The organism is Bdellovibrio sp. MYbb2, from assembly GCF_056175685.1.
The window spans coordinates 572,221-629,891 of record NZ_JBJKJI010000002.1 but is presented as its reverse complement, the minus strand read 5'-3'; the positions used below and the strand labels follow the sequence as shown (position 1 = coordinate 629,891).

General features: G+C 49.7%; 49 protein-coding genes (2 of these 49 only partly in view). 35 read left to right on the top strand and 14 right to left on the bottom strand.

Annotation, left to right across the window (positions count from 1 at the left end; genetic code table 11):
• A protein-coding gene (locus AC04MQ_RS12895) for an efflux RND transporter permease subunit (RefSeq protein WP_475392257.1) crosses the window boundary here: on the bottom strand, positions 1-848 show its start. 2,221 nt of this gene lie to the left of the window's left edge; only the first 848 of its 3,069 coding nucleotides appear in the window; it begins with the start codon at positions 846-848; the stop codon falls past the left edge of the window.
• 139 nt (positions 849-987) lie between these two features.
• Positions 988-1,266 carry a photosynthetic reaction center cytochrome c subunit family protein gene (locus AC04MQ_RS12890; RefSeq protein ID WP_475392256.1) on the bottom strand — a complete coding sequence of 93 codons (279 nt, stop codon included), beginning with the start codon at positions 1,264-1,266 and terminating at the stop codon, positions 988-990.
• Positions 1,267-1,463: 197 nt separating this feature from the next.
• On the opposite strand from AC04MQ_RS12890, the gene AC04MQ_RS12885 reads away from it, so the two are divergent.
• Positions 1,464-2,804: a glycine--tRNA ligase gene (locus AC04MQ_RS12885; RefSeq protein WP_475392255.1), complete on the top strand. Its 1,341-nt coding sequence runs from the start codon at positions 1,464-1,466 to the stop codon at positions 2,802-2,804.
• A gap of 94 nt (positions 2,805-2,898) precedes the next feature.
• Here AC04MQ_RS12885 and AC04MQ_RS12880 read toward each other — a convergent pair whose 3' ends face one another.
• Together AC04MQ_RS12880 and AC04MQ_RS12875 are read right to left on the bottom strand one after the other, a co-directional pair.
• Entirely contained in the window at positions 2,899-3,402 is a 504-nt protein-coding gene (locus AC04MQ_RS12880) for a hypothetical protein (RefSeq protein ID WP_475392254.1), read from the bottom strand.
• A 155-nt stretch (positions 3,403-3,557) separates the two neighbouring features.
• Positions 3,558-3,869 carry a hypothetical protein gene (locus AC04MQ_RS12875; RefSeq protein ID WP_475392253.1) on the bottom strand — a complete coding sequence of 104 codons (312 nt, stop codon included), beginning with the start codon at positions 3,867-3,869 and terminating at the stop codon, positions 3,558-3,560.
• A 291-nt stretch (positions 3,870-4,160) separates the two neighbouring features.
• Between AC04MQ_RS12875 and ppdK the strand changes: the two genes are divergently transcribed.
• The 3 genes from ppdK to AC04MQ_RS12860 all read left to right on the top strand — a co-directional run bounded on the left by ppdK (position 4,161) and on the right by AC04MQ_RS12860 (position 9,384).
• On the top strand, positions 4,161-6,872 hold the full coding sequence (gene ppdK, locus AC04MQ_RS12870) for a pyruvate, phosphate dikinase (RefSeq protein WP_475392252.1): 2,712 nt from the start codon (positions 4,161-4,163) through the stop codon (positions 6,870-6,872).
• Positions 6,873-6,973: 101 nt separating this feature from the next.
• On the top strand, positions 6,974-8,386 hold the full coding sequence (locus AC04MQ_RS12865; protein ID WP_475392251.1) for an MBOAT family O-acyltransferase: 1,413 nt from the start codon (positions 6,974-6,976) through the stop codon (positions 8,384-8,386).
• 8 nt (positions 8,387-8,394) lie between these two features.
• Complete coding sequence (locus AC04MQ_RS12860; RefSeq protein ID WP_475392250.1) at positions 8,395-9,384, top strand: hypothetical protein; 990 nt, start codon at positions 8,395-8,397, stop codon at positions 9,382-9,384.
• Positions 9,385-9,449: 65 nt separating this feature from the next.
• Here the strand turns inward: AC04MQ_RS12860 and AC04MQ_RS12855 are convergent, their stop codons facing one another.
• The 3 genes from AC04MQ_RS12855 to AC04MQ_RS12845 form a co-directional block, all read right to left on the bottom strand.
• Positions 9,450-10,136 (bottom strand): phage tail protein, encoded by a 687-nt coding sequence (locus AC04MQ_RS12855; protein ID WP_475392249.1) that lies wholly within the window; start codon positions 10,134-10,136, stop codon positions 9,450-9,452.
• Between the two features lie 192 nt (positions 10,137-10,328).
• Positions 10,329-11,180, bottom strand: a complete 852-nt coding sequence (locus AC04MQ_RS12850) for an MlaD family protein (RefSeq protein WP_475392248.1) — start codon at positions 11,178-11,180, stop codon at positions 10,329-10,331.
• Positions 11,152-11,661 (bottom strand): paraquat-inducible protein A, encoded by a 510-nt coding sequence (locus AC04MQ_RS12845; RefSeq protein ID WP_011163670.1) that lies wholly within the window; start codon positions 11,659-11,661, stop codon positions 11,152-11,154. The genes AC04MQ_RS12850 and AC04MQ_RS12845 overlap by 29 nt, the downstream gene beginning before the upstream one ends.
• A 163-nt stretch (positions 11,662-11,824) precedes the next feature.
• Between AC04MQ_RS12845 and AC04MQ_RS12840 the strand changes: the two genes are divergently transcribed.
• The 7 genes from AC04MQ_RS12840 to AC04MQ_RS12810 all read left to right on the top strand — a co-directional run bounded on the left by AC04MQ_RS12840 (position 11,825) and on the right by AC04MQ_RS12810 (position 22,628).
• Positions 11,825-13,312, top strand: a complete 1,488-nt coding sequence (locus AC04MQ_RS12840) for a catalase (RefSeq protein WP_475392247.1) — start codon at positions 11,825-11,827, stop codon at positions 13,310-13,312.
• 12 nt (positions 13,313-13,324) lie between these two features.
• Positions 13,325-13,807, top strand: a complete 483-nt coding sequence (locus AC04MQ_RS12835; protein ID WP_417866687.1) for an ankyrin repeat domain-containing protein — start codon at positions 13,325-13,327, stop codon at positions 13,805-13,807.
• Between the two features lie 265 nt (positions 13,808-14,072).
• The gene (locus tag AC04MQ_RS12830) at positions 14,073-14,588 is read left to right on the top strand and encodes a hypothetical protein (RefSeq protein WP_475392246.1); all 516 of its coding nucleotides are present in this window, start codon (positions 14,073-14,075) and stop codon (positions 14,586-14,588) included.
• Positions 14,589-14,865: 277 nt separating this feature from the next.
• The gene (smc, locus tag AC04MQ_RS12825) at positions 14,866-18,453 is read left to right on the top strand and encodes a chromosome segregation protein SMC (protein ID WP_475392245.1); all 3,588 of its coding nucleotides are present in this window, start codon (positions 14,866-14,868) and stop codon (positions 18,451-18,453) included.
• A 222-nt stretch (positions 18,454-18,675) separates the two neighbouring features.
• The gene (locus tag AC04MQ_RS12820; protein ID WP_015090309.1) at positions 18,676-20,223 is read left to right on the top strand and encodes a hypothetical protein; all 1,548 of its coding nucleotides are present in this window, start codon (positions 18,676-18,678) and stop codon (positions 20,221-20,223) included.
• A 12-nt stretch (positions 20,224-20,235) separates the two neighbouring features.
• Positions 20,236-21,921, top strand: a complete 1,686-nt coding sequence (locus AC04MQ_RS12815) for a twin-arginine translocation signal domain-containing protein (protein WP_015090310.1) — start codon at positions 20,236-20,238, stop codon at positions 21,919-21,921.
• Positions 21,922-21,926: 5 nt separating this feature from the next.
• Entirely contained in the window at positions 21,927-22,628 is a 702-nt protein-coding gene (locus AC04MQ_RS12810) for a hypothetical protein (protein WP_015090311.1), read from the top strand.
• Between the two features lie 100 nt (positions 22,629-22,728).
• On the opposite strand, the gene AC04MQ_RS12805 is transcribed toward AC04MQ_RS12810, so the two are convergent.
• The gene (locus tag AC04MQ_RS12805; RefSeq protein ID WP_015090312.1) at positions 22,729-23,370 is read right to left on the bottom strand and encodes an NAD(P)H-dependent oxidoreductase; all 642 of its coding nucleotides are present in this window, start codon (positions 23,368-23,370) and stop codon (positions 22,729-22,731) included.
• A 156-nt stretch (positions 23,371-23,526) separates the two neighbouring features.
• Between AC04MQ_RS12805 and AC04MQ_RS12800 the strand changes: the two genes are divergently transcribed.
• The 8 genes from AC04MQ_RS12800 to AC04MQ_RS12765 all read left to right on the top strand — a co-directional run bounded on the left by AC04MQ_RS12800 (position 23,527) and on the right by AC04MQ_RS12765 (position 31,630).
• A complete protein-coding gene (locus tag AC04MQ_RS12800; protein WP_041577192.1) occupies positions 23,527-23,940 on the top strand; it encodes an RrF2 family transcriptional regulator in 414 nt (137 codons plus the stop codon).
• The gene (locus AC04MQ_RS12795) at positions 23,937-24,491 is read left to right on the top strand and encodes a GNAT family N-acetyltransferase (protein ID WP_015090314.1); all 555 of its coding nucleotides are present in this window, start codon (positions 23,937-23,939) and stop codon (positions 24,489-24,491) included. The genes AC04MQ_RS12800 and AC04MQ_RS12795 overlap by 4 nt, the downstream gene beginning before the upstream one ends.
• Positions 24,481-24,690, top strand: a complete 210-nt coding sequence (locus AC04MQ_RS12790) for a DUF5522 domain-containing protein (protein ID WP_475392244.1) — start codon at positions 24,481-24,483, stop codon at positions 24,688-24,690. Before AC04MQ_RS12795 ends, AC04MQ_RS12790 begins: the two co-directional genes overlap by 11 nt.
• Positions 24,691-24,872: 182 nt before the next feature.
• Positions 24,873-26,456: a microtubule-binding protein gene (locus AC04MQ_RS12785; RefSeq protein ID WP_015090315.1), complete on the top strand. Its 1,584-nt coding sequence runs from the start codon at positions 24,873-24,875 to the stop codon at positions 26,454-26,456.
• A 12-nt stretch (positions 26,457-26,468) separates the two neighbouring features.
• Positions 26,469-27,374: a hypothetical protein gene (locus tag AC04MQ_RS12780; protein ID WP_041577194.1), complete on the top strand. Its 906-nt coding sequence runs from the start codon at positions 26,469-26,471 to the stop codon at positions 27,372-27,374.
• Positions 27,375-29,759: an FHA domain-containing protein gene (locus AC04MQ_RS12775; RefSeq protein ID WP_475392243.1), complete on the top strand. Its 2,385-nt coding sequence runs from the start codon at positions 27,375-27,377 to the stop codon at positions 29,757-29,759. It begins immediately after the preceding gene.
• Positions 29,760-29,892: 133 nt separating this feature from the next.
• Entirely contained in the window at positions 29,893-31,089 is a 1,197-nt protein-coding gene (gene ftsY / locus AC04MQ_RS12770) for a signal recognition particle-docking protein FtsY (RefSeq protein ID WP_015090318.1), read from the top strand.
• 100 nt (positions 31,090-31,189) lie between these two features.
• Complete coding sequence (locus AC04MQ_RS12765; RefSeq protein ID WP_015090319.1) at positions 31,190-31,630, top strand: hypothetical protein; 441 nt, start codon at positions 31,190-31,192, stop codon at positions 31,628-31,630.
• Positions 31,631-31,638: 8 nt separating this feature from the next.
• On the opposite strand, the gene AC04MQ_RS12760 is transcribed toward AC04MQ_RS12765, so the two are convergent.
• Together AC04MQ_RS12760 and AC04MQ_RS12755 are read right to left on the bottom strand one after the other, a co-directional pair.
• Entirely contained in the window at positions 31,639-32,310 is a 672-nt protein-coding gene (locus tag AC04MQ_RS12760) for a Rossmann-fold NAD(P)-binding domain-containing protein (RefSeq protein ID WP_041577196.1), read from the bottom strand.
• Between the two features lie 19 nt (positions 32,311-32,329).
• On the bottom strand, positions 32,330-33,889 hold the full coding sequence (locus tag AC04MQ_RS12755) for a hypothetical protein (protein WP_041577198.1): 1,560 nt from the start codon (positions 33,887-33,889) through the stop codon (positions 32,330-32,332).
• 162 nt (positions 33,890-34,051) lie between these two features.
• Between AC04MQ_RS12755 and AC04MQ_RS12750 the strand changes: the two genes are divergently transcribed.
• The 13 genes from AC04MQ_RS12750 (at position 34,052) to AC04MQ_RS12690 (ending at position 49,168) form a co-directional block, all read left to right on the top strand.
• Positions 34,052-35,686, top strand: a complete 1,635-nt coding sequence (locus AC04MQ_RS12750; RefSeq protein ID WP_475392242.1) for a hypothetical protein — start codon at positions 34,052-34,054, stop codon at positions 35,684-35,686.
• A gap of 147 nt (positions 35,687-35,833) precedes the next feature.
• Positions 35,834-37,069, top strand: a complete 1,236-nt coding sequence (locus tag AC04MQ_RS12745; RefSeq protein ID WP_475392241.1) for a hypothetical protein — start codon at positions 35,834-35,836, stop codon at positions 37,067-37,069.
• Positions 37,066-38,523, top strand: coding sequence for a hypothetical protein (locus tag AC04MQ_RS12740; protein ID WP_475392240.1), 1,458 nt, complete (start codon positions 37,066-37,068; stop codon positions 38,521-38,523). The genes AC04MQ_RS12745 and AC04MQ_RS12740 overlap by 4 nt, the downstream gene beginning before the upstream one ends.
• Positions 38,524-38,648: 125 nt before the next feature.
• Entirely contained in the window at positions 38,649-40,385 is a 1,737-nt protein-coding gene (locus tag AC04MQ_RS12735; RefSeq protein WP_475392239.1) for a L,D-transpeptidase family protein, read from the top strand.
• Between the two features lie 13 nt (positions 40,386-40,398).
• Entirely contained in the window at positions 40,399-41,412 is a 1,014-nt protein-coding gene (locus AC04MQ_RS12730) for a hypothetical protein (RefSeq protein WP_475392238.1), read from the top strand.
• A 108-nt stretch (positions 41,413-41,520) separates the two neighbouring features.
• Positions 41,521-42,015, top strand: a complete 495-nt coding sequence (locus AC04MQ_RS12725; RefSeq protein WP_475392237.1) for a hypothetical protein — start codon at positions 41,521-41,523, stop codon at positions 42,013-42,015.
• 156 nt (positions 42,016-42,171) lie between these two features.
• Positions 42,172-42,486, top strand: coding sequence for a cell division protein ZapA (locus tag AC04MQ_RS12720; RefSeq protein WP_475392236.1), 315 nt, complete (start codon positions 42,172-42,174; stop codon positions 42,484-42,486).
• 26 nt (positions 42,487-42,512) lie between these two features.
• Positions 42,513-43,076, top strand: a complete 564-nt coding sequence (locus AC04MQ_RS12715; RefSeq protein ID WP_235046278.1) for a 5-formyltetrahydrofolate cyclo-ligase — start codon at positions 42,513-42,515, stop codon at positions 43,074-43,076.
• Positions 43,077-43,083: 7 nt separating this feature from the next.
• Positions 43,084-44,649: a ribonuclease Y gene (gene rny / locus AC04MQ_RS12710; RefSeq protein WP_015090331.1), complete on the top strand. Its 1,566-nt coding sequence runs from the start codon at positions 43,084-43,086 to the stop codon at positions 44,647-44,649.
• Positions 44,646-45,863, top strand: a complete 1,218-nt coding sequence (gene tyrS / locus AC04MQ_RS12705) for a tyrosine--tRNA ligase (protein ID WP_015090332.1) — start codon at positions 44,646-44,648, stop codon at positions 45,861-45,863. The genes rny and tyrS overlap by 4 nt, the downstream gene beginning before the upstream one ends.
• A 25-nt stretch (positions 45,864-45,888) precedes the next feature.
• Positions 45,889-46,701 (top strand): 2Fe-2S iron-sulfur cluster-binding protein, encoded by an 813-nt coding sequence (locus AC04MQ_RS12700; protein WP_015090333.1) that lies wholly within the window; start codon positions 45,889-45,891, stop codon positions 46,699-46,701.
• A 63-nt stretch (positions 46,702-46,764) separates the two neighbouring features.
• Positions 46,765-47,574, top strand: a complete 810-nt coding sequence (locus AC04MQ_RS12695; RefSeq protein WP_015090334.1) for an alpha/beta fold hydrolase — start codon at positions 46,765-46,767, stop codon at positions 47,572-47,574.
• 100 nt (positions 47,575-47,674) lie between these two features.
• Positions 47,675-49,168 carry a methyl-accepting chemotaxis protein gene (locus tag AC04MQ_RS12690; protein ID WP_475392235.1) on the top strand — a complete coding sequence of 498 codons (1,494 nt, stop codon included), beginning with the start codon at positions 47,675-47,677 and terminating at the stop codon, positions 49,166-49,168.
• Here the strand turns inward: AC04MQ_RS12690 and AC04MQ_RS12685 are convergent.
• From AC04MQ_RS12685 to AC04MQ_RS12675, 3 genes are all read right to left on the bottom strand, one after another.
• On the bottom strand, positions 49,165-49,491 hold the full coding sequence (locus AC04MQ_RS12685; RefSeq protein WP_015090336.1) for a HesB/IscA family protein: 327 nt from the start codon (positions 49,489-49,491) through the stop codon (positions 49,165-49,167). The two genes, AC04MQ_RS12690 and AC04MQ_RS12685, sit on opposite strands and share 4 nt — an antisense overlap.
• A gap of 104 nt (positions 49,492-49,595) precedes the next feature.
• Positions 49,596-50,789, bottom strand: coding sequence for a cysteine desulfurase family protein (locus tag AC04MQ_RS12680; RefSeq protein WP_475392234.1), 1,194 nt, complete (start codon positions 50,787-50,789; stop codon positions 49,596-49,598).
• A gap of 62 nt (positions 50,790-50,851) precedes the next feature.
• Positions 50,852-52,420, bottom strand: a complete 1,569-nt coding sequence (locus tag AC04MQ_RS12675; protein ID WP_475392233.1) for a hypothetical protein — start codon at positions 52,418-52,420, stop codon at positions 50,852-50,854.
• Between the two features lie 197 nt (positions 52,421-52,617).
• Between AC04MQ_RS12675 and AC04MQ_RS12670 the strand changes: the two genes are divergently transcribed.
• The 3 genes from AC04MQ_RS12670 to AC04MQ_RS12660 all read left to right on the top strand — a co-directional run bounded on the left by AC04MQ_RS12670 (position 52,618) and on the right by AC04MQ_RS12660 (position 56,805).
• Positions 52,618-54,912 carry a vitamin B12-dependent ribonucleotide reductase gene (locus AC04MQ_RS12670; protein WP_475392232.1) on the top strand — a complete coding sequence of 765 codons (2,295 nt, stop codon included), beginning with the start codon at positions 52,618-52,620 and terminating at the stop codon, positions 54,910-54,912.
• A 138-nt stretch (positions 54,913-55,050) separates the two neighbouring features.
• Entirely contained in the window at positions 55,051-56,247 is a 1,197-nt protein-coding gene (locus AC04MQ_RS12665) for a S1 RNA-binding domain-containing protein (protein WP_475392231.1), read from the top strand.
• A gap of 192 nt (positions 56,248-56,439) precedes the next feature.
• Positions 56,440-56,805, top strand: a complete 366-nt coding sequence (locus tag AC04MQ_RS12660) for a hypothetical protein (protein WP_015090342.1) — start codon at positions 56,440-56,442, stop codon at positions 56,803-56,805.
• Here the strand turns inward: AC04MQ_RS12660 and AC04MQ_RS12655 are convergent, their stop codons facing one another.
• Positions 56,806-57,671: the 3' portion of a competence/damage-inducible protein A gene (locus AC04MQ_RS12655; protein ID WP_475392230.1), read on the bottom strand. Its footprint extends 235 nt past the window's final position; the window shows 866 of its 1,101 coding nt (coding positions 236-1,101); its start codon lies beyond the right edge, outside the window — the gene reads right to left on this strand; the stop codon is at positions 56,806-56,808.

Here is a 57,671-nt window from a genome sequence, read left to right as displayed (position 1 = left end):
GAAACGGCCTCACGCCCATCCACCCGCGCCATACGGCGGACGTCTGACAGACCGTCTTCGACACGGGCAACATCGCGGATAAAGATCTCGCGATCATGAATGCGCTGACCGCCCCGGCGCAGAATCTGGATATTGGCGACATCGTTCACGTTGGTGGCTTCGCCCAGCCACCGCACGCGCAGTTCGCGCTCGCCTTCGGTGAACTGACCCGCCGCACTTTCAAGATGCTGCGTGCTGATAGCGTCAACGACATCGGTCAAAGTCAGATAAAGCCCGGACAGTTTCTTGGTATCAACCCAGATACGCAGGTTGCGCTGACTGAATCCGCCGATGCTGACCTCGCCCACGCCTTCCAGGAAGCGCACCTGATCCAGCAGGTAGTTTTCAGTCCAGTTGATCATGTCGCGAAGCGGGGCTTCGCCGTACACAGACAGAATGATGATGGGATCTTCTTCGGGATTCTGTTTTCGAATGGTTGCCGGATCCACGCCCGGTGGCCAGCGCATACGACTTAGTGCGGTTTGCACTTCCTGCAAAACAACGTCGACGTTGCGGTTGATGTCGAATTCCAAAGTGACCGAACCGGAACCCTGACGGGCGGACGAGCGCATTTCCTTGATACCCTCGATGGCGAGCAGGCGTTCCTCGATAGGATCCAGCAGCTCGGCTTCGACGATTTCAGGGGCGGCCCCTTCGTAGTCCACAGAAACGCTGACGATAGGGAAGTCCACGTCCGGCAGTTGTGAGATACCCATGCGGTTCATGCAGATGGCACCGAAAACAATCAGGGCAAACATGAGAACCCATGCAAACACCGGGCGTCGAATCGAGAGGTCAATCAGGTTCATAGTGGTCCTTTCGCACAATACATTTTTCCCCAATTGGCGACGGAGTCAATGCGGGGACATTAAGGCATGTCAGTTTAGACGAAAAGAAAGGGGGTGAGGTTCACACCCCAGGGTCTTTTTTGTGAAAAATCGGGAATTTCTAGAAAGCTTTCGCGTTAGCAGGCTCTTTGAAGTCGGGCATCAGTTTGCCACGATGGCACATATAGCACGTGGCTTTGGCGCTCTTCTTGCCGTCCATGCCATTTTCGCGAAGCATCTGAGTCAATTTCATATGCTCTTTGCCGACTTTGAAGGCCTTTTTGTCATCAGCCTTGAAGTTCTGAACATTGTGGCAGGCATTGCAGGTCACACCCAGTTCGCGGGAAATCACGATCATCTCTTCACGGATTTTTTCTTCTTTTGTCACAAATTTGGACACAGACTCGGAGTGAGCTTGTGGAATCAAAAGGAGCAAGAATGGAATGAGGAACCATTTTCGGATGCACTGCATAGGAATAGCTTGTCTGAGGACCCGCCCTCAGGCAAGGCGAGACCCCTAATTCTTGACTGGTTCTGGACCCAAGTGTAACGATAAGCACCGGGACTTCGTCCCTTTTTCTAAACTTGGAGCCCTGCATGAAAATTAAGCATCTTGAGGACCTAAACACTCTTGTGAGCCTCAGCAAACGTCGTGGTTTTGTATTCCAATCCAGTGAGATCTATGGCGGTCTGGGAAGTTGCTGGGATTACGGTCCTCTGGGCTCTTTGATGAAACTGAATGTGAAGCGTGCGTGGTGGAATGCCATGACCCGCAGGTCTGACATCGTGGGTTTGGATGCAGCGATTCTGATGCACCCAATGGTGTGGAAAGCTTCCGGTCACGTCGATGGCTTCTCGGATCCATTGGTGGACTGTAAAGAGTGTAAAACACGCTTCCGCGCCGATAACACGGATTCCTATATCAATGAAAAGAAATGCCCGAACTGCGGCAGCAAGAATCTTTCTGAAGAAAGATCCTTCAACCTGATGTTCAAAACTCACATGGGTCCTTTGGAAGACACGGGCAGCGTGGTTTATCTGCGTCCGGAAACAGCGCAAGGTCACTTCGTGAATTTCCAGAACTGTCAGCAGGCATCCCGTTATAAAATTCCATTTGGTATCGCAGCGATTGGTAAGTCTTTCCGTAACGAAATCACGCCAGGAAACTTCATCTTCCGCACCCGTGAATTCGAACAGATGGAAATGCAATATTTCGTGGAGCCAGGCACTGACGAACAATTCTTCAAAGAATGGAAAGAGCGTCGCTGGAACTTCTATATCAAGTTCGGTATCAAGCCAGAAAATTTGAAATTCAAAGATCACGACAAGCTGGCGCACTATGCGAAAGCGGCTGTGGACGTGGAATTCAAGTTCCCAATGGGCTTCTCTGAACTGGAAGGTATCCACAACCGTTCAGACTTCGATTTGTCCCAGCACATGAAATTCTCCGGTAAAAACCTGGAGTACTTCGACGAGCCGAACAAAAAGAAATACATCCCTTACGTGATCGAAACAGCCGTGGGTTGTGATCGCCTGTTCCTGGCATTCCTGTGTGATGCTTACCGTGAGGAAGTAACGACAGACGAAGCGGGTAAAGAGGACGTTCGCGTGGTGATGGGTCTGCACCCGGAAATCGCTCCATTCAAAGTGGCGGTTCTGCCTTTGTCCAAGAAAGAAGAACTGAGCTCTATTTCTGAAAAACTGCGTGACCAATTGGCTGAAGACTTCGACGTGAACTACGACGAATCCCAATCCATCGGTAAACGTTACCGCCGTCAGGACGAGATCGGCACACCGTTCTGCGTGACTGTGGACTTTGACACCATCAATGATCAGGCGGTGACCGTTCGTCACCGTGACAAGATGACTCAAGAGCGCGTGGCGATCACTCAGTTGAACGCATACATCGCAGCCAAGTTGAAGACCTTTAATCAATAGCCCGAAAGGGGCAGAGCTGAAGCTGCTTGAAATTAAAAAGGGAGTGCATCGCACTCCCTTTTTTTATTTCCATCATATCACAAGCTCAGTGAGCTTATTTGTCCAGTTCCCAGCAGCTGTAAGAACCGTTGTTGGTCAAAAGCACGATGCTGCCGTCACCATTGTGAGCCGTGGGCTTCAAAGTTTTGTTATCCATGATCAATCCGTATGGATTGTCGCCAGGGTAGGTTTTCACGTGAGTGTAAACGCGGCCGGTGGCTTTGGATTTGAAAGTGATCACATACAGATCGTTGTAGTTCTCATCACCACCAGGACCGAACAAAGCTTTGATCTCTGCCAAGGTCAAAGGTTTCGCGGTGTATTCGTGGTCCACTAGATGAGCGTTCACCATGGCCAGGTCTTTGTCGCTGATAGATTCAACTTCGTCGATTTCATATTCGCTGACATCGCTGAAGGCCTTTTCAAAGGCGAATTCATCCTCATTGCCGGCGTCCATTGCGCAAAGCTCTTTCAAAGCAGGCAGGGAATAGGATTGTGGTGCCGCAAATGCAGATGCGGAAGTCAAAGTCAGGGCTAAAGCCAGGATCTGGTGTTTCATAGTCTCTCCGTGTGTTTCGATTTCGAGGGTATTCCTATCAAGCTGATTCGTTGGCGTGAAGTGCATAGAATCAAAGTTAATATGCTTTTTAGGAATACCTAATGCTTCAGCTTGCGGGGGCTGTCGCCCCTTCAGCTCTGCCCGGCGGGGCTGGATTAGTACAAATAGATGTTGGAGTCATTTTTGGAGTTGTCGCGGTAGAAGATACCGTCGATACGGCCGTTGGCGCGCACGCGGGAACATTCTGTGATCACGCCGGAAACCAGAACTTCATCCAAGGACAGAGGGCAGTTGTAAGCCGGACTGAACATTTTGATGCCAGAGATTTGAACCAGGCACTGGGTCGCATTCAGAGGTTCTACAGAGGAAACCAGGGCGATACCTTGAGCTTCTTCTACAGTGCAGTTTTGAGCAAAAGAAGTGCTTACAGACAACAGAACTGACAGGGCAAGAACGGCCTTTTTCATGAATTTCTCCTTGGATTTTTGGGATGCGCGATTTTCTAGCACAGGCCCCTGGGAAAGGCCCGTTAGGATTTGGTCGGGAAGGGCTTCCTGTAAAAACTCCTAAGTGCTCGATAAACGGGTGGTTTTTAAAAGGGGGGCAGAGGCCCGTGGAACACCCTCCCGGGGGTGGAATGGAAGCTCTATAACTCAGAGCATACTGGCTCCCAAAATTTCATTGATATTAAGGGCTTAGGGATGTTCTATGTCTACTAGCTAGGACAACTAATTTTACTTTTCCGGTGGGGGAGACTAATGCACCAGAATGTAAACTCTGACAAACAAACATCCAAAACAGCTGTACCACAGAAGTTCGTCTACTTCTTTGCTGCCGGTGAATCCGAAGGCAATGCGGGGATGAAGAACATTCTGGGTGGTAAAGGCGCCAACCTGGCCGAAATGACCTCTTTGGGCATTCCGGTTCCTCCGGGCTTCACGATCTCCACTGAGATCTGCGCTCACTTCTATGAAGCCGGTGGCAAGCTGCCTGACTGGGTTCGCCCAGCGGTGCAGGAATCCATGAACAAAGTGGAATCCAAGATTGGCAAAAAATTCGGTGATGTGAACGATCCTCTGCTGGTGTCTGTTCGCTCCGGGGCTCGCGCTTCCATGCCGGGCATGATGGACACGATCCTGAATCTGGGCTTGAATGATCAGACCGTTGAAGGTTTGGCGAAGTCCTCTAGCAATCCACGCTTTGCATGGGACTCTTACCGTCGTTTCATTCAGATGTATTCTGATGTGGTGATGGGGATGAACTCTTCACTTCTGGAAGTGACTCTGGAAGACCTGAAAGAGGAAAAACACTACAAACTTGACACCGAAATGACGGTCGATGACCTGAAGCTTCTGGTGAAAAAATTCAAAGACCTGGTTCATCAGATGACCGGTCAGTCCTTCCCGGCAGATCCTTGGGAACAGTTGTGGGGCGCGATTTCTGCGGTTTTCCATTCCTGGAACACTCCGCGTGCGATCACTTACCGTGAATTGCATTCGATCCCTGCTGCCTGGGGTACGGCAGTGAACGTTCAATCCATGGTCTTCGGAAACATGGGTGATGACTCTGCAACGGGTGTGGCGTTCACGCGCAATCCGTCCACGGGTGAAAAAGCCTTCTACGGCGAATTCCTGATCAATGCTCAGGGTGAAGACGTGGTGGCGGGTATCCGTACTCCGCAGCCGATTACCAAGATCGCCGCGGCAGCCGCGGGTGTGTTGTCCTTGGAAGAAGCTTTGCCAAAGGCTTACGGCCAGCTGGTTGATATTTATAAAAAACTGGAAGCTCACTATCGTGACATGCAGGACATCGAGTTCACTATCGAACGCGGTGTTTTGTGGATGCTGCAAACCCGCAACGGTAAAAGAACCGCAGCGGCAGCATTGAAAATTGCCTGCGACATGATCGATGAAAAGTTGATCACGCAGGATGAAGCGATCCTGCGTCTGGATCCTTCTTCTTTGGATCAGCTTCTGCATCCGACTTTGGATCCAAAAGCGGCGAAGACCACTTTGGCCAAAGGTTTGCCAGCGTCTCCGGGCGGGGTGAACGGTCAGATCGTCTTCACATCTGAAGAAGCGGTTGAATGGAAAGAGCAAGGCAAGAAAGTCATTCTGGTGCGCATTGAAACATCTCCGGAAGACATCGCCGGCATGGTCGCAGCACAGGGTATCCTGACAACTCGTGGTGGTATGACTTCTCACGCGGCCGTTGTGGCGCGTGGTATGGGCAAATGCTGCGTGGCTGGTTGCGGTGACATCGAAGTCGATTATCGCAATGAAACCATGAAAGTGAAAGGGTACGTTCTGAAAAAGGGCGACGTGATCACTTTGGACGGTTCCACGGGTGAAGTTTATCTGGGCGAAGTTAAAACCATCGAGCCAAAACTGGATGGCAACTTCGAACGCATCATGAAAATCGCTGACGGCATCCGCAAACTGAAAGTTCGCACCAATGCCGACACCCCGAAAGACGCGCAAACGGCGCGCAACTTCGGCGCGGAAGGTATCGGCCTTTGCCGTACCGAGCACATGTTCTTCGGCGCAGACCGCATCGATGCGGTTCGTGAAATGATCATTGCTGACAACAAAATGGACCGTGAAAAAGCTTTGGCGAAACTTTTGCCGATGCAGCGTGAAGACTTCTATCAGTTGTTCAAAATCATGGACGGCCTGCCAGTGACGATCCGTTTGCTGGATCCGCCTCTGCATGAGTTCGTTCCGCACACGGATGAAGAAACCAAGGAATTGGCAAAACGTCTGAACACGGACTATGAGCGCCTGCGCTCTAAAGTAAAATCCCTGCACGAATTTAATCCGATGCTGGGTCACCGTGGCTGTCGTCTGGCGATCACTTATCCTGAAATTTACCAGATGCAGGTTCGTGCAATCGCGGAAGCTGCGGCTCAGTTGATGGCTGAAGGCAAAACCCTGGCGCCGGAAATCATGATCCCGCTGGTGGCGACAGACAAGGAACTGGACACTTTGCGCGGTCAGGCTGTGGCTGAAGTGAACAAGGTTCAATCTGAAAAGAACGTGAAGTTTGAATACACAGTGGGCACGATGATTGAGCTTCCAAGAGCTGCGATCACAGCGGACGCCATTGCAGAACACGCGGACTTCTTCAGCTTTGGTACGAACGATTTGACTCAGACGACTTTGGGCTTGTCCCGTGATGACTCCGGTCGCTTCCTGGGCACTTACGTGTCTCATGGAATTCTGCCGAAAGATCCGTTCATGTCCATTGATCAGGTGGGTGTGGGTTCTTTGGTGAAAATGGGTGTGGACCTGGGCCGTCGCACGAAGCCTGACTTGAAAGTCGGCGTGTGCGGTGAGCACGGTGGTGACCCTGAATCCATCGAGTTCTTCCACAAGGTGGGCCTGGATTACGTGTCCTGCTCTCCGTTCCGTGTTCCTATCGCCAGACTGGCGGCAGCCCGCGCGGCCTTGATCGGTAAGAAAATTCACTAAATCTCTGAGGCCTCCTGAGTAGGGGGGCCTTTTTTTATTGCTACACAGTAAAGTTTCCGTTATCTAGTCAGCAATCATAAATTGTTGTTTAGGTAACTCAGATGCTCTTTAATTCGTTTCAGTTCATTTTTGTATTTTTGCCGGTTGTTTTGCTTGGCTACTATTTGATTTCAAGTAAAAAAATCCAGCTATTTTTTCTATTCTCAGTAAGTGTCTTTTTTTATGCTTACTGGAGTCACACACATGTATTTCTTCTGCTATTTACGGTGGTCTTGGATTTTTACCTGGCACATTGGATATATCGTACTGAAAGTATATCAAAACGTAAGTGCCTCGTTGTAATTTCTGTGTTTGCCAACTTATCAGTACTTGGTTTCTTTAAGTATTATAACTTTTTTACAGATTCTTTGAATGGTGCTTTTAGCTATTTTAGCTTAGGAAAGGCAATTCCACACTTAGATATTGTTCTTCCAATCGGAATTTCCTTTTATACGTTTCAGTCTATGTCTTATGTCATTGATGTTTACCGTCGTACAGCCCATTCGCACGGATCTTTATTGGAGTTTTCGAGCTACGTTACTCTTTTTCCACATCAGATCTCCGGTCCATTAGTGAGACATGATTATATCGTTCCACAGCTAGAAGCATCTAAAACCTACTTTTTTAATTTTGAAAATTTTTGGAGAGGCATCTGTTTCTTTGTTTTTGGATTGTCTAAGAAAATGTTAATTGCTGATCGAGTGGCCGAGGCTATTGATCCAATAATTGCAAATATCGGGGTGGCTTCAAATCTTGAGGCATTCTTTGCGATGATAGGATATACGGTCCAACTCTACTTCGATTTTAGCGGATACTCAGATATGGCAGTTGGGTTGGGGTTGATGATGAATATTCAATTCCCTGCCAACTTTAATTCTCCGTATAAGGCACGTTCTATTACGGAGTTCTGGAAGAGATGGCATATCACACTTTCTTCATGGCTTCGCGACTATTTGTATATTTCTCTTGGAGGAAATCGAAAAGGAACGGTTCTGACTTATCGCAACTTGTTGTTGACCATGGCCATTGGAGGTCTTTGGCATGGAGCAAATTGGACATTCGTTGTTTGGGGAGTTATGCATGGATCGGCCCTTGCCTTTGAGCGCTGGTTTAAAGACAAGAATCTTGATCTATTGAAGTTGGGGGGGGTCAAATGGCTATTAACCCTGATATTTGTTGCAGTTGCTTGGGTATTCTTCAGAGCAAGTAATGTTCACGAAGCGTGGGTCTGGATAAGCAAGGTGTTCTGGTGGCAGGACGGGTTCGATACTGACATTACGTTGATGCCTGTAAAGTACCGCGATAAATTTTATATTCTGTGTCTTGTAGGTTTAATTAGTGCGGTGTGGGCTAAAAACACATGGGAAATGAAGTTCAAGCCCTCTTATAAAACAGTGGGGATTTTGGCACTGTTGTTCGTGATATGTTTAATGTATATGGGCGCCCAGTCTCCGTTCCTTTATTTCCAGTTTTAAGGATAAAAATGACAATTAAGAAAGCGGTATTTTCATTCTTCGCAGTGTCTCTTTTGCTGGCTATGTTTATCGTAGCTTATACAAACTGGAAAGATCCATATTGTAACAATTGTGCTGATATAGATCTTCAACGGCATACTGTAAATTCTTATTATGATGTCGCGCAGCTCTTAAAGGCTCACTCTGATGCAGAAGTAATTATTGTTGGCACATCTAGAGGGCAGGGTTTTGCGCCGGTTTGGCTGTCCAAAAAATTGGGAAAGAAAGTGCTGAACTTATCAGTCTCGGGTTCTGGCGTTGAGGCAAAAATTGCTTTCATTGAGCTCGCAAAAAAGCTGATTCCTCTGAAACTAGTAATTTGGCAGGCCGATTATTTTGAGATTCTCGGTGACAATAAAGATGACCAGCTGCAGGCAATGAAAATTTATTCTCCTGAAAGTGAATGGAGCTGGAAGAGTGTGAAGAGTAAGCTATTAAGATCCTTGGATCATAGCAACTTCGAGGCAGCTGTTACAGTGGGTAAGGGGTCCTTTGATGTTGAGTCGTTAAAGTTTGGATATGGAAGCGACCTGCCCGAAAAATGCTTTGATAAGTCATTTGTTGGAAAACGAAGTGAGGAAGAGCTAAAGAAGCAGGTTCATTTGTTATATCATAATTACACTAGTCGCGTATTTGCACCTCAAGAAAGTATTTGGAAAAAAGATCTAATGCGAGAGTACCTTTCCAGCCAGATTGGCGTGGAGTTTGTGGTGGCTTTTGTTCCATACCATCCGGAGTTTACAGAGAACATGAATAGAGAGTTCTCAGTTTTGGCTCAGGCCCATCAGGACTGGATGGATGATTTGCAGAATGCGACTGGAAGAGTACTTCAATTTATGGGCAGCGTACCCGAAGATGATGGGGGGCCAAAATACTGGGATGATGGCACTCACTTTACTTGTTATACTAGCTTTTTGATTATGGAGCGAATCGTTCGCACTCTACCGAAAACGTTCTAAGGTTCATTTCTATTTTGATTCCAAGAGAAAGGGTCTAACGTGGATAACTGTTAGACCCTTTTGCTTTAGATTTTGATAATATAATTTACGTAGATGTTTTTCGGGCGAGTTTCATTTCCTCCCGTTGCGCTAGAGGTATGTGTGCCACTACTGCCACCGCGCCCTTGAAGGTTAGGGCCTGCATAGCCGCCACTATCGGAGTGGTTAACTGTGTGTGAGTGTGATTTGAGCGCATCACCTTGAACAGATCCAACCTGATTGCCTGTGTTGCCGCCAGTGTTAGATGCGGTACGGGAAGAAGCATCTGGATCGTTACCAGAGCCAGAGTCTACACCACGCATAAATCGTCCTCTTAGATCTGGAAGATTGAAGGTAGTTGATCCATCACCTGCGCCGAAAGATGTGCCAATGGCCGCAAATAAATCGGCATAGACAGTTCTGCTCACGGCAGAACCATTTGCAAACAGGTATCCATTTGGTGCTGTTGATCCGCCAAATGGAAGAATCACGCCTGCGGGCATTACTGAATCGCCGGCCGAAAGTTCTACCCAGTTGCTGGCATGATCTTGCCCAAAGAATTTCGAAACGGAAGCATCATATACAATTTCGCCAGCTTCTGGTTGGTATACGTTTGCTTTGTCATTAACTGTGGGTGCAATAAATTTCAGGCCCATAGCCTGCAAATTGTCATTGTATCTGAAACCCAATAGTCCTACGGCGATAAAAGCAACGATAAATAACTTCTTATTCACAAACACTCCTTTGTTTTTTTGAGAAGCTACAGATTTTGAAGTGGAGAGTTAACTACTTTTCGATGCTTTTTTAAAAACTAGATTTTGTTTGTTTGTTTTTTTACAGGACCATTGATCGAGAATTTTTTTTAAATAGTAATCAACAAGATAGGTGCCGGAGCAAAGATTTTTTGTTCTATTTTTGAAGAGTTTCTATTTTTCTAATGAAGGATTCCACTTCTGCCAGTCTTTCGGGGCTGAGCCCTGCAAAGGGAACCGCGCATTGTATTTGGCGATGTCGCCAGGCGGGTCGGGTGTGAAGAACTCAATCCCGCCGTGAAGCAGAGTTTCCAGTGAATTGATTTTTAGTTCTGATTTGAACAGACCCAGTTTGGCCTGCACGCCGACCTTGCGCCAGAACTGGGTGTTGGTGCGCACCAGGCGGGCGTACTTGCTTTGCAGATTGATCTGCACATACAGGGATTGGGCGGTCTTGCTTAAGGACACCTTCGTGACGGTGCCGACATTCATGCCACGAAAGCTGACGTTATCTCCGGGGTTGATGGACTCGGCGTTGTTGGTCTCAAGCCGGTAAGTGACCGTGTCTTCCAAAGGATCCTGCGTGGCGCTTTCCTGTTTGCCTTCGAACTCTTTCGTCTCGGAGCCTTCTCCTGGCTGGGCCGCTATGTAAGGGCCTCCGATTAAAGTTTCAAGGCCGGTGATGCCCTGGATGCTGACTTTGGGGGTGACGATCCAGAACTTGGCACCTTCCTGGGCGAAGCTTTTTGCGCTTTTATCCAGGCGGGCGTGGACCAGAACCTTCTTTTGGTCTTCAGACAGGGCCACTTCTGTGACTTTGCCGACGGTCACACCGCGATAGCTCAGGCGCGTTTTTTCCGCTTCAATGCTGCTGCCTTCATCAAAGGAAATGATGATCTCTGGCCCCAGCGACGTCAGGTACTGTACCAGCAGCCAGGCGGAAATCGCCACGGCAAAAGCCGGGAACAACCAGACATACCAGTGAGAACCGATCTTTTTAGCCCTCTGTTTCAGATCTTTTTCCATCACGGTCCTTTTCGTTAAAAGCACTGCGGTCGAAGTAAGCCGAAGCCAGCATTGTAAATATCACCACCAGAGCAAATAACAGCGCTCCGGGTTTGGGTTCCACCGTGGCCCATTTTCCAAGTTTTAGAATTGCGATCATGATCGACAGCAGGAAGATGTCCAGCATGGACCAGCGGCCGATAGCCTCCACGATTCGGTACAGATTGTCTTTCAGCCGGGGCTGACGGTCCGAGGAATCCAGTGACAGATAGAAAAGAATAATGAGTTTCAGCAGCGGGATCAGAATACTGGCCAGGAACACGATAATGGCGATGGGCCATGAACCCGCTTTCGCCAGCGAGACAATTCCATCCCAGATGGTCGCTGTGTTTCTGCGTCCATAAAGTTCGATGCTCATAAATGGGAACAGGTTCGCCGGTATGTAAAGCACCAGTGCGGTAATAGAAAACGCCAGGGTCAGAGGCTGAGCTTGTGTATTCATTTCGTCATCTTACCCCCTTGATGCAGGCAGGATATTTGTATTTCCACAGCCAGGGAGGACCCGCAGATTTCGTCTGACACAGCTGAAAAATACAACTCACGGCGGAATATTCTTTGTCCTTATGCTTAAGGGGTCGTTCAAAATTCAAGAAAGGATGCATGATATGGCTCAATCAAAGAAGGGTTTGACCACCAGTGCTGGTGCGCCGGTTTCAGACAATCAGAATTCGTTGACGGTGGGGCCTCGTGGGCCGTTGGTACTTCAGGATGTGGCGCTGAGTGAAAAGCTCGCGCACCAAAACCGCGAGCGGGTGCCGGAAAGAACAGTCCATGCCAAGGGCTCCGGCGCTTTTGGCACGCTGACGATCACCGGAGATATTTCCAAATACACCCGCGCAAAGTTCCTTCAGCCGGGAACAAAAACAGATCTGCTGATTCGTTTTTCAACGGTTGCCGGCGAAAGGGGCGCTGCAGATGCTGAACGCGACGTGCGGGGATTTGCGCTGAAGTTTTACACCGAAGAGGGCAACTTTGATTTGGTCGGCAACAACACGCCGGTTTTTTTCGTGCGTGATCCTTATAAATTTCCCGACTTCATTCACACACAAAAACGCGATCCGCGCACCAACTTACGAAGCCCCACGGCAATGTGGGACTTCTGGTCACTAAGTCCCGAGTCCTGCCACCAGGTGACAATTCTATTCTCTGACCGTGGTTTACCGGCGTCATATCGGCACATGCACGGATTTGGTTCGCACACCTATTCCCTGATCAATAGCAAGGGGGACCGTCACTGGGTGAAGTTCCACTTCAAAACCCAGCAAGGGATCAAAAATCTGACCAATGATGAAGGGGCAGAGCTTGTGGGGCGCACGCGCGAAAGCCATCAGGAGGATCTGTACAATTCGATCGAAGAAAAAAGCTTTCCGAAATGGCGCATGTACGTGCAGATCATGAGCGAAGAGCAGGCCAAGAAAACCTGGTACAATCCCTTTGATCTTACCAAAGTGTGGCCGCACGGAGAGTTCCCGATGATTGAGGTGGGCACCATGGAGCTCAACCGCAATCCGACAAACTATTTTGCTGAAATAGAGCAGGCGGCTTTCAACCCGAACAACATGGTGCCGGGTGTTTCCTGGTCGCCGGACAAGATGCTGCAGTCGCGCACTTTTGCGTATGCTGATGCCCATCGCTATCGCATCGGCACTCACTACGAAATGCTTCCTGTGAACAAACCCAAAGTGGAAGTGAACCACTATCATCTGGACGGGGCCATGCGGCTGGATGTTCCTGAATACAATCATGCCTATTATGAACCGAACTCTTTCGGGGGACCTGCTCAGCAGGAACAGTACCGGGAACCGCCATTGAAGCTGGATGATGCCACCATGGACCGGTTTGATCATCATCAGGGCAATGATGATTACCGTCAGGCAGGGGATTTGTTCCGGTTGATGGACGCCGATAAAAAAAGGCAGCTGCTGGATAATATCGCCGAACACATGAAGGGCGGAAATGTGCCTGAAGAAATCGTACGCCGTCAGATCGAGGTCTTTATGAGGTGCGATCCTGTTTACGGTGGCGGCTTGGCCGAGCGCATGGGTGTAAAGGTTTATTCAGACAAATATGAAAGTGGCAGTGCCCATCATTAGGGCGGGGGATGTATGGCGACCTGGGAAGAATATAAAAAGACAATGGTGGTGGAACCACTGATTTTTGAAGAGGCTCGTAACGGCAATTGCGAGGCCTTGAAGCAGTACCTGGATTTTGGCGGAGGTTTGGAAATTCGTAATTTCAAAGGGCACACGCTGTTGATGCTGGCTGCGTATAACAATCAGGAGGACGCCGCCGAGTTTCTGATCGAACGCGGGGCGGATGTGAATTCCACCGATGATATGGGGAACTCGGTTTTGATGGGGGTTTGCTTTAAAGGTCACACGCGGCTGGCGGAGCTGTTGTTAAGTAACGGAGCCCGGCTGGAGGATAAAAACCCTCATGGCATGACGGCCCTGGATCTGGCCCGGGTGTTTGGGCGTAAAGAGGTGGTGTCCTTGTTAAGTGATCGTCCGGCCTCCTGGTTGGATCCAATGGAGGTCGCCTGCCGTCTGATCTCGCGCAAGCTGTCGCGGCCGACTCCGGAAGCTTGATATTATATATAGAGAAGGCACTGCCAGATTGTGTAAACACTGTGCAGTGCTAAGTGCTTTGTTTCATTGTGGTACGTGATAGTTTTGTAGAGACGCTTTTCAGAAAGCCAATTGTCGTCACTGTCTAACCTAAAGACAGTGTGAACTTATTCCATGATCCTTCCTGATTGCTGTAAGTGTTCGAAATTCGTTGGTGAAACGCGTGCCAAGGGTTTTTGGCCGATGAATTGCTTTAAGGAACAGCATAGAGAAGGAAACAAATTTTATGAAATTCAAAAACTATGTTCTGACGATCCTGAAAGCTCTTGTACTGACTGCCATGACTGTAGGTTTGGCGAACTGTAGCAAGGATGACAATAACAGCGGTACCAGCAATATCTATTACTGGGGTGCCAACAACATCTGTTATCAGAATGTAAACGGGCAGGCGGTTCAGGTGAACCAGACGTACTGCTCTACGAATTCGACTTACGCTTACAACTCTGCCGGCGTGTGCACGATCAAGTCCACAGGTCAGCAAGTGGCGCAATCCTACTGCACGAACAGTGGTACAACTGGACAATACGTGATGAGCGGCAACCAGCGCTACCAAGTCAGCGGTACACAATACATCCCGGTGAACTACACATACTGCATGGGTAACACAGGTGGTGCGACGACTTCCCAGACTTGCTCCGGCGTGTACTACTACGGTGGTCAACAGTACAACTGCGGTGTGACTCACAACTGTTCTGGTGTGATCATGCAAAACCAGTACGGCCAATCCGTACAGTGTTTGTAAGATCCCGCGGAAAAATTCCTTCTTAATTCCGACAATCCACGGCGCCCCGGTTACCCGGTGCGCCGTTTTGCATTTGGCGCCATGCAAAATAACTAGGCAGCATTTCATGATGCAGCAAGTAAATCGGTTGCAAGTCTGCTTAAGTTTTCAGCGTTAGGCCTTCTTTTAAGAGCCTATGGTTGACATGCTTCCCAACACTCGCGAAATTCTAATGGTCTTTGGTCTAGCTAGACCAAGGGCTTGTGTTTGAGGGGAAGTACTCAAGAGGGGATATACCTTGAGAATTAAGAAGATTGAACTAATTGGTTTTAAATCGTTCAAAGACCGCACCGTCATCCATTTTGATGCCGGTATCACTGGTATCGTCGGACCCAATGGTTGCGGTAAATCCAACATCGTGGATGCCTTGATGTGGGTTATGGGTGACCAGTCCGCCAAGGATCTGCGTGCATCCCAGATGACTGACGTCATCTTCGGTGGAGCTGAAGGTTATGCTCCGCTGGGCATGTGTGAAGTGTCCCTGACACTTGAAAATGACGGTGGTCCATTCCCGGCAAAATATATTAAACATTCTGAAATCATGGTGACCCGCCGTTTGCACCGAAACGGTGAAGGTGAGTACTTCATCAATAAAGAACCTGCACGTTTGAAAGACCTGCAGGAGATCTTCATGGACACTGGTGCCGGTTCCAAAGGTTTCTCCATCATCGCTCAGGGTATGATCGGTAAGATCATCACTGCGAAACCTGAAGACCGCCGCATGCTTATCGAAGAAGCTGCCGGTATCACCAAGTTCAAAGCCCGTAAAAAAGAATCCCAGCGCAAACTGGTGGCGACCGATCAAAACCTGGTGCGTTTGCAGGACATTATCGGCGAATTGAAACGCCAGATCGATTCCTTGCAAAGACAGGCTCAGCGTGCAGAACGCTATCGCAACATCAAAAATCAGATCGAAGATCTGGATCTGTGGCTGTCCACCGCTCAGTACGTTGAATTGAAACGTGCTGCGGATGAAGCTCAGGCGATCTTCAATGAAGCGCAAAGCATGGAAGTGGAAGGCGAAACAAACCTTTCCACTTTGCAGGGCCAGCTGGAAGTTCTGAAATTGCAGATCCTGGAAAAGGAAAAAGCGGTTGAAGAACAGCAGACTGAATACTTCACAAAACAATCCACTGTTCAAAAGAAAGAGATGGAGATCCAGGAGCTTCGCTTCGAGATCGAACAGGCTCGTCGTAATGAACAGATGACCGGCACTATTTTGCAGGAACAGGAAGCCCGTAAAGAGCTTCTTTCCCGCGACAAGGCCGCGTTGGATGAACAGGTGACTGAGCTGAAAGAAGAGTCCGAAACTCTGTCTGCATCCTTCACCGAGAAAAATGAAATCTTCCAGAACTTCAATTCCCGCATCGGCACTGTTGACGAGGACCTGACGACGAAACGTCGTGAGCTGTTCGCTGTCGGTCAGACCGAATCCTCTTTGGATGCGCGTGTGAATTCCCTGTCCTCTCAGATCGCGGACCTGACAGACCGTCAGGACAACGAACAGCAGGTGTTGAACGAACTTCGTGAAAAACAGGTTGAGTTCGAAAACCGCCGTAAAAAAGTGATCACGGAGCTGGATAAAGAGCGTCAGATGCAGCTGGATCTTGCCAGCGATGTGGACTCTTTCGAAGCCAACAAAAAGATCCTTCAGGATTCCGTGGCGACTAAAAAAGCCGAAGTGGATTCCTTCAAGGATTCTTTGAATGAAGTTGCGTCCCGCCTTTACGGTCTGGAAAACCTGCAAAATAACTTTGAAGGTTTCCAGGAAGGTGTGAAGCAGGTCATGCTATGGCAGAAAACCCGCACTCAGGAAATGATGGCGGATGGTTCTGTTGTGTCTCACTTCCAGCCGGTTTCTGAGGTTGTTGAAGTTCCTGCTGAATACGAAGTGGCGATGGAAGCGGCTTTGGGTTCCCGTTTGCAGATGTTGTTGTCTTCTGACTCCAATATCGCCGTGGACGCTGTTTCCCACCTGAAAGAAAACAAATCCGGTCGTTCCAGCTTCATGGCTGCTGACGGTCAGGGTCTGTCTTTCAACCGCGCTGAAGCCCCAATGGGCCAGGAAGGTGTTCAAGCCATCCTGAAAGACGTGGTTCAGGCTGCTGATAAATTCAAAAACACTGTGTCTTACATGCTTGATGGCGTGGCGATCGTGGATTCCATCCGCACCGCTTTGAACCTGCGCCCAAGTTATGAAGGCTGGACATTCGTGACTCTTGACGGTGACACCCTGACTGCTGACGGCGTTTTGACAGGGGGCTCTTCCGAGTCTGCTGATTCCGGCATGCTGAAGCGTCGTCGTGAAATCAAGGAATTGTCCGAGAGAAAAGACGAATTCGCAGGAAAACTGCAACTGGCTCAGATGGCTCTGAAAAAGACCGAAGAGCAGTTGGCCAACGTATTGAATGATTTCGAAGGCGCGCAAAAACGCAAGATCGATCAGGAGATCAAAGTTGCCGAATTGAGAAAAGACACCGAACGCGCTGAAAACGAAGTTCAGAACGCTTTGGCGGCAGTCGAGCGCCAGGAACGCGAAGTCAAAAAACTGACAGAACAACTGGAAGCTCAAGAGCAGAAGCTTGAGGAATTGAACGAGGCTCTGATCGAGGCTCGCGAAAGAAAAGTTCTGCTTGAGACTGAAGTTGAGACTTTGAATTCTGAAATGAACTCTGTTCGTCTGGGCTTTGACGGTCTTCAGGCGGAAGTGACGGATCTTCAGGTGAAGTCCGCTTCCAAGACCCAGGAATACACTGGCGTTTTGAGACAGCTTGAAATGGTGACCAAATCCCTGACGGATCTGGAAGCTCAGTTGACCCGCATGAGTGAAGAGGCTGAAGGGTACAATTCCCAGATGACCGACACTCAGGTGACTCTGGAAGAAAAGAAAATCGAATTTGAACGTCTTTTGGACGAAGTCGAGACCCTGAAACTTCAGGCCGCTCGCGCGAAAGACGAATACGAAGTGATGTCTGAATCCATCCGTGCGATCGAAGAAGAAGCTACGTCTTCTCAGCGTGCACGCAATGAACGACAGCACAAAATGAACGACTCCCAGTTGAAACTGGAGCAGGCGAAGATGAAAGAGCAGTACCTGATTGATCAGGTGCGCGAGCGCTACATGCTGAACCTGCCTGATGTTGTTGAGAAATACGTGAACCGCGAAGGCGACTTCCTGGAAGCGGATGCTCAACTGAAAGACCTGCGTGAGAAGCTGGCGAAGATCGGTGAAGTGAACCTGTCTGCGATCGAAGAGTACGAAGAGACTGCTCAACGTTACGAATTCCTGACCAAACAGCACGCGGACCTGACCGAGGCCAAAGATCAGTTGCGCAAGGTTATCGAGCGTATCAACAAAATCTGCTCCAAGCGTTTCAAAGAAACCTTCGAGCTGGTTAACGACCGTTTCACCCGCGTATTCCCGGTATTGTTCGGTGGCGGTGAAGCTTGGTTGGAACTTGTTGAAGAAACTGAAAAGAACGAAGCGGGTATCGAGATCATCGCGCGCCCTCCAGGCAAAAAGACTCAGAACGTGTCTTTGATGTCCGGTGGTGAGAAAGCTTTGACTGCGGTTGCGCTGGTGTTCTCGATCTTCCTGGTGAAACCATCTCCATGGTGTTTGCTGGATGAGGTTGACGCTCCACTTGATGACGCCAACGTATTCCGTTTCAACGACCTGGTTCGTGAAATGGCCAAACGTTCTCAGATCATCGTTGTTACCCACAACAAGCATACCATGGAAGTGGCGGGCAAGTTGTACGGCGTGACGATGCAAGAGCGCGGTGTTTCCACGATGGTTTCTGTTTCCATCCAGGACATCAAATAGTCCGAAGATAACAAAACGAATGCCAAAGACCCCGTTGATGACCTCAACGGGGTTTTTCTTTTTCCGGGGTGTTGCGGGTTGAGACGTTCCGGGAACTGCTGATTTTCGTGTTCCAGATTTTTGCCGGTATTCTGCCACAGGCTGTCTCAATGTGAGAACCCGAGTCGAGTTTCTGATGATTCCTCCGATAAGATAAGGGAACAACGGAACTTCTTTGGGGGAATGACCGTGACCAAGTTAATCTTTGCATTCACGTTGCTGATGGCACCGTTTGCTTATGCTCAAGTTTTGAGTGAGGCAGGCTTGTTCAATCGTTGCTACTCCCACTTGACCGGGAAACCGGTGCCTTTGGGGCATGCGACGATGGCGCAGATTCGTGCCGGTAAAATCAAGGCGCTGGACGCCTGTAATTCTTTGTTGGACAAGGCCGAACTGGATGCTTCCGGTCCACTGGTCAATCGTTCTGACAAGGAAGCCCGTGCCGTTTTGAATACGTTCTATAATTTCCACCGCACCTGGTTCACCGCCAACACGGTTGAACAGATTCAGGAATACAATGAAGAGATGTCCCGCGGGACGATGGATATTTATGACTCCACTGAGCCGGGTCTGGCGCTGACACGTGCGATGTTTGCGCGCAATGCCCAGTACCGTGACGTGCTGACCCTGGGGCAGGGCGTGCGTGCGCAGCGTGAAGAGGACATGGCCGTGCGCAACCGCATTGGTTTCACAGTGAATTTCCCAGGACGTCGTCTTGCCGGAAACAATACGGGCCTTGATCAGAATCTTTTCAATTTCCGCGCGATGAATACGGGCTTTGACGGGAATTCGGACCGCACTCAGGCGACGTTCGTGACTTTGCCCAAGATCGAAGTCGGCGAACTGGTCGGGGTAAGAATTGCCACTGACAATGCGACGATACCAAATCTGTCATTGCAGCCCTTGGGTGCAGACAAGCGCGGCAGTGATCAGCCGGGTTTGAATTTCAGTTTCAACCTGTTTGCCACTCAAGGTGGCGGAGTGCTGGGTACACCTATTTATCTGATGCTGAATTATGGTCATGGCCGCGGTCTTGAAGCCAACGGGACGACCAAGGTTCCGCGTCGCTGGTCCCAGACCAACATGGAATCATTCCTGTGCGCGGAACTTCCGGCCTTGCGTGAAAACGACATTCGCCAGTACGTGGTGGGAAATTCCTCCGCGCCTTTCAGAAATTCCAGCAGCTGCGTGATGTGCCATGCAACTCTGGATCCGATGGCTTACACCGCACGCAATGTCGTTGTCGGAAACTCTGATTATGCGGCACTCAGTGAGGGCAGCAGAACTCATTCCAAAACTGCTTTGCATCTGGCGACCTATCGCGCGGAGCTGGCTTCCGTGGCGGGCTGGCCGTCAGAGCCGGTGGCGAACTTCCACCGTCAGGTTCCGTCAGGCCGTCTGTTCTTCCGTTCCATGACCGGGACTTTGGTTGATCGTCAGGTGACGGGGATTGCGCAGTTGGGTGCGGCGATGGCTGAAACCAAGGATTATTACTATTGCGCGGCTAAAAGATACTTCCAGTATTTCACCGGAATCACGGTTGCTCTTTATGACCGTTCCAATCCGATGAATGAAGAATTGAATAGAAAACTATCCACGGAAGCCGTGGAAGACCGCAAGTTCGTTGAATCTCTTGGGGAAGAGCTTCAGCGCAACCAGTCTGTGCGCCTTATGGTGAAGCAGATCATGTCTTCCAAGTACTATCGTGACGTGAATTATCGGGAAAAATAATCCGGGGGCATTATGGGGGACGGAAAAAATCTGACTCGCAGGGGCTTTATCGCAGGTGGTGCGGTGGCCGGGGCAGCGGCCCTGGTGTCAACGCCTTATGAAAGACTTCTGAATGCTCTTAGCACTGGCTTTATTCATCAAGCCCAGGCTGAAGCAACCGGAAATCTTGGCGCCCGCAACTATATCAACATTCTGATTGCCGGGGGTCCGATGCGCTACACGTTCGATGCGTGGATGCGTACGAACCCGTCCGATGCGCCTTTGGAGTTTAATCCGATGGTGGCAACAAAGTTTGTTCGTTCGGGCAATAATGTCGTTGGAACTGAATACGCGACGTTTAACTATAACGGTGTGATGGTTCCGCACATGTTCTCGCAGTCGGTGACGACTTCAGCAGGTGCCAAGGCTTTGACGGAACTATTGAACAACATGCTGGTGATCCGTGGATTCGGCACCGGTTTTGACGGTCACCCATTCAATGCCACGGTTCAACAAGCGCCGGTGGGCGGGGTGTCTTCGATCATGGGGCTGGCGGCGGACTATTCTCTGAAAACCTTCGAAGCGGTTGAATGGCCCCAGCGGGGTGCTTACGGAAACTATGCTTCCATGAACGGCAAGGCCCTGAATATTCTGACCGGCAATCCGTTGAATTCTTTGTTGGAAGGTTTCGGCGGTCCGGGGGCGAACCGTGCCAAGGGGCGCAGTCTGAAAGACCGCAACCGTGAAGCTTTTGATCTGGCTCAGGCGCGTTTGCGCGCTTATTCGCAATCTGAATTTGCGGGTTCCACTATTCTTTCCAAAAATTTATCCAATGCTTCTGACCTGATGAAAAAAGGCATTGGTAATATCGGTTCTTACTGGGATGGGGCTGTGGCCCGCTATCGTTCTGTGATTGAAGCCAGCATGCGCCAACAGGGCCTTGTCGGTATCAATGATGTGGCGATGATTTCCAGTCAGAATGAATTCTGGCGTGTTCACGTGGCTGATGGCAATCGCGGTCTGGTGGTCAGCAGTAACTCTGATCTTCGTGATTCTATCAAAACCATGGCAGCTCCGGGTTCTTTGGCAGAAGGCTTGGCCCTGGCTGAATACGTTCTGAAAGAAGGCCTGGTCAGCACGATGAATCTGCAAATGGGTGATCCGGCAGGTTTGATGATCAAAGATGCTGCCAACGGCGTCGTTGGAAATCATGTGGCCATCAAAGATATGCACGAAACCGGCGCAATCCCGGGCGTGCTTATCACCACGGCGTACTATCGCGGCCTGTGTGCCGGTATGCTGGAGCTGATTGAACAACTTAAAAAATCCAAAGTGAACGGTGTGGACCTGTGGTCTGAAACCGTGATTCAGGTGATCTCTGAATTCAACCGCACGGCAAGAACCAACGGTTCAGGCAGTGATCATGGTTTCAATCAGATGGTGACCAGTGTGTTCTCGGGCGCAATCCAGCGCGGTCCATTTGTTGTGGGTAACATCTATCGTGCTGGTCACGGTGGCGGTTACGTTGGCACTCAAGGTCGTGCGGCACCGATTGATGGCTACAATCAAAAAGGCATGCCGTCCCCAACGATGGCAGCCTCGACGGTGACGGCCCTGTTGCGTGTTCCTAAAAATCCATACGAGAATCTGGCCGAACCTTTGATTCGCCTCAATGGCGATCAGCTGCAGATTCTTAAAGCGGCGAAGCTGGTGGGGTAAGAACAATGATCACAGCCAAGAACAAAATATTTGTGCTGCTATTATTTGGAACCGTCCTGACCCAGATGTATCAAAACTGCGGTCAGATGGGCGAGTTCGCTGTTCTGGATCAGGCGTCGTTGAATCTTGAAATGGGTTCCAACGGTGATACGGATCAGACTCACCCCAGCCAAAAAGACGTGACACTTCCCACTCAGAAAGTTCAGGTGGTGAACCGCGAATACGTGGCCTCCCTGATGCGCGAGATTTTCACCCGCTCTTCCGGGCCGGTGCCGAATCTTGAAAGTCTGCTGGAACAGTGGATTATCAACCGTGGCGCGCAGTACGGCCTGGGGTGCAATCCTTACAGCACTTACAGCGGGCGTGATTGCGGGGGAGACATCTCGAACTCGAATCTGCCGATCAAGACTGATGACAATACCGTACGTGAATCCTTCCGGGTGCAGTTCTGTGAAAACGTGCTGGGGATGGATGAGGGTGTGAACGCGATTCTGGAAAAAATCTCGAATCGTCCCGCGGCTCCGACGGCCGATGCCGTTCGTCAGGTGTATGGTTTGTTCTATCGTGGCGATGGGGCTTCAGACATCATTGTCGCAAGTTTATTGGACTATGACAAAACTCTGGCGTTGAAAGGGGAATCGGTCATCGAAAGATGGCGGGCTCTTTCACTGCAGGTGTGTGAATCACCAGGCTGGCAGTTACAATAGAGCCCACCCAGGAGGAGGAACCTCCGCTGCCGATGGAGACCTGCAAGGGAAAATCTGGGGAGACTCTTTGCAGATCCACCAAGAGCAGCGGAAATCCGGGTTACTTGATGTATTGAATAAGGTCTGCTTCTTCGAAGCGGACCTTTTTTTGATTTTGAAGGGCATCTTCCTGGTGGCGATAACCTAAAGCCACAGTGGCCACGGTTTTCCAGCCCGAGCCTTCCAGGCCCAGGATCTTGTCGTAAGCTGCCGGATCAAAACCCTCCATCGGAGTGGCATCGATTTTCAGCAACGCCGCAGTTTGCAGCAGGAAGCCCATGGCAATGTAAGCCTGGCGCTGGGACCAAACGCGAATCTTTTCTTCCGGTGCTTTCACCAGATTTTCAATCAGCATATTTTTGTATCCGTCCAAAGCGTCCAGAGGGGCGCTGCGGACTTCAGCCACGCGGTTAATGAACTTTTGTACGAAATCAGCATCCATCTTTTCCTTATAAAGGAAGACCACATAGTGGCTGGCGTCTGTAACTTGTGTTTGATTCCATGAGACCGGTTTTAGTTGATTTCGAACTTCCGGATTTTCAATAACCAGGAATTTCCACGGTTGTACACCGTAAGAGGATGGCGCCAAAGTCAGGGAATTACGCAGGGTTGTCCAATCTGCGTCCGAGATCTTTTTTGAGGCATCGAACTTTTTAGTGGCGTAACGCCACTCCAGGGCATCTTGGATCGTCTTATGGGTCATGGGAAGGGCTCCTTTAAATGTGTCAGATACAGGCACAGTATGCGGCGGATGGAGTTTAATTGCAACTATAAAAGATACATTTAAGGATTTCTCGCGTCTTCAGGGGCTTAATTCCTTGATATTGTTTATTTTTGAGGCTTAGGGTAGTATCTAGACATGGTTGATCAAAGGTTTTCTGTATCAGTTCATATTATGACCGCCCTGGCTTATCACAAGGGTGATCTGATGACGTCTGAAGAATTGGGCGCGAGCATTCGCACCAATCCGACGGTGATCCGCCGTTTGATCTCCAAGCTTGTTGATGCCGGACTTCTTACGTCCTTCAAGGGCAAGGCGGGGGGCGTGAAGCTTGCCAAAACCCCGAAAGAAATTTCTCTGCGTGATGTCTATGTGGCGATCACTGACAAGAAGCTGATTGCGACTCCGGACAAAGAACCATTCAAAAACTGTGTTGTCAGCTGCTCAATGAAAAAGCTGATGTGCGAGCTGGTGGATGGAATTGAAAACAACTCTATGGATTATCTGGGCGGGATCCGTTTGTCTGATCTGACGTCCAAAATCGCCAAATGAAGTCCGTCTATCCTGCCGAAGAAATTCGCGCTGAACGGATCACCTTAAAAAAGCACATAATTGAAATGGCTGAAACCATGTTTCAGTATGTTGATCAGGATCGCGAACGCCTGGGTCGCTTTCTGCCATGGGTGCCAATGATCAAGGGCGTTCATGATGAACGCGAATACATCGAGATGACCCGCGAGCAGTGGCAGGATTTCAAGATGTTCGACTATGGCATGTATCTGAATGATGGCGACATCTATATGGGGAACGTCGGCGTGCACACGATCAGCTGGGACAACGACCGCTGTGAACTGGGATACTGGATCCTTGGGAAATTCGAAGGCCATGGGTATGTGCGCGAAGCGGTGCTGGCTTTGGAAAAGGTCCTGTTTGCCCTTGGATTTTATCGAATTGAGATTCATTGTTCAGGTCTTAACAGCCGCAGCAGCTCTGTAGCTGAAAATTGTCAGTATAAATTCGAGGCCCGTCTGCGGCAGCACGCCATTGAAAACGGCTTAAGACGAGACACTTTGGTGTTCGCCAAACTTCGTGATGAACGATAAAAAACTCGAAATCGAAGAACTTCATCGCACTGCTTGCGAGTCCGGCAAGGACTCGTATGTCGATCCAGCCACCGGATACACTGTATTTACTGAGTTTTTTCACATGAAGCGCGGTCACTGCTGCGGTTCAGGCTGCAGACATTGCCCATGGAAAAAGAATAGTCAGAAAAATCCAAATGAACCTACCGACCCGACGTAAGTGTTGAAAGCTTCGGCATTTTCGCCGAAAGAAAAACACTCAATTCTGTTTTTGAGCCACCGAAAAGAAGATCGTCACTGTTATGATTTGTGCAGGTGGGGTGCGTTGGTATGTCGTTTAATTATCAAAAAAACAAAGAACATTCGAGCGACAGTTTTTGGACGTCGTATTCGGATTTATTCTTGGGTTTAAGCACGATCTTCCTTCTTTTGTATGTCACATCCAGTTTGCGTACGGGCACCGATGCCTTGCGCGGGCAGGTGGAAAACCAGAAGCTTTCCATGAAAGTGGAAGAACTGGAAAGCCAGTTGAAGATGTACGAGAACGTGAAGAATGAGTATCTGGCCGGACAGGCACCTAAAGATGAGGTGCAGGAGTATGAAGAGCTTATGGACAAGCTGACCTTGCTTCAGGAAGACGCCAAGACTGAAAAAGAGCGTCTGATCCAGGAAGCCCGTGAAAACGGGGACAAAGTCAAAGCTCTGAACAAGTACCAGCAAATGGTGCGCAACGTTCTTAATGCCAACAAGATGGCCAAGTCCAAATTGATCAATCGTGATGATCTGATCAAAGAGCAGGATGTGGAAATCGAAACCCAGGAAACCGAGATTGCTGATCTGAATAAAGACATTCAGAACAAAAAGCAGCTGATCGCTCAGGGTGAACAAAAGATCGCAGTCACACAGGCGCAGTTGCAAAAGCGTCTGACTGAACTGCGTGTGGCTTACAAAAACAACAAACTGTCAAAACAACTGTTTGAACAGAAGATGGCTCAGGCCCGAGCTGACGGCAACCAAAAGGTGGCTCAGCTGAATCAGGTCAATGCCCAGTATCAGATGCAACTGAACCAGGCCAATGTGCAATTGGGTCAGGTGCAGGGTGAACTTTCCAAAACTCAAGGCATGCTGGCGCAGAAGGAAGACGAAGCCACTCATCTGGCAGGCGCTCTGTCCCGCACCAAGGCTGAAACTGGCGCGCGTATCGCGGGTCTGGAATCAGGTCTGGCAGATGAAAAAGCCCGTGGTGCCAAACGTGTAGCATCTTTGCAGGAAGGTTTTGCGGAAGAAAAAGCAGCGATGGCTGCTGGCTTCGGTAAAGAGAAAGCGGCCATGGCGGCAGGCTATGGCAAAGAAAAAGCCGCCTTGCAGGGCGCTTTGAGCGACACGCAAGGACAGCTGGCGAAAGCAAGAGCAGAAATCGAAGCGCGTAAATCCGTGGCGGGTGAAATTCAGAAGGGTTTCGCCAAAGCCGGTATCAAAGCTGATATCGACCTGCAGACGGGCGATGTGGTTCTGGATTTCGGTCAGGCTTACTTTGACAGTGACTCGGACCGTCTGAAGCACGAGATGAAAGGTGTCCTGGAAAAAGCGATGCCGATTTATTCCCGGTCTTTGTTCGGCAATCCGAAAGTGTCTGACAAAATTTCCGCGGTGGAAATCATCGGTTTTGCCTCACCAACGTATCAGGGGCGCTTCGTCGACCCACACAGCTCCAAGCCGGCAGACAAAGCCGCTTTGAAGTACAACATGGATTTAAGTTACCGTCGTGCGAACTCCATCTTCAGTTACATGCTGGATGAAGGGAACATGAGATTTGAGCATCAGCGCGAGCTCTTGGCCCTTATGAAGGTTTCCGGACGAAGCTTCCTGGAAGTCATGAAGGTGCAAAATCGCAATATCGCCACAGCAGCCGAGTTCTGCAAGCAGAACGACTGTAAAAAGGCGCAGCGGGTAATCATCCGCTTTAACATGGATCAAAAGAAATAAAAGGGGTGGGTTGTGACAACGAAGGCATTTGCTGAGTATTTCATTATAAGTTTGCCGTATGTGATGGGCGCCGTCTTTCTGGTCGGTTTGTTCTTCCGTGCGGTTATCTACTACACGGTCCGCCGCCATGAATCTTTCGCGCGTGAATTTGAAAAGCGTGTGAATCGTTTCATCGAAGCTGAGGTTCCGGGCAAGGTCGACAATGTGTCGTTCTATGTTCTGACCAAAAAGCTTCTGGAAAGAACTTACTACGAAGTTTTCGAAATCCGTGACCGCATGAAGCGCAGAAAGCCCGACAACGTGATGTCGGCCAGTGACCGTGTGTTCCTGGTTCGTCAGGGCTGTGCTTGGCTGGTAAAGGATATTCTGAAACAGGTGAAGTTCCTGCGCTGGACGGATGACAATCCGAAGCTTCTGAATATCACCAAGGCGACTTTGCAACATAATCCTTGTTTCAACAAGGTCTTTGGCGTGATCCCGATGGTTGGTATGAACGACCTGATTTCGATTTTGCCGGGCCTGTTTGTCGTGGCGGGGATCCTGGGTACCTTCATCGGTATCGCGGGTGGGTTGCAGGAACTGGGCACGATGAATTTGCAGGATCTGGAAAATACCAAAAACATCATGGATCGCTTCCTGCACGAGATCTCTTTTGCGATGAAAACATCCATCGCCGGGATTATCTTCTCGTTGTTGGCGCACGTGACGAACGTGATTCTTTCCCCGGAAAGAGCTTACGTGTCCATGATCGACCGTTTCGAGAGTTCTTTGGATTTGTTGTGGTATCGCGCTGACAACAATAATTTCCCAGCTCATGAGCGCCCATTTGATGAACATCGTGATGCCGTTGAAGCTTTGGCCGAAGATGCCCTTAATAAGGAAATCGGAAAAACAGCGGCGGTGGTCAGAGGAGCTTAATTGAACAAGTTTATCGTCACAATCCACAGGAAGGATCAGGTGCTAAGCCGTGAGGTGAACAAAGACTCGTTCACCATGGGCCGCTCTTTGGATTGTGACTTGTCCTTGAACGATAACAACATCAGCCGGGTGCACCTGGTTGTGAGTCGTCGCTGGAACCAGATCTGGATTGAGGATAAAAATTCATCCAACGGGACCTATATCAATGGCACCCGCATCGTTCAGGGAACCCCGGTCAACGTGGTTCCCTCCGATCGTATCCAGCTGGGCCGATCTGAATACATTCTGAACCTGGATCTTTTCGTTGAAGAACCAGCGCCCGAACCAGAACCGGAGCCGTCGATTTCCCAATCTGCGGCAGCCATGCCGGAAGACGAAGATGCGCCATTGGAGGCCACGGTGGCCATGCCGGCACCGAACATGGCGCCATTCCAGGCGGAAAAAATCCTGCACGAAGCCAAGCGCAAAGCGGCGCAAATCATTATGGAAGGCGAAACCCAGGCTGAACGCCGGGTGCAGGTCATCTATCAAAAAGCCCGTGAAGCCCAGGCCCAGGCTGAGCTGTTCTATCAGACCCGCATGGCGGAAGCGCACAAGGAAGCTGATGCCATTCTGGCAGATTTCCAGAAGCAAGGGCAAAGCCTGCTGCACGATGCGCGCAATATGTCTCAGGAACTGCGTGAAGAAGTCGATTCTTACGTTCAGGGCCTGCGCCAGAAGGCCCGCAAAGACACTGAAGACATTATTTCTGAAGCCACTTTGGCTGCCGAGAAAATGAAAGACGAAGCCATTGCCCACGGTCGTGAGCTGGCCCGTCAGGAAAGCGAAGCGCTGCTGAAAACCAGCCGCGAGGAAGCGGACCGAATTTTGGATTTCTCGAAACTGCAGATTGAGGAAACTCAAGCCCGTATTCGTACAGACCTGGAAAATTCCCAGGAACTGAATCAGCGGACTTTGCAGGAAGCCGAGGCCGAAGCCGAAAGATTGTTGAATGAATCCCGCACGCAGATTCGCGATGCGGAAGCGCGCCTGCGGGAAGAATCTGAACTAGCACGCAATGATAACGCTTCCTTGATCGCCACAGCCAAGGCCACCGCCGACCAGCTATTGCAGCAGGCCAAGGTCGACGGTGAACAGCAGATTCAATTGGCGAATGATAAAGTTCAGGAAATCACCGCTGTCAGCACTGAAAAACAGACGGTCTTAAATGAGCTTCTGGAAAATGTTGCGGCCCGCACGGCGGAACTGCAAAAAGCCACTGAAGATTTGAGCAAAACCCGTACTGACAATTCCGATCTTCTTTCGCAGGTGGAAAAAGGCCAGGCTTTGCTGAAAGAGCTTCAAACGACCCATGCAGATCTGGAAAAACAGAAAGCTTCTTTGGAAGCTTCTTTAAAAGGTCTGCAGGAAAAACAGGCCCATCTGACCATGGATGTGCATGATATCGAATCCAAGAAAAATCATCTGTTCAAGGAATACGACGCGCAAAAGATTTTCCTGAATGAAAAACTGGAAAAAGAAAAATCCCAGATGGCGAAATCGGAAGAGGAACGCCTGGAAGAACAGCGTCTGGAGATGTCCAAGCGTCTGCAGAAAATGGAGCGCGATCTGCTGGATGACGTGATCCGCAAGAAAAATTCCATGGTGAAGGACATCCACTCGGCGATTGAAAAAGAGATCGTGATGCTGATGGAGCCTGAAAAATGGCGCAATATCAGCCAGTCCGTGGAAAATCACATCACCGAGGCCATCGATGGCAAAGTGGCGACCTTGTCCCAGTCTTCGATGAGCGAAAAGCCAGTGGATCTGATGAAGAAGCGCAAAAACGAAAAGCTTCGCTGGGTCACCATGGGTCTTGCCATGGGGGCCGTGGGCTATTTCGTCAGTCAGATTGTCGTGGATCGGGTTGTAAAGGATCAGACTCCGATGCAGACCATGGTCAGCAACGAGGCCAAGAAACGTCAGGATGAACTGGAAAAACGCAAATTCAATCCGCCTCAGGCGGAAGAGATCAAAGACTCTTACACTGATGCGGTTATCTATACCCGTAACTATCTGGACATCTATACCGATGCCCAGTTCCAGCAGAAGCTTTACAAGGCCGCTTCCCAGTACCTGCTGAAAACCTGGCGCGTGGATGAAGATAAGTCCATTCAGGTCATTTCATCGGCCAATGCATTGGTGAAAGAACTGGCAGACCGCAAAACCAAAATCCATCCGGACTTTATCAAAGAGGGCATAGAAAAAATGCGCGAGCTGGAAAATCAGTCGTTGGCGCGCATGAAAGACGTCCTGGGCACCGAAGTTCGTCTGGAATCCTATCGTCGCTTCGAACGCAATTTCTATAAAGAAGAAGTCCAAAGAAGAAGAATGGCCCAGCACTAGGCCTTTTTAAGGGTCCTTACGGGGCAAACGGGGCTTCGCCGCCGCGTTTTGTTGCTAGTCTCGGCTTCCAAAATACGATACATAGTGGGTGATTTTCTTATCTTAATGACGCACGTTGTTGCGGAGGTTTGTTATGATGTCACCTGGGCATGAGCAGCAGATTACAATTCTTGCTGGCGTGGTTGTTCTTCTCTTTGCGGTTATTTTCGGCGCTCTGATTTTGGGGATGATGAAGAATGCGAAGAAGCGTTCTCAGGAGCTGACCCATGAAGCCAAACGAGAAATGCCGACGACTTCCGAGCAACCGGAAGAACTTCCACTGGCGCACATTGATTCCACGGGCAACGTGGTTTCTGATTTGTCTGTGCCGGATCTGCATGATGCGGCAGTGGTGATTGAAGAAAAGGCCGTCGACCTTGCAGTGGCGCTTAAAAAAACCGAAGAAAATCTTTTCGGCCGAATTCGCAGCCTGTTTAAGTCTGAAACCAGCAACAAGCATCTGGAAGAGATCGAAGAAATTCTTTACACCAGCGACCTGGGCCCAGCGACTGTGCAGCGTCTGATGGGTGCGATTGAAGACAAGCTTTCCAAAAAAGAGCGCGCCGACTACGACACAGTTCGTGAAGCGTTGAAAGAAGAAATCAAAAATATCTTCCAGGGGTCTCATTCCACTTCGGTGGGCACGGGCATCCTTTCCAAGATACAGTTCGCAGCTGAAGGCCCAACAGTATTGATGATTGTGGGTGTGAATGGAGCGGGTAAAACCACTTCCATTGGTAAAATCTCGGCGCAATTGGCAGCAGAAGGCAAAAAGGTTCTAGTGGCGGCCGGTGATACATTCCGTGCAGCGGCAGGCGGGCAGTTGAAAGTCTGGACTGATCGCGCTCAGGTTGAAATCTTTTCTCCGGAAGGTGTGACCGATCCAAGTGCGGTGGCGTTTGATGCCGTCGCTAAGGGCAAAGGTCAGGGCTATGACGTTGTGATCGTGGATACTGCGGGTCGTTTGCACACTCAAGCCAATCTGATGGAAGAGATCAAAAAAATGAAACGTGTGATGTCCAAGGTGATCCCGGAAGCTCCGCACGAGACTTTGATCGTTCTGGATGCGAATTCGGGCCAGAATGCTTTGATGCAGGCTAAAGAATTCCACAACGCTCTGACTTTGACCGGAGCGGTCCTGACTAAAATGGACGGCACGGCGAAAGGTGGCGTGGCTGTAGGGCTGGCGCAGGAACTTCATATTCCGATTAAATTGATCGGAGTGGGGGAGCGTATTCAGGATCTGCGCACGTTCTCGTCCCAAGAATTTGTAAATTCCCTGTTTCAATAGTGTGGTTTTTGGGAATCGTGACAAGGAACTGACAGATTCCTGACGGAATTCCCGGAACAACTCGGTTATAAGAGAGCCTCAAAACCTAAAGGGGGCTCTTATGAAATCCATCGTTTTCGCTTTCGCTCTATTGGCTTTGCCAGCTCTTTCCCAGGCTCAGACTTGTTACCGTGCGACGGAGGCTTTGCCGGCAGGTGTTCCAGCCATTCTATGTATGGATTCATTGGCTTTGTCTGCTGATGAAACTAAACTTGAAATCACCACTGAAGACTATTCTGTTCCGGCTTTTCTGGATGTGGTTTCAACCAGCCGTCACAATGAAGACAAATTGAACTTTAAAGCACAGGGTTCTTTGGTGGATATCTGGCAAAGTGGCTGCGGTGAAGGTCTGTCTGCAAAACTGCAGATCAGCGGCCGCACCGAGTACGGCGAGATTTATCCTCACACTTTGAACGTTTCAGTGGAAGTGGCAGAAACTAATGACACCTGCCACTCCAAACCTTCGAAATACACAGTTCCGTTCGCTTTGATCACTGAATAGTTCAGAAACTATTTTTGATCAGCGATGCGCTGAATATGATCTGACTTATAAACATGAAAGCCCGGGTGAAAGTTCAAGGTGGCAATAGCCATAGCCCGGGCAATCGTGTTGGCTTTGATGGCGCGGTACTTTTTCAATGGTCCTACCATCAGCTTGTTCAGAATCGGACTGAGTTTCTGGGCGATGTCTTCGCCTGTGCGCGATTCTTTGCGTTCACCCAAAATCAAAGACGGTTGAAACACTTCAATCTGCGGGATTTTTAGTTTTCGCAGTTCGTGTTCCATTTCACCTTTGACCCGGTTGTAGAAGATACTGGAACCGGCGTCGGCACCCATGGCCGAAATCACCAGGAACTTTTGTGCGCCACAGGCTTCAGCGACTTTTGCAAAATTCACGACATAGTCATAGTCCACTTTACGGAAAGCGGCTTGTGATCCCGCCTTTTTGATTGTGGTCCCCAGACAACAAATAAAGACCCCGGCCTTCAGCAGATCTTTGCGCTGCTCAAGACTGTCAAAATCCATGATGATGTTTTCGACGTGGGGAGGAATGCGACCCATCGGGCCGCGAGAGATGGCCTTGATAGAGCGGACTTCATCAAGGTGGGCCAAAAGAAGAAGGAGCTCGTGTCCCACGAGCCCCGTCGCACCTGCTATGCAGATATCTGTCGGATAATTCAAAGCTTCTCCTGAGAGGAGCTTAGTTGCCGCCTCTTCTTGTAGAATCGTTTTCGTTTTCAGTTCTGTAGTTGATTTTCGGAGGATTGTGTTTGCCTGAAGTTGCCAGGAACTCAGGAACAGAATCTCTGAAATCAGCCAGACCACTCACGCGGATCACGCCCTTAGTGGCTGCTCTGTCCGGATGTTTGTAATCGATGAAGCGACCTTCGTCCACCAGGAAGTAACCAGTGAAGTTTGTTTTCGCAGCATCTTTTTCCCAACCAGAGTCAATTTTGTAACGGTCGCCGGATTTACCGGAAGCCGCAGATTTAACATAATTCAACTCGTTGGCATTTGGGTATTGGTCAACATCATATGTACCGCGTTCGATCACGTTTTGGCCATCAATAACTGGAATAGCCTTGTCGATGATGTTTTTCGCGTCAGCTGACAAACCACCGCTTCTTTGAGCGCCATCAGTCAGCAGGATGTAGTTCCAAACCATCGGTTTTTCAAAGTTGTGAGCATAACGTGGCATTGGTGTTGTTTTCTTTTTGAAGATACCTGTTGTCACTTCCGCTTCACGAGTGGATTCACGAGCGTAAACACGATAGATGTCAGTGCCCGGAGCCAGGATGGATCTTAGGTAAGCGATCGCACGGTTTTCCAGGCGGGTACAGCCCGCAGAACCTGGATTGGAGAACATGTTCATGAAGAAGCCGCGAGTCAGCTCAATCGCTGCAGCACCGTCTTTACCCCAGCCCATAGTTCCGTGCATCCACTGATAGTTCATACCGTTGATTTCATCAGCCGGAGTGATCTTGGCTGCATACCAACCGAACGCACCATAAATAGTGGAATTACCCTGAGCATCGTCAACCATCCATTTACGGGAGCTGACCAGTTTGGACATACCATCTGTAATCGGACCCGGGATCGTTTTCAGATCCTGACCGGATTTATACCAGTGAGGGTAATGCCCCTGACCGTCCTGATAGAACTTGATCCATTCGGAAATACGCGCATGGCCCAGCCAGGTTTTGAACGCGTGAGGATCTGTTTTGGTGCCTTCTTCCGGACGACCAACAACCATTTCTGTTTCCATCACCAGTTTGTGGGCGCAGCTTGGGGACTCTGTGCAGCGCTCGTAAACGCGGGTTTTTTCAGTCGCCACGTTCTGGATCACGAAGTATTTGGAAGCTGCTGTTTGCAGTTGTTTCGCACTTAAATAGTCTTTGGAAACAAACAGTTCCGCAGCGGCATCCGCTTTCACAGACGCTGACTTGATGATTTTGATCTGAACCAGCGGTGTGGCTTCGTTCAGCAGATCATAGACTTCAACTTCATCATTAATAGACAACTTACCAACAATGTTGGAGGCCGTGGTCGAGTTGCTGCTGCGAACATTCAACGCATCCGCTGAGATAAAGTATCTGCCACCCACTTGCAGGCTGGCTTTGGATAAACCCACAGCCGCGGCATTAACACTTGTATTGGCATCACTGGAAGTGATTTCCTGTGCAACACCCAGCATAGGAGAGCTGGCAATCAACAAACTCAAAACTGCAGAGCAGAGTCGGCGCGTATTAATCTTTGTCATGAACGTCCTCCAGAAACGTATATCTATTAAACTTATGTCATTGACTCAAACCCTCTCAGCAAGAAGCGTGACAGCCTCCAGACCTGCGGTATTTTTGAAAGGATTGTTTTCAGCCGTCAAACTGTTTATCAACGGAGCCCTTTTTGGGCACATGGAGGTTTCATGAAGATGAGAAAGTTTTTGCTGCTGGGTTTGATTCTTTTGCCAGGATTGGCGGAGGCTCAGACGACTTCCAAAGCATGGCGTATTACCAAGCCATCGTGGACAGCAGCCGATGAACAGCGTTTTGGAGAGTTCATCACCCGTTTGGGCAATGCCGTGGAAAATCGCGAGTGTGCGACGGTGGATGCGTGTCTGCGTAGTACGGCCAATCCTTATGCGGGAACAGATCCTGCGGATTTGCGCCTGTTCGCGGACTGTGCGGATCTGCCGTATTATCTGCGCTCTTATTTCGCCTGGAAAAACGGTCTGCCAATGTCTTTGGTCAGCAGTGTGAATACGCTGCCAGGATCTGAAAATAAAGACCCTCGCTATTCCAAGTTCGGCAATGCGGTCAGTGGTCGCTATGACATCATTCCAAGCCGTACCAGCAATCCCAACGCCGTTCAGTTGTTGAACCGAACTATTGTGGATATGACCTATTCTGCGACCTTCCGTATGATGGGAGACAAAGATGCCGCTCGTTTTACTGACTTCTATCCCGTGAAACTAAATCGCGAAGGTATTCGCCCGGGCACAGTGATCTATGATCCTGCGGGACATGTGGCGATCATCCATCGCGTGTCTGATGACGGTCGCATTTTCTATATCGACTCTCACCCGGATAACACGCTGACTTCGGGAATGTACACGCCGAAATTCACGCGCAGTTTCCCGGGTCATGGTGCTGGATTCAAAAACTTCCGTCCGCTCGCTTTGCAAGGGGCAACCCGCAGAGCCAATGGGGAATACTATGGCGGCAAGATCGTGGGCGCGCTGAATACTCAGCTTGCGAACTTCAGTGTTGAGCAGTTCTATGGCAATTCACCGGACCCCGCTGGGGAGTGGAACAAAGGTAAGTTCCTGTACCGTGGGGCGCAGTACCCGTACTATGACTATCTTCGTATTGCGATGGCCAGTGGTGATCTGAAAATTGATCCGCTTCAGGATATGAGCGCGATGGTGGCAGATATCTGCGTGAACTTGAAGGACCGTGTGGTGGCGGTTGATATGGCCGTGAAAGCCGGCGTGGATCGCAAGCCGCATCCAGAGCGTCTGCCGACGAATATCTTTGGGACTACCGGAGAATGGGAAGACTATGCTTCTCCGTCCAGAGATGCCCGTCTGAAAGTGGGCTTTATGGATATCTTGAATCAGTCGCGCACGCTGGTTCAGCGCCAGCGTTCTGGAGATCCGGCAATTGTGTATAGCGGCGCCAATATCGCCGTGGACCTGCTGGCGACTTACGAACGTGAATCCCGCGCGTGTCAGTTCGTCTATCGCAATTCGGCGGGTGGTTCTGTGACGTTGAATCTGGAAGAAGCTCGTCAACGTGTCTTCGACATCAGCTTTGACCCGTATCATTGTGTGGAACTTCGCTGGGGCGCAAAAACCCCGCAAGAGCTGGCGACGTGCATGGATGATGAAAATAAGCGTCTGTGGTACGACCGCGAAAGATGGTTGCGCAATCAGTGGGAGCGTCGTTATGACGCCCGCATGGATTATTCACTGGACGAGCTGACTGGACCGAAACCAGGTGCTGGGATTGCTCAGCCACCGGATGTGGATATCATCCGCTTGCTGAATTCCCTGAGATAACTTCTTAAAGGGCCCGGTTCCGGGCTCTTTCTCATTTTGAGACACTTTCAAAGTGACCGCCCTTAAATGTCTCTTTGGATAGTGTCTTGACGGCCAAAGGCCTTCCAAAAGCCCCTATTACGGGTATAAGGCTTGCAAATATCGAAGATGATGGAAGTGTCACTTCGTTTTGCCATGTCTGGATTGCTTTGCCTGTTGCTGATCGCAACGGGCGGGTGTTCTTTTAAAAAGGACCCGGCAAAAGGCAAGGGCGCCCCAGTCACCCTGATCGAAGAACAGGCTCTGCCTGAACACGTGGCCAGCCTGGACGAGGTTATTGCCGGGGATGACGAGGAAAAGGCCATCGAAGCCTTGGTTCAGCGTAAAGACGAGCTGGCAGCCCTGTCCCGCGGTGGTGCGGTGAGCGCGCTGGATCTGGCGATTAAACACGGAAAACAGAAAGTCGCGCAATTCCTGCTGATCAGCGGGCAAAGTCCGTTCGTGCTGAATCAGGAAAGCCGGGAAAAGCTGACCTATGATGCGGCGATGGGAAAGCTGATTGAATCAGCTCAGCTGGACGGGATGATGGATATCCTGCGCAGCTATCCGAGAAAATTGCAAAATGGTATTGTGCCTGATACATCAATGCAGAAGTTCCGCGATCGTATTGACGAATATAAGATTGGGTATCGCGGTTGTGAGAAATTTGCAAATCTATTGATGGAACGAGAATACCTAAGTAGAGAGCTCGTACATCCGGGAATTTACTATGAGGCCTTCAGTCAATTAAATCACCGGGAAGCGTTTAATAATCTCTTAACGGATACTTCGTGCGCCAATGAGACTTCTCGTTTTTCAACGGAATTGATAAATAGTTGGATTGGGTATGAGTATCTTTATCAGTTCCAGTCGAGCTTCAAGTCTATTGCCTTTATCAAGTTTTTAGTGGGCATGAGAAAAGGCGCTTCTTTATCTATAGTTGTTCCTGCAGATGGATGGCATCAAGATCATCTTGGTTTGATTTCAAGCCAGGTGAACGTGAGCCCGTTAGCTCTTTTAATGCTTAAAAAGGTTTGTTTCGCGAACGAAGGTCAGCTAGATGAGTGGGTTTCGCTCGTGAATGAACTGCAGTCGGGTCAGGATCACTCCTATCCATACTTCATGGGTGAAAAGAAGCCTGATAGCCCTGTGCCTTGTTATGGGGAAGAGAAGTATTGTTCCCACGATAGGGCAAACGTGGCAAATCTCCATTCGATTTTCCGGTATATGAATCCTGGCACAAAGATTCAACAGGATACTTTTTATTCCATGTATACCGGCGAACGTCGGGAATTTATGGCGATGACCTTTGATGAGTTCAAAACTCAGATATGTACTGAGCCAAAACGGAGGACCTTCAAATGAAGTCCCTGTTGCTTATATTTATCAGCCTTGGATTGGTATCTTGCAGTTTTGACAATGGCAAGTTTAATCCTGTTGTCAAGTCGGTATCTGCCAAAAAGGAACTGACAAATTCTCAAAAAGACCTAATTGCCGCAGCTCGGATTGGGAATGTAGATCTGGTGCAGAGAAGTATAGACGCATTGAAGGTGCATGAATTTGCATTTGCCGGATTTGCAGAAACCCCTATGGGCGCTGCTGTGGCTGGCGACAATGTTGATGTCGTAAAAGTATTGTGGTCTCAGTCTGTGGATGCCTTTAATTTGGGGTCAGAGCAGGGGAACTTTGAAAGTCAGGTATTAAGATCTCGTCTGCAAAAACAATTTCATGCCTTAAAGCATATTAAGCGTTCGGAAGATTTTGGGTTTACTTTAAATAAGGCCTCATCATTTCTAGCTGAAGAGTACGGGAAAAAAGCGCAAGTGGTTTTGGAGTATGTTTCCAAGTCCGAATTTGGTGCGGCAAATGGACTGATGATTCGTACGGGGCTGTCCTGCGAATTTGTTCGTAATCAGATTATTCAGGATTTGCAGGCCGACGTGGTTAAAAATTCTGATGTAATGGTGAAGTATCTAAACCAGCTTTCGTGCAGTAATGAGATTTCTTCCCAAGATATTCAGCTTTTGTATGAAGCTGAATTGATACGTCAGTTTCAAAGATATTTTGACGACTCACTTCTGTTAGGGTTTTTGAGTCGTCGCCCTAATCTGAAATCCACATTGTGGAATATTGATAATTCTGGCTTGTGGATTTCCCCAAAGCTGTTGATGCGTATTTCTTGGTCTAAGGATAACATTCATCGCAAAGAGGGAACGTGTCCTCCACCTTCGGTAGTGGGCCAGAAAGAATGTGCTTTTTATGCGGATGATGACTACGGCCCGAGCGACTACTTGTCTGAAAAGGCCGGGATCAAGAGCTCCAACTATGAATTGATCTATGTCAGTAAGGGGAAGGTGATTGGTAGTTATCGCAGATTTAAAAGGCAGTCGCGGCACAACGGACGACTCGCTGATCCATTATTTGTTAATGCCAGTATGTATATTCATCGTATTCCATATTATGGTGAGCTGGGTATGCCATATCAGGATGAGAGTGGCGAGGTGAACTACAAGGAAGAACCTCTTCAGTGGGAGGTGTGGTTGCAACAGGTGATGAACAACTATCATTTTGAAAATGACAGTTTTGATGATGCGCAGTGGGAAGAAACTCAGGAAGCTCGTCGAAAAGCAGCAGAGCAGGAAGAGGCGGGGAAAGAAGTGGAGAGTCAAACGCAGGATAGCGGTAGTGTCGAAAACTCTGGACCTTATTGTAGCCCCCTAGACTGTGTCGAGTTGCCGAACCCTTTTGATTCTGAGGGCAATGTAGTGGCGCCTGGCTCGGTTCCTGATGGGCCGACCGACCTTCCTGATGTAGAATAGTTCCCATCTCAAATTGAGACGGGTGACAAATTGGGGCCCCTGTCTAGTAAACATTTCCCGTACGCAAGTATAGGCCCCGTACAGCTGGCACTTTTATTGGATATATAGAACCTGAAGAGGTTTCTATGTCTATGAAGAGCTTGTTTAAAAAGACTTTCCTGATCGGTATGTCCATGATGACTCTGGCGCCTCAGTTTGCCTCTGCGGCACTGGAGTCGCAGCTCAGTGGCTATCTGAATAAGGACCTTCAAGAAATCCCGGTTATCTTTGTCCGTGGATCCAATTTCTATCTTCATAAAGCGCCTTTGATATCTTTGTATGAAAAGCGTGGTTATTCTGCGATCTGGGTCGACGCGAATGGCAAACCCAATGCTATGGCGGCCGCCGCTCGCGAAGCTCTTCGTCAAGGAGCATACCTGCAAGGTCTGAATCCCGATGACTATTGGGATCGGATCATTGAAAACATCTATACTTCAAATACAGATGGCAGATTCGGAGCTACATTTGAGCTGGCTGTGTCTGAAGCCGTTATTCGTTATGTCACTCATTTGTCTACGGGCCGCTTCGACCCGATGGAGATTGATACTGACATTAAGATCGCCAAGAAAAAATTCACAGAATATACAGAGTTGAATCAGGTTCTGGGAGCGGTTCAGTCCAATATCAGTGCAAAAGCGCTGGTCGCAGGATTGGATAAATTTGCACCGACTCATCTTCGTTACGTGGATTTAAAACAGCTTCTGGCCTACTTCCGCAGCATTCAAAATGCAGGTGGCTGGTCTCAGATCAAACTTAACAAAAAGAGCCTTCGTCCCGGCGACAAGGATGCTGCGATCCCGGCTATCCGTGGTCGCTTACAAAGCCTGGGTTATGCTGTGACGTCTACGGGTGACGTTTATGATGCGGATCTAAAGCGTGTGATTGAGGATGTCCAGGGTGTGAATAACATGGGAGTGGATGGGGTCATCGGGAATGAAGTTATGACCTTCCTGAATACGACTGTGGCTGACCGTGTTTTCCAACTTGAAGTAAATATGGAAAAGATTCGTTGGTTGCCTAAAACCATGGAGTCTCGCCATGTGTTTGTGAATCTGGCGACGACAGAATTCCAGATGTTTGATGAGGGCCGAAAGGTCATGCATTTCAAAACCATCAACGGTCAAAGCTATCGCCGTACGCCAGTGCTTCGAAATATGTTGAGTTTCGTTGAGCTGAACCCAACATGGACGGCGCCGGACTCTATTGTATTTAGAGACAAGCTGCCAATTCTGCGTCAAGGGCAGCCAGGTATTGACTATTTGAAAAAGCATCGTATGCATCTGGTGGATCGAGTTAAAAATACGGTGGTGACGCCAAGTGTGGCTATGTTGCAGGACCTTTCCCGTAGTAACTTCCCTTATTATCTGCGCCAGGAGCCATGGCGAAAGAACGCGTTGGGTTCCATTAAGTTCCCGTTGCCGAACGAGTGGTCCATCTATTTGCACCACACGGAAGATCCCAAGTTGTTCCAGGATAGCAAGAGACACTTGAGTTCCGGTTGTGTTCGTTTGGAGGATCCGTTCACTTTTGCAGCTTATATCCTGCGTGACAACGTAGCGGTGAAGTCCAATCAGACAGAAGACTACTGGCCAAAAGAAAAGTTGGAATCCTACGTTCCGCCAGAAGATTCAATTGACTACGTTCCTAAGGATAACTGGGAAAAACGCATTCACTTGAAAGTGCCAGTTCCAGTTTACTTGATGTACCTGACTGTCGATCGCGCCCAAGACGGTGCGGTGAGATTCGTGAAAGATGTTTACGGCCAGGACGAGCGTGTGGCAAAAACAATGAAAACAGTGAGACATGGCAATGAATTATTCTAAAGGATCCATGAATATGAAAAAGCAGCTTTGGACAGCATTGTCTGTGATTTTGTTTGCGGGTTCGGCCTGGGCTCAGGCTATGGGATCGCTGGCTGTGAGTGGTGTGGGTGGTGAAAATCAGGGCTTCCGCAAAGTCAAAGCCGTTCGTTGCGACACCACCAAACGTGGGAGTTGTGATAACCCTGTGTTCTTTGATTTGAATAAACCCACTGCAGTGCCGGCGGGAATGTACATTGTTGGTTTTGAAAACTCCATCAACCCGGACTTGGTTCAAGTGCGTGAAGGTTCAACTACAACTTTGCAGTTGGAGCGAATTGATATCCCAGCAGTAATGAAGAACAACAATGTCCGTGTCTATCGCGACATGGGTAAGCTTGTTGAACAACAGAAGATCTACATGACGATGTATCATATGAAACGTCACTTCTTCTTCTTGGATAAAGACAACTTCGATGATTTGTATTTGGCAGGCGCGTGGGAGCGTGACTATGTTCAGCGCTTTACTTATGAGGCATGCGACAACTTTGTAAAGCCTTACGATGCTCCTTCCTCGGTTCTGCGTGCTGAACAGATTTGTTTGGCCTGGAACGATGCAAGGTCCCCAATGGATTTGCGCGGTCTCTTCGACTTCGGCGTAGGGTATGGTGAAAAAGACGGCTCCTTCAAGCAAATGTGGGTCTCTCAACCTTCTGATATGCTGGTTATGAAACACCCTCGCTATCTGGTGGCAGTCCCAATCAAAGGCTCGACCTTTGTTTCTGTATTCCCAGGAGCGTATCGTATTTCAGCAGAAGGCAAAGACGCCAAAGGCAACACAATCAAGAACGTCTCAATTAAAGCCGGAAACTACTCCGAATCAGGCAGTACTTTTGGTTTTTCATTGAACGTGGATGGCCTTTTCACTAACCTAGGTGAAGGGGATTGCGCATCGGCACGTACATGGGAAACTGAATCCCGTGCGTATTGCACGAGTGATGATCAGGAAGGTTGCGACCGTTCTGCCGCATCAAGCTGCACTCCCATGTAATGGGAAAAGGGAATGCATAAATTTGTTGTAAGTTTATTGTTTGTATTCGGGCCTCACTTTGCTGAGGCTCAAGGCATTAAGCCTGTCTCCGTGTCGTATGAAAACCTCATGCGATGCTTCCCTGAGCTTCAAGACGAAAAGCTGTCCTTCAAAGTAGACCTCAATCGCCTGAAAGAGATCATGGACGAAAAGTTTGTGACCTCCCAGTCGCAGCTGCGTCAAAGAAAGATCCACTATTCCAATGCTGACAAAGAGCTGATGAACCTGATTCTGCGCACCAAGTTTGCCGGGGCTAAGAAGGTCGAGACAGAGCTCATTTTGCAGCAAGTCGACGAAAAGGGTGTGATCACCGACATCAAGTTGACCAACAACCAGCGTTTGAACCCGAATCAGGACACGATCAACAACTTCCTGCTGAACGGTGTGATCAAATCAGACGAATACTCCTATAATGACACGAAGCTTAATAACGTGTTCTCGACCTATCGCCGGAACTTTAAAGACATTCAGGAGATCGACCTGACCGACCGTGACGGCAAGCGTTCCGTACACTGCGAAAACCAGAAGAATCTCGGCATTATATGCACCTGTTCTAAAAAATAAATCTGTTGAATATCGACCTTTTAGATATATACTTTTCCTTGTGTTGATCTAGGATTTTTCTAGAGTTTTAAAAGGTTTAGGCATTCGAGGTCGAAAAAGTTCTGAGGACTTAAAGGTCCCAAGACATCTAGACCCATAGATTCTGCAGCTGTTGAGGTGCTAGTGACATCTGAGAAAAAAACCTACAATTTCCTAATTGCGGGTGTCCCTTACAAATTAAAAACCTCTCACGATGATGCGACCGTTGAGGAGCTCATCGAATTTGTAAATTCCAGAATGAATCAAGCCATGGCTGTCACCAAGAATGGCTCTTATCAGAATGCAGCCGTACTCACGGCGATGAATCTTGCCGAAGAACTTATTCTATTGAAACGCAAAGCCCACCGCGAGTTGGAAAAACTTGAAGAAAAGGCATTGCAGCTTTCAATGGATCTGGAAAATTCCAAGAACAACAAGGTTTTGAACAACTGACTTTGTTTTGATTTCTTGGAGTGTCCATGCCAGTTTCCTGGAGCTCTAAAAAGGACTGCCGGTCCTTCTTTAAATCTCTTTGTGCCCAAGAGTTTGCACAAGGTCTAGTTCAACAACAACAGCAGCTCGACGCCCATCTGCGTGATTTTATGAAGTCACAGACGGGGGTTTGGGGAGCCTACCGGGCCCTGCCCGAAGAGGCTCAGGTTGAAGAGGTGTTTCACATCCTTCACCTGACATGGGCCTTCCCCAAAATGCGCGAGGGTCTTTTGGAATTCTATGAGACCCGGGATTTTGATCTCGGGCCCTACGGAGTGCGGGAACCCAAACCCGGCTCTTTCCAAAGATCCCTGGCCGAAATGTCCGGTCTGCTGGTTCCCGGTTTGGTTTTTAATAAGAATGGCAATCGCCTCGGTAAAGGAAAAGGGTTTTACGATAAAACCTTAGAGTCCTTCCCGGGGGTGAAAGTCGGAATTGGCTTTGATTTTCAGATCACTGCTGATCCACTTCCCACCGAGCCTCATGATGTGAAAATGGATTTCCTCATCACAGAATCAGGACTGGTCGATTGCAAGAAGCATCAGGAGTAAATGAATCATGGAGATCGTAATCAGCGCCATTATCGGCCTGCTCATCGGTGGAACAGTCGTCTTCGTTATCAAACGTCTGCAGGACAACAACAAAAAGAAATCCGCACGTTTTGAAGCAGAACGTATCGTCAACAAAGCCAACTCTGAAGCTGCCAAGCTGAAGAAGGAATCTGAAAACAAAGCCAAGGATTTCGAAGCCCGCGCCCGCAAAAACGTCGAGCAGGACATTCACAAGCAAAAATCCACAGTGAAAAACAAAGAATCCCAGCTTGAGCGCCGTTTGAAAGAGGTCGAAGACCAGTTCAAACAAAAGATGGAAGAAAACGAGCGTTATCTGAACTCTTTGAAAGACCGCGAAGAAAAAATCGCGATCTCTGAAAACCGCATCAAGGATCTTGAGAAAAAAGGCGAGACTCACATCGGTGAGCTGAAACAGAAGCTTGAGGCCGTGGCAGCAATGAGCCAGGACGAAGCACGCCGCCAGTTGCTGACCGCTTTGGAAGACGAAGCGAAACAGGAAGCAGCGAAAAAGATCGCTCAGATCGAAGAAGAAGCAAACAAAGAATCCGAGAAAAAAGCCAAGCGCATTCTGGCAACAGCTTTGTCCCGTTTTGCTTCCGAGTACACTTCTGAAAGAACTGTCAGCGTTCTGGCTCTGCCAAACGACGAGATGAAGGGTAAAATCATCGGCCGTGAAGGCCGTAACATCCGCACGCTGGAAGCACACTGCGGTGTGGATCTGATCGTTGATGACACTCCAGAGGCAGTGGTTATCTCCGGTTTCGATCCGGTTCGCCGTGAGCTGGCTCGTCGTACCATCGAAAAACTGATGGAAGACGGTCGTGTTCACCCGGCACGTATCGAAGAAGTCGCTGAAAAACAAAGAAACGAACTGATGAAATCCATGAAAGAGGAAGGCGAGCGCCACGTGATGGAGCTGGGCATTCCGAACATGCACCCTGAACTGGTGAAAATCATCGGTGGTTTGAAATACCGCTCTTACCAGGGTCAAAATGCCTTGAATCAGTCATTGGAAGTGGCGACGATCGCCGGTCTTCTGGCGGCTGAACTGGGTGTCAGTGTGAAGCTGGCAAGACGAGCGGGGCTTTTGCACAATATCGGTAAAGCGATCGATCACACCGTGGAAGGCAGCTATGCTTTCGTGGGTGCTGAAGCCGCTAAGAAATACAATGAATCCGAAGACGTTTGCCACGCGATCCGCGCTCATGATGAAGAGGAAAAACCTCACTCTATCCTGGCTTGGATTGTTCATGCGGCTTACACTCTTTCCAGCTCCCGTCCGGGCGCACGTCGTCCGCAGATGGATACATTCATCCACCGTCTGGAAGACCTGGAAAGCATCGGCAACAGCTTCGACGGTGTTTTGAAAACATTGGCACTGCAAGCAGGTAAAGACATCCGTGTGTTGGTTGAATCCAGCCGTGTGACGGATGATCAGGCGGTGATGTTGTCCCGTGATATCGCTCGTAAGATCGAACGCGAGATGCCTCAGGCCGGTCAGGTGAAAGTCACAGTGGTTCGTGAAACCCGTTCTGTGGAGCATGCAAGATGATGAGCCCGCAGGAGCAGCTGGAAAGAATCAAATTCGGCACGGCCGACTTCATCAACGACGAGGACATGCTTAAAAAACTTAAGCGCTCGATCGAGACGAAGAAACCTTTGAATATCAAACTGGGGGCAGATCCAACACGTCCGGACATTCACTTGGGTCACACCGTTGTGATCAACAAACTGAAAACCTTCCAGGATCTGGGGCACAAAGTGTCCTTCCTGATCGGGGATTTCACGGCGATGATCGGGGATCCATCCGGTAAAAACAGCACGCGTCCGATGCTGACTCGCGAAGAGATCGAAGAAAACGGCCGCTCTTACGCAAAGCAAATCTTTAAGATCCTGGATCCGGATAAAACCGAGATCGTGTACAACTCCAGCTGGATCATGAAAATGACTCCGGCGGAATTCATCACCATGACTTCCAAGTACACCGTGGCTCAGTTGCTTGAGCGCGAGGATTTCACCAAACGCTACCGATCGGGCACTCCGATCGGCATTCACGAGTTCATTTATCCGCTGACTCAAGGTTACGATTCCGTGGCTTTGAAAACAGATGTCGAGTTGGGTGGTACGGATCAGAAGTTCAACCTTCTGGTGGGTCGTGCGATGCAGGCCGCTTACGGAATGGAAGCACAGTGCGTGCTGACCATGCCGATTCTTGAAGGTATCGATGGCGTGAACAAGATGTCCAAATCTTTGGATAACTATATTTCTGTCGTGGATACACCGAAAGACATGTTCGGAAAAACCATGCGAATTTCCGACGAGCTGATGTACCGCTGGTACGAGCTTTTGACGGATGTTGGTGCTGCTGGTTTGAATCAGCTGCGTGCGGATGTGACTGAAGGCCGCAAACACCCGCGCACAGTGAAAGTGGAACTTGCAAAATTCCTTATCAAACGTTTCCATTCCCAGGCTGAAGCGCAAGCGGCGGAAGACGAGTTCAACCGCATCTTCGTGGAAAAAGGCCTGCCGGATGAAGTGCCTGACTTTGAAGTCACTGCTGAAGACCAGGTGGGTCTGGCGGCGTTGATGGTGAAAGCTCAGCTGGCGGCTTCCAACAGTGAAGCCGGCCGTTTGATCCAGGGTGGTGGGGTGCAGATTGATGGCGAGAAGGTTTCGGACCCTCGTTTGAAAATCGACCTGAAATCCGGCGCAAGCTTCGTGCTGAAAGCCGGTAAAAAGAAATTCGTTAAGATTGTTGTTAAGTAGTCAGAATTGATCGGGGATCCGAGTTATGAAAATCAAATTTCTTCCGCAGAATATCGAAGTTGAGGGCACTCCTGACAAGAGCCTTTTGCAGATTGCAACGGAGAACAAACTGGAAATCCGATCCATCTGCAAGGGTGTTCCTTCCTGTGCGGAGTGCCGTGTGCGCATCTCTGAAGGGGATTCGAACATCCTTCCCCCGACGAAAGCCGAGCTGAACCTTATCGGGACCAGCCATTTCATCGATGGTCGTCGCTTAAGTTGCCAGGTTCGTTGTTATGGGGATGTGACAGTGGACCTGACTGAACAGGTTCAAAACAGCGAAAACAAGACCAAGAAAATCAGAGGCTTCCGCGCCAACAAACAGATCGAATCCAAAGCCGTGAACGACACCATGCTTTTGTCGGAAAAGCCGGAAGACCGTCCACAGCATCAGCAGGCGGATCGTGGCGGTGAGGCCCTTGAGGCTTCCACTGAGGAAGTTTCTGCAGAAGCCGGGAATCAAGCTCAGCCGCAATCCCAGCCAAAACAGCAACAGCCGCAACAAAAACAGCAACAGCGCCAGCAGCAAAACCGCCAACAGCAGCAAAAGCAACAGGGTGGTGGCGGCGGCAATCGCCAACAGCAGGGCCAGCAGAAGCAAAACCAGCAAAAACAGGGTCAGCAGAAGCAAGGTCAGCCTAAGCAGCAGCAAAATCAAAAGCAGGCTCAAGGCGGCGGTCAGCAAAACCGCAATCAAAATCAGAATCAAAATCGCGGTCAGAATCAAAACAAACCGCAAAATCAGAATCCGCAAGCTCAACAGCAGCAGCCAAAGCAGGACCGTAAGGATAACAAATAATCCGAGCGGTCTGGACCTGTGGGCAGTTTCCTGTAAACAGATCTTTACCGATAAGTTTCACGGATGTCACACAAGATCACTTACCGGGAACGGGGACAAGGGCCACTGCTGATACTTCTTCATGGTTATGGAGGAAGTGTTCACCATTGGGAATCCATCGCGGATACTCTGTCGGCTCACTACCGTGTGATTGTTCCCAATCTTAGCCACATCTATATGAGCAGTGATAAGCTGTTCTTCACCGTGCAAATCGAAGCGGTCGCCAAGTTCATCCGTGAAAACTTCCCGGGGGAAAAGGTCCGTCTTGCAGGTTTAAGCTATGGTGGTGCTTTGTCCTGGGGGCTGGCGACCCAGCATCCGGATCTGGTTGAAAAGACTGTTTTGATCAATCCAATGGTGACCGATCCCATTCGGCACTTCCTGCCAAAAGAACTGAAATTCTTCTTTGCCATTCCGCTCAACTTGAAAAGTGTCTATGTGATGCTTTCAACCCCGATGGGCAGGGCTTTCCTGAAGCGTTCAGCGCAGATCTTCCGCGATGAACGCAGTGAAGGAAACGTGTCAGTGGAAACACTGAAAGGCCGCAAACTGCAGTTTGTCGCGCACATGATTCATCACTTTGCCTGGATCCTGCGTTCTGAAGACTGGGCTTACTGGCACACGCGTTTGTATTCGTACCGTGGTGAATGTCGGTTGATCTTTGATGAAAAGGATCTGCTTTTTGATCAGGCGGCCTATCGTCATTTTGCCAATCACATCGGTTGCGAGGATGTCGTGATTTTGACGGGTGCAGGTCACCTGGCGATTAAAACACAGCCCGAAGAGATTTCGCGTCTCATACGTGAGTTTTTAAGCGAATCCGTCGCAGCTTAAGACAATTCAAAAATAAAAATACGCTTCCACATTCCGGTCATAGTCCTTGGGCATTCTAACGGTGCGGCAGGTTTAGTTTGTTATTACGCCGGAGGAAGTTATGAATCTCAGTTGGTTTAAAGGATTAAGTGGAAAGCTCTTTGCTCTGTTGGTGGTGCCATTGCTGGCTTTGACTGTCAGTATCGCCGGTTCGAATTACTATATATCAGAGCTGGCAAGTCGCCTTTCCAAGGCGACCACGGTGCGCACACCGCTGGTGCACTATTCAGGTCAGATGGATGCGGCAACCAATGATATTTCGCGCTTTGTATGGATGGCCCTGGGGTCTGAAGATGCCACTGAACAGCAGCGCGCGATAGAGCGCTTAAATCGCGCCCAGCACAACTTCGAGCAGGCCTTGCAAAAGTATCTGCAGCTGCCCCAGTCGGCGGAACATGCCAAAGAATTTGAACAGGTGAAAAACCGCTGGCCCGTGCTGAAGGAAAATATCAGCTGGATCACCACGGCTTTGCAAAATCAAACTCCAGAACCCGAGATCAAAGCTTATGTGCGCAAGGACCTGAAAGAATCTTTGGAGCTGATCGATGGCGTGAATCAGACCATTACCGAAGAGCGTATGGTGAAGATGGAAAAAGAAACTCAGCAGGAACAAATCGAAGTCAGCCGGGTTGAAGCCCTGGTGTCCATAGTGGGTCTGCTGGTGGGTGTGTCAGTTCTGGCTTTGGGAGCAATACAGATCCGCCGGGTGGTGCGCCTGATGGATCAGTCCGTGCAAGCTTTGCATCTGTCGTCGAAAGATGTTTCGGCAGGTTCTGAACAACTGGCCGCGGCGTCTTTGCAGGTGGCTGGCAGTTCCACCGAATCAGCCAGTGCGATTGAAGAAACCGTGGCGACGATGGAAGAACTGGCCTCTATGGTGAAGGTCGGTGCAGACAGTGGTCGTCAGGCGGCAACCCTGGCGCAGGAATCCCGTCAGTATGCGGTGGTCGGTGAAAAAGAAATTGGTGCCTTGATCGAATCGATGAAAGAGGTTTCAGAAAAAGCCCGCAAGATGGCGGAAGCGGTGGCGGTGATTGATGATCTGTCCTTCCAGACAAATCTGCTGGCATTGAATGCTGCGGTGGAAGCCGCCCGCGCAGGTGAACAGGGAAAAGGTTTTGCCGTGGTTGCCGAAGCCGTTCGCAGCCTGGCGCAAAGATCGGCGTCTTCTGCCAAGGACATTCACGCTATGATCAAAGAGTCGCAGATCACGATTGATAAGGGTGTCAGCATTGCTGATCGTGGGGGCGAGGCCTTGCGCAACATCGTGAACTCGATTCAGAAAGTGACGGACTTGAATGCGGAAGTGGCGGTGGCCACCCAGGAGCAGTCCCACGGGATTTCGCAGATGAGTGTGGCGATGAATCAGATGGATTCCTCCACCCAGCAGAATGCCGCTGCCAGTGAAGAGGTGTCTGCGTCGGCTCAAGCTATGCAGAATCAGGCTTTGCAGCTGGAAGCTATCGCGGCGGAATTGTATGCGCTTGTGCACGGAAAAGAAAAAGGGAGTCTCGCCGAGACTCCCTTGAAACATCTTGTTCTTGGAAAAGTTTAAACGTTGAAGCTGGATCCGCAGCCGCAGTGTTTGTTGGCGTTCGGGTTGTTAAACACAAACCCTTTGCCGTTCAAGCCGCCGGAATATTCCAGCGTCATGCCCAATAGATAAAGCATGCTTTGAGAATCCACCGCCACTTTCTGGCCTTGGGATTCAAAGAACTTGTCTCCGTCACGAGTCACGGTATCGAAATCCATTTTGTAAGACAGGCCTGAACAGCCGCCTTTTTTCACCTCGACACGCAGAAAAGCCGCATCGTCTTTTCCTTCATCTTTTTTAAGGGAAGCCAGTTTAGTTGCTGCTTCAGGTGAAATAATGATCATAGAAAGCTCCTTTAACGTCGAAGCCAGTATAACACAGCTGTCAAGGGCTGTGGAGCCCCGGATAGACCCTCTGGGGAGATTGTTTAACTATTGGTATTTATTAACTATTTTTGTATAGCCTGCTTAAGGATCTGAGCCGCACGGCTTAATTCGTCCTGAGTTGTCCAACGGCCCAGGCTTAGGCGCAAAGAGCACTGAACCTCATCGGTGCTCAGTCCCAGGCCCTTCAGAACGTGGCTGACCACCATGGCGCCAGTACCACAGGCCGAGCCTGTACTGACACCCAGTTTCTGCAAACGAGGCAGGATTTGTTCGGTTTTGGTTTCAGGCAGAGTGATATTCAAATTCGCCGGAGATCTGTCCGTCGGGTGACCGTTCAGTTTCACGCCCGGGATGTTTTGCTGAAGTTCAGACCACAGGAAATCACGCAGGTCTTTCATGTGCTGTACTTCTGCCCCAAAATTCTGCTGGCAAAGTTCGCAAGCCGTGCCGAAGCCAACAACCGCCGGAACATTCACAGTTCCAGAGCGAAGGCCGCGTTCCTGACCACCACCGTAGATAAGTGGATTCAGCTGAACCTTCGGATCTTTCCCGCGGATGTAAAGAGCGCCCACACCCTTCGGGCCATAGATTTTGTGACCCGAGAAAGACATCAGATCGATGCCCATTTCGGTCACATTCACCGGGATTTTGCCGACCGCCTGAGTGGCGTCGGTGTGCAGATAAATTTTGTTTTCTTTGCAAACGGCGGCGATTTCCGGAATCGGATTGATGGATCCGATTTCGTTGTTCACCCAGATAAAGCTCATCAGTTTGGTGTGTGGCTTGATCGCAGCTTTCACGGCTTCAAGTTCAACCACGCCGAATTTATTCACCGGCAGGAAGTCCACTTCCACGCCCATTTTCTGAGCGGCGGCCATGCCCTTCATGACCGAGCTGTGTTCGACATTGCTGGTGATAAAATGAATCGGACCTTCGGGATTTTCTTCACGCAGTTTGGAAATCAGGCCGAAGATCACCCAGTTGTTGGATTCGGTGGCGCCTCCGGTAAAGGTGACTTCCATGCCCTTGCAGCCGATAAAGTTAGCCACTTGGGTGCGGGCTTTGGAAACAGCATTTTCCGCGATCCAGCCCCAGTGATGACCGGCGCTGGCAGGATTGCCATAGAGTTCTTTGAAGTAGGGTTCCATCGTGGAGTAAACACGCGGGTCCACCGGAGTGGTGGCGTTGTAATCAAGATAGATGCCGTTGTCCTGCTGCAAAGTCTTTCCCATAGGGCGTTCGGTGCTCAATTCCATAGTGCCTATGAGCTAATCCCTGTGCAGGCTTGGGGTCAACGAAAAACGCCGGAACGACGTCGTTAGGCAACGACTTTGTCTTTTTGTTTTGTCTCAAAATCCTGGATTTTGTCGTTCAGGAAGTTTTGGGCGCGGTATTTATCCAGATCCTGGATTTCGGCCTTCAAAATATGCAGGTTGGACACGCCTTGATTCTGCAGGCGCTGCTTTTGCACATTAAAGAATTTGGATCCCCGGGGAGTGTAAAGGACGTATTTATTGTTCTTGGGAAGGTAAATATAAACGTTGAATTCCACGGCCACGTCACCAGCCAGCTCGTTCAAATGGATGCTGGCCATTTCTTCGTCGGCGGATTCTCCAAAAGTGGTTTTTACATCGTGGCGAGGGAAGAAGGCCATGGCGACCTCGTTGCCGTCGTGCACGGATTTACGCAGGAATTCGGCTTGCTCCAGGGCCCAGTCCTCGAACGGCACCTCTTTGATTTTCAGCTGCATGGATTCGCTGTCTTCAATGTTTTCACCAGCGTCCTTAAGGAATCGGAACAGACGTTCGCGCACCTTCCCCAGGAAAATATCATCCAGCTTGCGGTCTTTCCCCATGGCCGTGATCAAATAACCGGAAAAACGGGTGGATTCGATCACGATGCAGGAAATGTTGGTGGAATCTTCGATGGCCTCGGATTCTGCAAAGTTGGTTTGAATGCAGGATTTTTCCAAAGCGTCTTTGGTTCCGCGCAGGATGATTGAATCCTGTTTCGATGCCAGGGGATTGTTTTCAATTTGCTCTGGCGTCGGACGGTCTTTGCGGCGCACTTTGCCGGGCATCGGTGCCCAGCCTGAACCGGCTTTGTTGCCTGCATTCTGGCGCATCAGCATCGCATTAAGAGTTTCATCACTTTCATCTGCGCCATTTCCCATGCTGCTGCCTGCACCGGGACCTTGTTGTGCCCAGTTGGGACCAAGGCCGTTGTTCTGAGCTGAGGGCTGCATCAGCCCCAGATTCAGTTCTGAATTTGTGCCCGGCATATAGCCGATATTGGATTGCAGGGGATTGCCGGTGGCAGTGGCGTTGTTACCCGCAGCACCCATTCCGGCAAACTGATTGCCTCCGTCATCACCGGCAAGCAGCTGTTGCAGAATGCTTTGGGCGCTTTGTGCTCCCGAGGATCCGCCTTCGCCTTTGATGGCGATCACACTGCCGTCTTCGGCAGTGCCGGTGCCATTGCGCTGAAACGGATTGGTGACGCCTTTGGATTGCTGGTCTTTATAGAATTTGTTAACGGTTCTTTCCACTGCGGGACCGGTCACCGGGGGATACAACAGGTATTCGCTGTTACTGGTGTTCAGCAGATTGAAGCTGGCGGCCGAGTTTTCTTCGGCGAAAACAATCACGCAGCAGGGAAAAGCCTGCGCCAGAATTTTCGGCAGATTTCGCACTTTGCGATTGGGATGATCAATGCTGACCATCACGAACTGAGGCTGCTCCTGAACCAGAAAGATCAGAGCTTCTTTTAGGTTCGTCGTTGACTTGATGGTCCAGTCGCGGTTCTTCAAAAAACCTTCGACGGTTCCCAGGCCTCCCGGCTTGGATTTGATAATGAGGAGCTTTTTTTTGATCGAGTCTTGATCCATTCCCCACGTCCTTTGAAACGTTCTCATATTTCTCTTAACGGATTGTTGTCGTAAACAAACAAGCGGCAGAGATTAAACCCGGGATAGATTACCGAGGCTTAACAGAACACCGGCCCTTGGACCATGGTCGTATCGCACATCCGTACTGTCGAAATCGTGGGCTTGGCTCAAGAGAAAAGAATCTCTAGACTGAATGTATGAAAAAGCAAACTCTGCACAGCCCGTCGTACTTTGTTTCTGGAGGCAAAAATCCAGAGAGTCTTTTCACTTGGAAAAGAGTGAACAGTGAAATTCGCAACCGCAAGGGTGAAGTGTTTTTCGAAATGAAAAATGTCGAAGCTCCGGAAGGCTGGTCTCAGTTGGCAATTGATATTGCCGCCAGCAAGTATTTCCGCAAAGTCGGTGTGCCGGTGACAGGGCACGAAACTTCGGTGCGCCAGATGGTGGATCGGGTGGTGAAGGCGATTGCCGCCTCAGCTATTCGCCAGGGCGGATACTTTGCCACTCGCAAAGAGGCCGACATCTTTGCCAAAGAATTGAAATTCATCCTGCTGTCCCAGCGCGGGGCCTTCAACAGCCCGGTGTGGTTCAATGCCGGTTTGTGGGAAGCATACAAGTCACAAAGTCCCAGTGAACATTTCGCATGGGATGAAAAAAAGAAATCCATTCAAGCCACCAAAAATGCCTATGAACGCCCGCAGTGCTCGGCGTGTTTTATCCAAAGTGTGGATGACAGCATCGAAGGCATTTTTGATCTGGCCAAAACCGAAGCCAAGCTTTTCAAATATGGCTCTGGCACCGGCAGTAATTTTTCAAAAATTCGCAGCAAGTACGAAGCCACCAGTTCCGGCGGAAAAAGCTCGGGCCTGATTTCTTTCCTGGAAGTTCTGGATAAAGGGGCGGGCGCAATCAAGTCCGGCGGCACCACCCGACGCGCAGCCAAGATGGTGGTGGTCGACATCGATCACCCCGAAGTTCTGGATTTCATCGACTGGAAGATGCGTGAAGAACAAAAGGCGCATCTTTTGATTGCGGCGGGTCTCAGTGCGGATTTCGAGGGCGAAGCGTATCGCACGGTTTCCGGCCAAAACGCCAATAACTCAGTTCGTGTCAGCGATGCCTTTATGAAAGCGGTCGAAAAAGAAAGCCCATGGAAGCTGAAAGCGCGCCTCAGTGGAAAAGTGTTGCGCGAAATCCCCGCCGCCGAAGTGTGGAGTCGTATCACCCGCGCCGCATGGATGTGTGCCGATCCGGGCATTCAGTTTCACGACACGATCAACAAGTGGCACACCTGTCCTGAAACCGACATCATTCATTCCAGCAATCCGTGCTCTGAATATATGTTCCTGGATGATTCGGCCTGCAATCTGGCTTCAATCAATCTGGTGAAGTTCCTGGGTGACACCGGTGACTTTGATTTTGAATCTTTCATTCACACGGCGCGAACTCTGTTCGTGGCGCAGGAAATTCTGGTGGATTATTCCAGCTACCCGACGCAAAAAATTGCGCAGAACTCCCATGACTATCGTCCTCTGGGATTGGGCTTTGCCAATCTGGGAAGCCTTCTGATGCGAAAAGGTGTTGCCTATGACAGCGACGAAGGCCGGGCATGGGCGGGGGCCTTGACCTCGCTGATGTCAGGGGTGGCGTATCTGACCAGTTCCGAGATGGCACGGGCCAAGGGGCCGTTTGCGGGCTATCGCAAAAACAGCAAGTCCATGCTGAAGGTGATGAAGATGCACGAGCGTGCATTGAATCAGGTCGCTTGGAAGATGCTGCCATCAGGGATCGACAAAGCCGTGAAAAACCTATGGAAGGGTGTTTTGTTTAACGGGGAAAAGCACGGTTTCAGAAACTCACAAGCCACCGTGATTGCGCCGACGGGAACCATCGGTCTGCTGATGGATTGTGACACCACCGGGATTGAACCGGATTTTTCCCTGATCAAATTTAAGAAACTTGTGGGTGGGGGCGAGATTCAGATTGTGAATCAGTCCGTCGATGCCGCTTTAGAGGCATTGCAATACACCGAGGAAGAACGCCAGGGGATCTTGAAGTACGTTGAAGAAAACAACTCGGTCGTCGGGGCTCCGCAAATGCATCCGGAAGACCTGCCGGTCTTTGACACCGCCACCGCGATGCCGGGTCAGCGGGTGCTGTCCCCGGAAAGCCATGTGAAGATGATGGCGGCCGTGCAGCCGTTTATCAGTGGGGCCATTTCCAAGACGGTGAATATGCCAAGCACCGCCACCGAAGAAGACATCAGCCGCATTTACTTCCTGGCCTGGGAGCTGGGGGTTAAAGCGGTGGCCGTGTACCGGGATGGCAGCAAGCAAAGTCAGCCTCTGAATCTGAAGGAAAAGCCCAAAGCCGTGGAAGAGGTCAGTGTTCCGAATTTCACCATGAAATGCCCGGAATGCGGGAGTGACACAGTGCTTACGAGTGGCTGCTATCGCTGTCCAAACTGCGGCACCACAGTCGGCTGCTCCTAAGGCGGGTGCTCCTAAGGCGGGTGAAAAGGGTCCCGCTTTAACCATCCAACCTTCTTTTTGGCTTTGTGCGGCGGTGCTGGTCAAAGCCGGGGGGCTGGCTTTATTCTCTTTTTTCTCTTTAAACTTAAGGACTGCTTTATGTCTAAAAAAGATATTTTTGGTGATGACGTTAATGAACAAAAAGACTTCGCAAGTTTCGAAGAACTTTTTGCTCAATCTGAAAAAGGGATGAAGACCAGACTTTCCGTGGGCGATCAGGTTCATGGCGAGATTCTTTCCATCGGTAAAGAAGAGGCTTTCGTAGCCACGGGCACTCCGACTGACGGTATGATCCTGACCAAGGATCTTTTGGATGAAAACAAAGAAGTAAAATACAAAGTCGGCGATTACATTGACTGCGTTGTGGTTTCCATCAAAGGTGGCGAAGTTCGTCTGGCGAAAAAAGGCTCGATGAATGCCTCCACAGATTCTTTGGAAGACGCATTCGACATGGAACTTCCAGTGGAAGGCCGCGTGACTGAAACCTGCAATGGCGGTTTCCGCGTGAACATCCAGGGTAAAACGGCGTTCTGTCCAATCAGCCAGATCGACAGCCGCTTTGTTCAGGATGCCAATGAATACGTTGGTAAGAAATTCGATTTCATGATCACTCAGCTGGATCCAAAAGGGCGCAACATTGTTGTATCCCGCCGTAAGGTTCTGGATCTGCAAAAAGCTGAAAACGAAGGCACGTTCATGCTGAAACATCAGCCGGGCGCTTTGCTTGAAGGTAAAATCGTTCGTCTGGAAAAATTTGGTGCGTTTGTGGAACTGGAATCCGGCATTGAAGGTCTGATCCACGTTTCTGAACTTTCCTGGTCCCGCGTTCATGACCCGAAAGAGGTTGTGATGGCTGGTCAGCCAGTGACCGTGAAGCTGATCAAAATGGAAGAAGTCGATGGACGTCTGAAAATTTCTTTGTCACTGAAGCAAGCTGATGGCGCTGGCAATCCTTGGATGGCGGTTCCGCAGAAATTCCCAGTGGGCACTGTGGTGCAGGGGAAAGTGGAAAAGAAAGAAACTTTCGGTTTGTTCGTGACTCTCGCTCCGGGTGTGACGGGTCTTTTGCCTCGCTCCAAGTGGCGTGATTCTGTGGATGCCGCTCAGTACGAAAACAAAAAACGCGGCGACGATGTAACCGTTCAGGTGGATCAGATCATGTTCGAAGAAAAGAAGATCTCTTTGGCATTGCCTGGTGAAGCTGAAGATCAAACCTGGAAGTCCCATGCGTCCACCAGCTCTGGTTTGGGAGCGATGGCAGAGGCTTTGAAAGGTCTTAACATCAAGAAGAACTAACGGATCTTCTTCAACAATTTGAAATTGTGGAAAGCCCCTTGGAGCAAATACTCCAGGGGGCTTTTGTTTTTACTTAAGGAAGTAAATCAGTTTTTCATCAATTTTCTGGTTAATCCTAAATAAAAGTGTTCCATGAGCCGATAAGAGATGCAGACTTATGCCCTATCAGAACGTCCATCAGGGTGAGGGAATATGAACAGCAACATTGTGTCTTACATTGAGACAAAAATTCTGGAAAATGCCACCGAACGCTGGTTGTTTCAGAACTTCAAATTTGAAGGACTGAAAGCCCGTCCGCTGGAGCAGCGCAAGTACTTCGATTTCGGAGTGATTGAAGTGTTCCTGAATTCCAATGGCAGTATTGATGTGGCCGGTGATTTCTATCGCAATGCGATCACACCGAAAGAATACAACTCTGTGCAGGACGCCTGCGCAATGGTGTATGACCATCTTCGCTATGCTGACCAGAACTATCGCCGCCTGGTGCAGGCTCCGGAAGACTGGACGAAGAAAAGCTTCTTCGGAAAGCTTTTCTCGGGCTTTAAAAAGGCCGGCTAGTCACAGATTGCGAATCCAGAAAATCAGAGCCATTTCGGCAAAATACTGATGACGGCGCTCTTTCATATTCGCTGACTTGTAAGGGCTGGTGACAAAGTCCTTCACCTTCCGCCCCTTGTATTCCAAACTGACCTCGCAACTGTGTTCATCCTTAGGCAACACATGCAAATGCAGTCCGGCCGGGCTTTTTACCTCGCGGGACTTTGAAAAACTCCACATTTGATCGGTCATAAATCCACGCAGCACCGGCATCAGGCGATTCATCAAAAACTGACCGGTGACTTCATCAATCACGCAAAGTGAAGGAATCTGCTTAAGCTTGTCGGCAAAGATTTCGGCAGCGTCTTCGCCGTCGCGGGCCAGGGTGCAAAACTGCAGGGCTTCGGTCAGCTGTTCAAAGGCGGGCTGCAGGGCGGATTCTTCACTGCGATAGTACGAGGCCTTTACCTCCACATAGGGCAGATGCACGCGGTAACCTTTTTCCACGGCAATACCTTTAAGAACTTCTTCGACGATCACGGCCACGTCGGATTCACCAACACCCAGGGTGTCCCACTTGCGGGTCAGATAGGGATCCAGATTTTCAGCCTGTTCCGCAATCCAGTTCTGAATGTTTGCATCCCACACCGCTTCGATTTCGCGCGGGGGGCCGGGCAGAACAAAAACTTTTTTACCGTGAGCTTCCAAACTAAAACCGTTGGCGGTGCCTTCACGGTTGGGAAGAATGGTGGCGCCTTCGGGGAAATAACACTGCTGGCGCTGGATGTCTTTGACGACATAGCCCCGGGAAGTCAGGCGGTCGTTGACGTGCTGCCAGCTGCCCTCATCAAAGAGCAGCTTTCTTCCAGCCCAGTCGGCCACCACAT

Bases quoted from the DNA above. Each gene is read 5' to 3' on its own strand.
- AC04MQ_RS12885 (WP_475392255.1), top strand. From the start codon at position 1,464: ATGAAAATTAAGCATCTTGAGGACCTAAACACTCTTGTGAGCCTCAGC.
- AC04MQ_RS12880 (WP_475392254.1), bottom strand. From the start codon at position 3,402: ATGAAACACCAGATCCTGGCTTTAGCCCTGACTTTGACTTCCGCATCT.
- AC04MQ_RS12875 (WP_475392253.1), bottom strand. From the start codon at position 3,869: ATGAAAAAGGCCGTTCTTGCCCTGTCAGTTCTGTTGTCTGTAAGCACT.
- ppdK (WP_475392252.1), top strand. From the start codon at position 4,161: ATGCACCAGAATGTAAACTCTGACAAACAAACATCCAAAACAGCTGTA.
- AC04MQ_RS12865 (WP_475392251.1), top strand. From the start codon at position 6,974: ATGCTCTTTAATTCGTTTCAGTTCATTTTTGTATTTTTGCCGGTTGTT.
- AC04MQ_RS12860 (WP_475392250.1), top strand. From the start codon at position 8,395: ATGACAATTAAGAAAGCGGTATTTTCATTCTTCGCAGTGTCTCTTTTG.
- AC04MQ_RS12850 (WP_475392248.1), bottom strand. From the start codon at position 11,180: ATGGAAAAAGATCTGAAACAGAGGGCTAAAAAGATCGGTTCTCACTGG.
- AC04MQ_RS12845 (WP_011163670.1), bottom strand. From the start codon at position 11,661: ATGAATACACAAGCTCAGCCTCTGACCCTGGCGTTTTCTATTACCGCA.
- AC04MQ_RS12840 (WP_475392247.1), top strand. From the start codon at position 11,825: ATGGCTCAATCAAAGAAGGGTTTGACCACCAGTGCTGGTGCGCCGGTT.
- AC04MQ_RS12835 (WP_417866687.1), top strand. From the start codon at position 13,325: ATGGCGACCTGGGAAGAATATAAAAAGACAATGGTGGTGGAACCACTG.
- AC04MQ_RS12830 (WP_475392246.1), top strand. From the start codon at position 14,073: ATGAAATTCAAAAACTATGTTCTGACGATCCTGAAAGCTCTTGTACTG.
- AC04MQ_RS12820 (WP_015090309.1), top strand. From the start codon at position 18,676: ATGACCGTGACCAAGTTAATCTTTGCATTCACGTTGCTGATGGCACCG.
- AC04MQ_RS12815 (WP_015090310.1), top strand. From the start codon at position 20,236: ATGGGGGACGGAAAAAATCTGACTCGCAGGGGCTTTATCGCAGGTGGT.
- AC04MQ_RS12810 (WP_015090311.1), top strand. From the start codon at position 21,927: ATGATCACAGCCAAGAACAAAATATTTGTGCTGCTATTATTTGGAACC.
- AC04MQ_RS12805 (WP_015090312.1), bottom strand. From the start codon at position 23,370: ATGACCCATAAGACGATCCAAGATGCCCTGGAGTGGCGTTACGCCACT.
- AC04MQ_RS12800 (WP_041577192.1), top strand. From the start codon at position 23,527: ATGGTTGATCAAAGGTTTTCTGTATCAGTTCATATTATGACCGCCCTG.
- AC04MQ_RS12795 (WP_015090314.1), top strand. From the start codon at position 23,937: ATGAAGTCCGTCTATCCTGCCGAAGAAATTCGCGCTGAACGGATCACC.
- AC04MQ_RS12790 (WP_475392244.1), top strand. From the start codon at position 24,481: ATGAACGATAAAAAACTCGAAATCGAAGAACTTCATCGCACTGCTTGC.
- ftsY (WP_015090318.1), top strand. From the start codon at position 29,893: ATGATGTCACCTGGGCATGAGCAGCAGATTACAATTCTTGCTGGCGTG.
- AC04MQ_RS12765 (WP_015090319.1), top strand. From the start codon at position 31,190: ATGAAATCCATCGTTTTCGCTTTCGCTCTATTGGCTTTGCCAGCTCTT.
- AC04MQ_RS12755 (WP_041577198.1), bottom strand. From the start codon at position 33,889: ATGACAAAGATTAATACGCGCCGACTCTGCTCTGCAGTTTTGAGTTTG.
- AC04MQ_RS12750 (WP_475392242.1), top strand. From the start codon at position 34,052: ATGAAGATGAGAAAGTTTTTGCTGCTGGGTTTGATTCTTTTGCCAGGA.
- AC04MQ_RS12745 (WP_475392241.1), top strand. From the start codon at position 35,834: ATGATGGAAGTGTCACTTCGTTTTGCCATGTCTGGATTGCTTTGCCTG.
- AC04MQ_RS12740 (WP_475392240.1), top strand. From the start codon at position 37,066: ATGAAGTCCCTGTTGCTTATATTTATCAGCCTTGGATTGGTATCTTGC.
- AC04MQ_RS12735 (WP_475392239.1), top strand. From the start codon at position 38,649: ATGTCTATGAAGAGCTTGTTTAAAAAGACTTTCCTGATCGGTATGTCC.
- AC04MQ_RS12730 (WP_475392238.1), top strand. From the start codon at position 40,399: ATGAAAAAGCAGCTTTGGACAGCATTGTCTGTGATTTTGTTTGCGGGT.
- AC04MQ_RS12725 (WP_475392237.1), top strand. From the start codon at position 41,521: ATGCGATGCTTCCCTGAGCTTCAAGACGAAAAGCTGTCCTTCAAAGTA.
- AC04MQ_RS12715 (WP_235046278.1), top strand. From the start codon at position 42,513: ATGCCAGTTTCCTGGAGCTCTAAAAAGGACTGCCGGTCCTTCTTTAAA.
- rny (WP_015090331.1), top strand. From the start codon at position 43,084: ATGGAGATCGTAATCAGCGCCATTATCGGCCTGCTCATCGGTGGAACA.
- tyrS (WP_015090332.1), top strand. From the start codon at position 44,646: ATGATGAGCCCGCAGGAGCAGCTGGAAAGAATCAAATTCGGCACGGCC.
- AC04MQ_RS12700 (WP_015090333.1), top strand. From the start codon at position 45,889: ATGAAAATCAAATTTCTTCCGCAGAATATCGAAGTTGAGGGCACTCCT.
- AC04MQ_RS12695 (WP_015090334.1), top strand. From the start codon at position 46,765: ATGTCACACAAGATCACTTACCGGGAACGGGGACAAGGGCCACTGCTG.
- AC04MQ_RS12690 (WP_475392235.1), top strand. From the start codon at position 47,675: ATGAATCTCAGTTGGTTTAAAGGATTAAGTGGAAAGCTCTTTGCTCTG.
- AC04MQ_RS12685 (WP_015090336.1), bottom strand. From the start codon at position 49,491: ATGATCATTATTTCACCTGAAGCAGCAACTAAACTGGCTTCCCTTAAA.
- AC04MQ_RS12680 (WP_475392234.1), bottom strand. From the start codon at position 50,789: ATGGAATTGAGCACCGAACGCCCTATGGGAAAGACTTTGCAGCAGGAC.
- AC04MQ_RS12675 (WP_475392233.1), bottom strand. From the start codon at position 52,420: ATGGATCAAGACTCGATCAAAAAAAAGCTCCTCATTATCAAATCCAAG.
- AC04MQ_RS12670 (WP_475392232.1), top strand. From the start codon at position 52,618: ATGAAAAAGCAAACTCTGCACAGCCCGTCGTACTTTGTTTCTGGAGGC.
- AC04MQ_RS12665 (WP_475392231.1), top strand. From the start codon at position 55,051: ATGTCTAAAAAAGATATTTTTGGTGATGACGTTAATGAACAAAAAGAC.
- AC04MQ_RS12660 (WP_015090342.1), top strand. From the start codon at position 56,440: ATGAACAGCAACATTGTGTCTTACATTGAGACAAAAATTCTGGAAAAT.